At 57.0% G+C, this 57,671-nt stretch carries 41 protein-coding genes (1 of these 41 cut by a window edge); 21 read left to right on the top strand and 20 right to left on the bottom strand.

Annotated elements, in window-relative coordinates; genetic code table 11:
- Window positions 1–56: 56 nt before the first annotated feature.
- Window positions 57–1,040 (top strand): SGNH/GDSL hydrolase family protein, encoded by a 984-nt coding sequence (locus OHL21_RS19995; protein ID WP_263419067.1) that lies wholly within the window; start codon window positions 57–59, stop codon window positions 1,038–1,040.
- Between the two features lie 95 nt (window positions 1,041–1,135).
- Here the strand turns inward: OHL21_RS19995 and OHL21_RS20000 are convergent, their stop codons facing one another.
- The gene (locus OHL21_RS20000) at window positions 1,136–2,665 is read right to left on the bottom strand and encodes a sugar transferase (RefSeq protein WP_263419068.1); all 1,530 of its coding nucleotides are present in this window, start codon (window positions 2,663–2,665) and stop codon (window positions 1,136–1,138) included.
- 229 nt (window positions 2,666–2,894) lie between these two features.
- On the opposite strand from OHL21_RS20000, the gene OHL21_RS20005 reads away from it, so the two are divergent.
- The 8 genes from OHL21_RS20005 (at window position 2,895) to OHL21_RS20040 (ending at window position 13,445) form a co-directional block, all read left to right on the top strand.
- Entirely contained in the window at window positions 2,895–5,048 is a 2,154-nt protein-coding gene (locus OHL21_RS20005) for an exopolysaccharide transport family protein (protein WP_263419069.1), read from the top strand.
- 161 nt (window positions 5,049–5,209) lie between these two features.
- Complete coding sequence (locus tag OHL21_RS20010; protein ID WP_263419070.1) at window positions 5,210–5,944, top strand: polysaccharide biosynthesis/export family protein; 735 nt, start codon at window positions 5,210–5,212, stop codon at window positions 5,942–5,944.
- A 40-nt stretch (window positions 5,945–5,984) separates the two neighbouring features.
- Window positions 5,985–7,262: a glycosyltransferase family 4 protein gene (locus OHL21_RS20015; protein ID WP_263419071.1), complete on the top strand. Its 1,278-nt coding sequence runs from the start codon at window positions 5,985–5,987 to the stop codon at window positions 7,260–7,262.
- 22 nt (window positions 7,263–7,284) lie between these two features.
- Window positions 7,285–8,634: a lipopolysaccharide biosynthesis protein gene (locus OHL21_RS20020; protein ID WP_263419072.1), complete on the top strand. Its 1,350-nt coding sequence runs from the start codon at window positions 7,285–7,287 to the stop codon at window positions 8,632–8,634.
- A gap of 18 nt (window positions 8,635–8,652) precedes the next feature.
- A complete protein-coding gene (locus OHL21_RS20025) occupies window positions 8,653–9,891 on the top strand; it encodes an ATP-binding protein (protein ID WP_263419073.1) in 1,239 nt (412 codons plus the stop codon).
- Entirely contained in the window at window positions 9,888–11,345 is a 1,458-nt protein-coding gene (locus OHL21_RS20030; RefSeq protein WP_263419074.1) for an O-antigen ligase family protein, read from the top strand. Before OHL21_RS20025 ends, OHL21_RS20030 begins: the two co-directional genes overlap by 4 nt.
- Complete coding sequence (locus OHL21_RS20035) at window positions 11,338–12,315, top strand: glycosyltransferase family 2 protein (RefSeq protein ID WP_263419075.1); 978 nt, start codon at window positions 11,338–11,340, stop codon at window positions 12,313–12,315. The genes OHL21_RS20030 and OHL21_RS20035 overlap by 8 nt, the downstream gene beginning before the upstream one ends.
- A complete protein-coding gene (locus tag OHL21_RS20040; RefSeq protein WP_263419076.1) occupies window positions 12,312–13,445 on the top strand; it encodes a glycosyl hydrolase in 1,134 nt (377 codons plus the stop codon). Before OHL21_RS20035 ends, OHL21_RS20040 begins: the two co-directional genes overlap by 4 nt.
- Before the next feature lies 1 nt (window position 13,446).
- On the opposite strand, the gene OHL21_RS20045 is transcribed toward OHL21_RS20040, so the two are convergent.
- The 4 genes from OHL21_RS20045 to rfbF form a co-directional block, all read right to left on the bottom strand.
- Entirely contained in the window at window positions 13,447–14,451 is a 1,005-nt protein-coding gene (locus tag OHL21_RS20045) for a glycosyltransferase family 2 protein (protein ID WP_263419077.1), read from the bottom strand.
- Window positions 14,452–14,538: 87 nt separating this feature from the next.
- The gene (locus OHL21_RS20050; RefSeq protein WP_263419078.1) at window positions 14,539–14,910 is read right to left on the bottom strand and encodes a hypothetical protein; all 372 of its coding nucleotides are present in this window, start codon (window positions 14,908–14,910) and stop codon (window positions 14,539–14,541) included.
- A 265-nt stretch (window positions 14,911–15,175) separates the two neighbouring features.
- Window positions 15,176–16,264: a CDP-glucose 4,6-dehydratase gene (gene rfbG / locus OHL21_RS20055; RefSeq protein ID WP_263419079.1), complete on the bottom strand. Its 1,089-nt coding sequence runs from the start codon at window positions 16,262–16,264 to the stop codon at window positions 15,176–15,178.
- Window positions 16,265–16,277: 13 nt separating this feature from the next.
- Window positions 16,278–17,048, bottom strand: coding sequence for a glucose-1-phosphate cytidylyltransferase (gene rfbF, locus OHL21_RS20060; RefSeq protein WP_263419080.1), 771 nt, complete (start codon window positions 17,046–17,048; stop codon window positions 16,278–16,280).
- Between the two features lie 120 nt (window positions 17,049–17,168).
- Between rfbF and rfbH the strand changes: the two genes are divergently transcribed.
- From rfbH to OHL21_RS20105, 9 genes are all read left to right on the top strand, one after another.
- Entirely contained in the window at window positions 17,169–18,560 is a 1,392-nt protein-coding gene (rfbH, locus tag OHL21_RS20065; protein WP_263419081.1) for a lipopolysaccharide biosynthesis protein RfbH, read from the top strand.
- Complete coding sequence (locus tag OHL21_RS20070; RefSeq protein WP_263419082.1) at window positions 18,550–20,052, top strand: N-acetylneuraminate synthase family protein; 1,503 nt, start codon at window positions 18,550–18,552, stop codon at window positions 20,050–20,052. Before rfbH ends, OHL21_RS20070 begins: the two co-directional genes overlap by 11 nt.
- On the top strand, window positions 20,053–20,640 hold the full coding sequence (locus tag OHL21_RS20075; protein WP_263419083.1) for a hypothetical protein: 588 nt from the start codon (window positions 20,053–20,055) through the stop codon (window positions 20,638–20,640).
- A complete protein-coding gene (locus tag OHL21_RS20080; RefSeq protein WP_263419084.1) occupies window positions 20,637–22,436 on the top strand; it encodes a thiamine pyrophosphate-binding protein in 1,800 nt (599 codons plus the stop codon). The genes OHL21_RS20075 and OHL21_RS20080 overlap by 4 nt, the downstream gene beginning before the upstream one ends.
- Window positions 22,437–22,442: 6 nt before the next feature.
- Window positions 22,443–23,492 carry an NAD-dependent epimerase/dehydratase family protein gene (locus OHL21_RS20085; protein ID WP_263419085.1) on the top strand — a complete coding sequence of 350 codons (1,050 nt, stop codon included), beginning with the start codon at window positions 22,443–22,445 and terminating at the stop codon, window positions 23,490–23,492.
- 353 nt (window positions 23,493–23,845) lie between these two features.
- Window positions 23,846–26,992 (top strand): TonB-dependent receptor, encoded by a 3,147-nt coding sequence (locus tag OHL21_RS20090; RefSeq protein WP_263419086.1) that lies wholly within the window; start codon window positions 23,846–23,848, stop codon window positions 26,990–26,992.
- A 719-nt stretch (window positions 26,993–27,711) separates the two neighbouring features.
- Window positions 27,712–28,740 (top strand): NAD-dependent epimerase/dehydratase family protein, encoded by a 1,029-nt coding sequence (locus tag OHL21_RS20095; protein WP_263419087.1) that lies wholly within the window; start codon window positions 27,712–27,714, stop codon window positions 28,738–28,740.
- Window positions 28,741–28,979: 239 nt separating this feature from the next.
- Window positions 28,980–31,580, top strand: a complete 2,601-nt coding sequence (locus OHL21_RS20100; protein ID WP_263419088.1) for a polysaccharide biosynthesis/export family protein — start codon at window positions 28,980–28,982, stop codon at window positions 31,578–31,580.
- A gap of 262 nt (window positions 31,581–31,842) precedes the next feature.
- Window positions 31,843–32,811, top strand: coding sequence for a glycosyltransferase family 2 protein (locus tag OHL21_RS20105; RefSeq protein WP_263419089.1), 969 nt, complete (start codon window positions 31,843–31,845; stop codon window positions 32,809–32,811).
- Between the two features lie 161 nt (window positions 32,812–32,972).
- On the opposite strand, the gene OHL21_RS20110 is transcribed toward OHL21_RS20105, so the two are convergent.
- The 12 genes from OHL21_RS20110 to OHL21_RS20165 all read right to left on the bottom strand — a co-directional run bounded on the left by OHL21_RS20110 (window position 32,973) and on the right by OHL21_RS20165 (window position 49,975).
- A complete protein-coding gene (locus OHL21_RS20110; RefSeq protein ID WP_263419090.1) occupies window positions 32,973–34,052 on the bottom strand; it encodes a LacI family DNA-binding transcriptional regulator in 1,080 nt (359 codons plus the stop codon).
- 79 nt (window positions 34,053–34,131) lie between these two features.
- Window positions 34,132–34,311, bottom strand: a complete 180-nt coding sequence (locus tag OHL21_RS20115; protein WP_263419091.1) for a hypothetical protein — start codon at window positions 34,309–34,311, stop codon at window positions 34,132–34,134.
- Window positions 34,312–34,429: 118 nt separating this feature from the next.
- The gene (locus OHL21_RS20120; protein WP_263419092.1) at window positions 34,430–34,567 is read right to left on the bottom strand and encodes a hypothetical protein; all 138 of its coding nucleotides are present in this window, start codon (window positions 34,565–34,567) and stop codon (window positions 34,430–34,432) included.
- A gap of 178 nt (window positions 34,568–34,745) precedes the next feature.
- Window positions 34,746–38,501: a TonB-dependent receptor gene (locus tag OHL21_RS20125; RefSeq protein ID WP_263419093.1), complete on the bottom strand. Its 3,756-nt coding sequence runs from the start codon at window positions 38,499–38,501 to the stop codon at window positions 34,746–34,748.
- 417 nt (window positions 38,502–38,918) lie between these two features.
- Entirely contained in the window at window positions 38,919–39,983 is a 1,065-nt protein-coding gene (locus OHL21_RS20130; RefSeq protein WP_263419094.1) for a pectinesterase family protein, read from the bottom strand.
- 143 nt (window positions 39,984–40,126) lie between these two features.
- On the bottom strand, window positions 40,127–41,638 hold the full coding sequence (locus OHL21_RS20135) for a GDSL-type esterase/lipase family protein (RefSeq protein ID WP_263419095.1): 1,512 nt from the start codon (window positions 41,636–41,638) through the stop codon (window positions 40,127–40,129).
- 9 nt (window positions 41,639–41,647) lie between these two features.
- Window positions 41,648–43,039: a glycoside hydrolase family 28 protein gene (locus OHL21_RS20140; protein WP_263419096.1), complete on the bottom strand. Its 1,392-nt coding sequence runs from the start codon at window positions 43,037–43,039 to the stop codon at window positions 41,648–41,650.
- Between the two features lie 111 nt (window positions 43,040–43,150).
- Window positions 43,151–44,815, bottom strand: coding sequence for a carboxylesterase/lipase family protein (locus OHL21_RS20145; RefSeq protein ID WP_263419097.1), 1,665 nt, complete (start codon window positions 44,813–44,815; stop codon window positions 43,151–43,153).
- 100 nt (window positions 44,816–44,915) lie between these two features.
- Window positions 44,916–45,950 carry a UDP-glucose--hexose-1-phosphate uridylyltransferase gene (locus OHL21_RS20150; protein ID WP_263419098.1) on the bottom strand — a complete coding sequence of 345 codons (1,035 nt, stop codon included), beginning with the start codon at window positions 45,948–45,950 and terminating at the stop codon, window positions 44,916–44,918.
- On the bottom strand, window positions 45,950–47,101 hold the full coding sequence (gene galK / locus OHL21_RS20155) for a galactokinase (protein ID WP_263419099.1): 1,152 nt from the start codon (window positions 47,099–47,101) through the stop codon (window positions 45,950–45,952). The genes OHL21_RS20150 and galK overlap by 1 nt, the downstream gene beginning before the upstream one ends.
- 163 nt (window positions 47,102–47,264) lie before the next feature.
- Window positions 47,265–48,341 (bottom strand): LacI family DNA-binding transcriptional regulator, encoded by a 1,077-nt coding sequence (locus tag OHL21_RS20160; RefSeq protein WP_263419100.1) that lies wholly within the window; start codon window positions 48,339–48,341, stop codon window positions 47,265–47,267.
- Between the two features lie 293 nt (window positions 48,342–48,634).
- Complete coding sequence (locus OHL21_RS20165) at window positions 48,635–49,975, bottom strand: DegT/DnrJ/EryC1/StrS family aminotransferase (RefSeq protein ID WP_263419101.1); 1,341 nt, start codon at window positions 49,973–49,975, stop codon at window positions 48,635–48,637.
- Window positions 49,976–50,125: 150 nt separating this feature from the next.
- On the opposite strand from OHL21_RS20165, the gene OHL21_RS20170 reads away from it, so the two are divergent.
- Window positions 50,126–51,418, top strand: coding sequence for an ROK family transcriptional regulator (locus OHL21_RS20170; RefSeq protein WP_263419102.1), 1,293 nt, complete (start codon window positions 50,126–50,128; stop codon window positions 51,416–51,418).
- Here OHL21_RS20170 and OHL21_RS20175 read toward each other — a convergent pair.
- Entirely contained in the window at window positions 51,378–52,343 is a 966-nt protein-coding gene (locus OHL21_RS20175; RefSeq protein WP_263419103.1) for a sugar phosphate isomerase/epimerase family protein, read from the bottom strand. The genes OHL21_RS20170 and OHL21_RS20175 overlap by 41 nt on opposite strands.
- Window positions 52,344–52,535: 192 nt before the next feature.
- On the opposite strand from OHL21_RS20175, the gene OHL21_RS20180 reads away from it, so the two are divergent.
- Together OHL21_RS20180 and OHL21_RS20185 are read left to right on the top strand one after the other, a co-directional pair.
- Window positions 52,536–53,738, top strand: coding sequence for a Gfo/Idh/MocA family protein (locus tag OHL21_RS20180; protein ID WP_263419104.1), 1,203 nt, complete (start codon window positions 52,536–52,538; stop codon window positions 53,736–53,738).
- Window positions 53,739–53,774: 36 nt separating this feature from the next.
- Window positions 53,775–55,028, top strand: coding sequence for a nucleoside permease (locus OHL21_RS20185; RefSeq protein WP_263419105.1), 1,254 nt, complete (start codon window positions 53,775–53,777; stop codon window positions 55,026–55,028).
- Between the two features lie 65 nt (window positions 55,029–55,093).
- Here the strand turns inward: OHL21_RS20185 and OHL21_RS20190 are convergent, their stop codons facing one another.
- Together OHL21_RS20190 and OHL21_RS20195 are read right to left on the bottom strand one after the other, a co-directional pair.
- Window positions 55,094–56,062, bottom strand: coding sequence for a sugar phosphate isomerase/epimerase family protein (locus OHL21_RS20190; protein ID WP_263419106.1), 969 nt, complete (start codon window positions 56,060–56,062; stop codon window positions 55,094–55,096).
- 91 nt (window positions 56,063–56,153) lie between these two features.
- Window positions 56,154–57,671: the 3' portion of an acido-empty-quinoprotein group A gene (locus OHL21_RS20195; protein WP_263419107.1), read on the bottom strand. The gene runs 171 nt beyond the window's last position; 1,518 of the gene's 1,689 nt are visible here — the last part of the coding sequence; its start codon lies off the right edge, out of view — the gene reads right to left on this strand; the stop codon is at window positions 56,154–56,156.

The following is a 57,671-nucleotide window of genomic DNA, read 5'->3' on the forward strand; positions in this document are numbered from 1 at the left end:
GGCCGTCGCTCTCAACAGGCGCCAGCTACGGTCTCAAACGGCCTATCGGAACCCTCATGAACTTTGGCGATTCAATTACCTGTGGATACACCTCTTCTCCTGCTGATGGAACCGGTTACATCTATTCCAACGAGGGGTATGCTGGACAGGTTTCAATGGAGATGGAAAAAACTCCCCACAACTTGTGCCGGCCAGGAGATCTGGCGGCGGATATGGCCCGTCTCTGGGTCTACCCAAATACCAATTCGGTCATGGGTAAAAACCAGGTCTACACCGTGATGATCGGCACTAACGACGCGAACTACTGTGGCGACAGCAACGGTTGTATCGACAACTGGGAGCGTAGCGCAGGGGCAGCCATAGCATGGCTTGCGTTACCAGACAAAGACAAGGTCCTTGGCTCGGCGATCACAAACACCAGCGGAAGTTGGAGCAGGGACTCGGATCTCCCGATCGGTTCGTCAACCACCGATGCCAACGCAGCCGTCACATTCACCATTGATGCAGCCTCCGCCGGCAAAATACTCTATCTTGCCTACCGTGTCTTTGACCCCGGTCTCAGGGATACGACTCAGGCCACCGTTTCAATCGATGGAACAGTAGCAGGTCAGCTAAATTCCGCCGTCGATACTGGACATCTGATCGCAACTTGGTGGTCAACCCAGGAAAGTATCTTTCTCGCGAAGTATCCTCTGGTCTCCGCCGGAAAGCATACCGTCACCCTATCGACGGCATCGACCGGAGGCTTTTTCTCATTTCTTTGGGGAGGCATAAGCAGCCAAAACTATAACAATCTTCCGGGCGCACCGAGCGTTCTTCTTGGCTCCGTTCCGCGCGCAAAAGCCGATGACCTGAACTATGAAATTCTGTTGTACAACAAACGATTTCTCGAAATGGCCAATGAATTTCAACAGCAGGGTATGAACGTTACGACTGTGGATACATTTCACGTCTACGACACGAGCGATCTTTCCGATGATCTACATCCGAACCTGGCAGGGCATACGAAACTTGCCGCCGCATTCCAAGCTGCCTTTTAGGTGAAATCTCTTAGAAGGAAACAACGGTAAGGTGAAAGACTCGGAATATCTTCCATGAGGCGACAGGATGGAGGAAGGTGTAACAATACTCGGATCTAATACGCGCCCTTGCCGCGGAAGACCACACTGACCGTCTTGGCCAGAATCTTGAGGTCAAGCGGGAGATTCCAGTGATCAATGTAGTGAAGGTCCAGGCGTATGGTCTGGTCGAAGTCCGTCTCTGAACGACCGGATACCTGCCATAGGCCGGTGATCCCAGGCTTGACGGAGAAACGGCGCATCAGCCACGTTTCGGAGAACAGTGCGACATCGCGATTGGGCAGAGGGCGCGGGCCGACGAGGGACATCTCCCCGCGGAGCACGTTGAAGAGCTGTGGCAGCTCGTCCAGCGACGTACGACGCAGGAATTGGCCCACCTTAGTAACGCGAGGATCGTTCTTCATCTTGAACATCGGGCCGCCGAACTCATTGTGCTTTTCCAACGCAGCCATCCGGGCCTCGGCGTCAACCACCATGGAGCGGAACTTCATCATGCCGAAGGTGCGCTTGTTCTTGCCCCACCGCTCCTGCCGAAACAGGACCGGTCCTTTGCTGGTGAACTTGATCGCCAGAGCGATAACCAAGAAGACCGGCAGCAGCAGGATGATGCCGAACAGCGCAGCGGTACGGTCGAAGATATCTTTCAGAAGCAGGCGATGGTCGCTGTGAACCATCTCCATGCCGCGAACGCCGGTCTCCTCATCGACCGTGGTATTTTTGGCAATCTTCGATTGAAAGAGGTCGACAGAGTACAGGGCCTTTACGCCGGCGTGGCCGCACATGGCAACGGCCTGTTGTACATCGGCAAAGGCGCTCTTGAGCGGCAGAGCGATCAGCACTTCGTCCACGGGGCGGCGCATGAGGATGTTCTCGAGATCATCCAGCGGTCCCAGCACCGGAGCGAGACCTTTGCAGTCGGGCTGCGGGTCAGAGTCCACAAAGCCACAGACCTGATACTCAAACGAAGGATGAGCCAGCAACTGCTGGGTCAACATGAAAGCACGCGGGCCGGTTCCGACCACGACCACGTTCCGCTTCTTACGCAGGGCCGGCTGAACACTGTCGTAGAAGGTGAACAAGACCACGCGGTTCAGTCCCATCAGCAGCAGACCGGTAATCGCGAAAAGCAGGCTGGCGTGCCAAATCTGGCTGAAGGTGTACTTGCCGAAAAACATCGTCAGCGCAACGGGCAGCGCGGACAGGCTGACGGCCAGCGGCGCGCGCAGCAGGAAGCCAAGCTGCGAGGTGCTCTGGCGGGGCTGGTACATGCCGGTCGCCCAGAAAAAGACTCTCCAGACAACGAGCAGGGCCGCGCCCACGATCAGGGTCTGGATGGAAACGCGCACGGCGAGAATCTGCTTGAGAGACTGGCCCGCCGCCAGAGAAGAACCGAATATCGAAACCAGCAGAGAGATGGAAAGGCTTACGGTGTCAGCAATGCGTACCGAGCCCTTGGAAAACCGGCGCATGAGTAGAGTGTCTGCTGCAGGAGCCGTGGGTGTTGCGGTCGCCCTGGTCGACGCAGATTGAGCTACGGGGACCCGGGCGGCTTCGTCAACACCCGATTTGAGAATGTCTTCCTTCATCTGTCACCCTCTGTACTACTCAGTTCCGGGTTCAGATCCCCGGCTGTTCTAGAAGACCAGCAGAGGGTGGGGAGAGTATATGCACCTTTCGGGTAAGACGGTTACCTTGGAGTGGTAGCGATCCGGCGCAGGAAATGCTCTCCGCCAGTACAGTCGGTCTAAAGACCGAAGCAACTCGTATAAAAGCCGAGGTTTCCGCAAGCAAAGAATTGTTACACTCTTGCAGGAAATGCCGCCTCAGCCTTCGCCGAACTATTCGCAGCCGAAGATCCGCCAGATTATTCTGGAGGCCATCTTTCGGCACGAACGGCTCTTCTGGCTGACGATCGCCGGCATCATGCTGCTGGTGGCAGTTGGAACCTACCTTACCCCTAAGAAATACCAGGCCGACGCCAAGCTGATGGTGCAGAACGTGCGGTCGTCTTCGCCGTTGACCACGACGGCCTCAGACCGACTGGTTACCTCCGGCACGGTCCCCACTGAACAGATCTCGACACAGGTGGAACTGCTGCAAAGCTCCGTTGTGGCACTGCGGGCGATTGGGGCCGGACCCGTTGGAAGCGTGAGTCGAGAGAAGAGCCGCGAGGCGGAGAAACTGCAGAAGGCCCTCAGCGTCGAAGCCGTTCACCAGACCAACCTGATTGAGCTGAAGCTGCTAGGCGACTCCCCCGAACAGGCCGCGGACCAGTTACGCCGGGTGATCGACGCCTATTTCACAGAGAGAGCAGGATCAGGCCTGTCCGCCGGCGCCGCGTCGTTCTTCGATGAACAGTTGCGCTTTAAACAGCGGCAGCTCCAGGTGGACCAGGAACTGCTTTCCGACTTCCAGGTAAAACATGGCATCTCCGATCTGGACGAAGAGAAGAAGCTGCAGACCGAGCGGATATCCTCTCTGATCAACCAATCTCTGCTTGCCGAGACACAGCTTGCCGCGCAGCGAAGCAAGGCGGAGACGAACCGCCGGCAGCTTGTCCTCACTCCGGCGAGGTCAAGTACGATCCAGCGCTCCATCACCAACCAGTACTCCCAGGAACATCTGGGTACGGAATTGGTGGACTTGCAGAACCATCTCACGGAGCTGCAGAAGCGCTATCCGGAGACCGACCGGCAGGTCATTGAGACCAAGGAGAAGATTGAGACGGTCAAGAAGGCCGAAGCGGGCGCCCGGTCCACCCCCGCCACCGAAGAGGCTACCGACGTCAATCCCGTTTATCAGCAGCTCAGCGCATCCCTCGCGGCGTCGGCAGGAGAGATGAGTGCCGGGGCGGCCGAGGTGGCAAAGATTAACGAGCAGCTCCAGGACGCCCGGCACAGGCTGGAAGAGCTGAACATGGCCACCTCGCAGTATGACGCCCTGAAGCGCGACGTTGCTGAGGCTCAACGGGACTTCGATGTCTACGCCCAAAAGAGAGACGAAGCACGAGTCTCGGAGGAGCTGGACAAGGCCCGCATGTTTGACGTGTCCGTTGTGCAGCCTCCGATCAGCCAGTCCAACCAGATTCGGCCGCGGCCAAAACTCTATATGGCAGCCGGCCTCGTCTTCGGGTTCCTGCTGGCGACCTTGCTGGCAATCTACGTCGACACCTCGTCCGAGATGGTCTACCTCCCGTCCCAACTGGACGGCCTGACCGGAGTTCGAACGATGGCCACGGTCGCGGAAGACGATCAGGCCAATGCGTCTTCGGCAAATGCGATCGCATATCGCCGGATTCTGCTCGCCATCCGCAATGCGCTTCGCCATCGGGAACAGGAGATCGTTGCGCAGACGAAGGGATTGCTGGGCGCCCCCACGCCAGAGAACGCACCTCCAGGGCAGAATGAGTCGGCAGATCCCATGTCTTATGGACGCTGCGTCGCTTTTGTCTCGCCGCTGCAAGGCGAAGGTGTGACCTATGTCGTGAATCATCTGGCCGAAGAGGCTGCGCGGCAGGCATCGTTCCGCGTCGTTGTTATCGATGCCGCTTTACTGCTGCGCCAGTTCGCGGAAAAGGGAGATGCCGGTTTTGCGCTGAAGAAGGATAAGCGCGCGGGCTACTGGGAGCTTGATACAACCATTGAAGTCCCGGACAGCAAGAACCATATCCCGCGCGGCACCAGCCTGCAGGAGGTCTTCTCCTGGAGGCTGCGTCCGATGATGGCGCAACTCCGGTTGGATTTCGACTATGTGTTGCTCGATTGCCCGAGCCTTGCGGAGTCCACTTTGAGCGGCGAACTGGACCGCGTGGTGGATGGATACGTGGGAATTGTGGGTGCGGGATATTCCCGCAAACAGAATATCCATGGCATGGCCGCGATGTTCGAAGAAGCCAGCGCACCAGTGCTGGGATATGTGCTGACTCGACGCCGGTACCCGGTACCTACCTGGCTACATCGCCTGATTTGACGGTACTTTCCGCGATACAGCTTTGGTAGGCTGATGCCGTGAACATTAGAGCATTTTCCCGGTTGCTGGGTATCCCGGGAGGGGAGTGCAGCGGCGTTTTCATTGCGGAAAACTCCCATAAATGCGAAAGCCCAACACTACACTTAGAGGGAAAATGCTCCATGCCGAGCAATCGTCTGAAGACGAGATGTGTGTTGCCGGCAGCCGCTGCGATCGTGCTGGCGACTCACCCTATGATTTTGCCTGTACATGCCCAGATCAGGGGTGCGGGAGATTCCCCTACAGGACTGACGAGAAAGAACGCCGAGGCTCCTGCCGGAACTGGAGCATACCGCCTTCACTCCGGAGATCAGCTCGTAGTGAACTTCCGGTTTACCCCTGAGTTCAATGATGAGGTTACAGTTCAACCGGACGGCCACGGCCAGTTCAAGTCCGCGGGCGATCTGAAGCTCGAGGGGCTGACCATTCCCGAAGTACGGGCACTCATCCTTGCGGAGTCAACCTCGAAGCTGGTGAACCCGGAGTTCACGGTAACCCTGAAAGATTTTGAACGTCCTCATATCTTCGTCGCCGGCGAGGTCATCACTCCGGGAAGACAGGAGCTGCGCAGACCGATTACGGCTATGCAGGCGGTGCTCGCCGCAGGTGGTCCGAAGGAAGATGCCGCCATGGGACGCGTGGTTCTCTTCCGCAGAATCGACTCTGAGATGTCAGAGGTCCATATCTTGAAGCTGAGCAGCCTTAAGACTGTAACGCGCGCGCAAAACGACATGGTGCTGCAGCCAGACGATCTGCTTCTGGTAGGCCACGATCATCTGCAGACGATCAACCGTTACATCAAGACGGCGAATCTTGGCATCTACCTGCAGCCGCTGAGCTCGAGTCCGGTATTCTAGGCCGGGATGCAACAGCTTCCCACTTGGGAGACGACCGCGCGTGCTGAAAATCCTGCTCATCGCTTATGAGTGCAGTCCATACCGCGGCTCGGAGTGGGCTGTCGGCTGGGGCAGGCTACTTGAGGGATCACGTGTAGCCCAGATGCATGTCCTTACCAGCGAAGACAACTTTGCCGCGCTCAAACGGGCACAGGAAGAAGGTCTCCTCCCTCCGGAGGTGCGGTTTTATACCCCTGAACCGGATGCCAGGCTCCGCGCCGAATCTCCTGCTCATGGAGCCTTTGCGTATAACTACGGCGCATATCATCACTGGCACAAACTCGCTATCGAGCTGGCAAGGAACCTGCACGCACAGGAACACTTCGATCTGGTGCACCAGGCAACCGTGAATACGTTCCGTGAACCCGGCTATGGATACGAGCTTGGTATTCCGTTTCTCTGGGGTCCCATTGGAGGATCGCAGAACTATCCGATGAGCTTTTTGTCGCTGCTACCGGTGAAGGAAGCAGCCAAGGAAGCTGCGAGGGCAATTGCAAACAAATACACGCTCTATCGCGATTCGCGGGTCCGGCTGGCGGCACGCAATGCAGCAAAGATCTATGCATCTAATTCCACCAATCAGCGCGATTATGAGCGTGCCTGGGGCAGAAAGGTCGACCTGCTGTTGGAGACCGGCCTAAAAGAGGTGCCGGAACCGGACCATTCCCGGTTTGAACGCCGGTTGGAGGAGAAGCGACGCGGACACCAGACCGCTCCGCTGGAGCTACTGTGGAGTGGCGAACTGCAGACACGCAAGGCGCTGCCGGTTCTTCTGCGTGCCCTCCGTAAGGCGCGCAAGCAGGCTGAGTTCCGCCTGACCGTGCTTGGTGATGGCCCGATGCGGGAGTTGTGGACTGCGGAGGCCAGGGCGCTCGGCCTGCAGGACATCGTCAGCTTTGCGGGACGGCTTCCCTTCCCTGAAGCTGTTGCGGCGATGCACCATGCCGATCTCTTCTGCTTCACAAGTCTGCGGGACACCAGCGGCAACGTGGTGCTGGAAGCGCTGGCTGCAGGTGTACCGGTCTTATGCTTTGGCCATCAGGGCGCCGAAGATATGGTGGACGCAACCTGCGGAGTCAGACTTCCGGTCGTCTCACCCAAAAGGGCAATTGAAGACTGGTGTCAGGCACTGATTGAATTGGCTGAGAATGCCGAAAAACTACTTGCGATGAGTTGGGCTGCCCCGGTGCGTGCTCGTGAATTTCTGTGGTCACGCAACGGGGACGTGGTGAACGAGGCATATCTGGAACTTGGCCGAACCAACATGGAGAAAGGTTGAAGCTCGATCAGAGCGCGTACGCATGAGCTTTCCAGCATCGAGCATTGGGCCCGGGGAGCCGTTGCCACCGCCAGGAATGCTGCGCGCCATGTGGCGCCGCGGAGTTGCGGTTGCCGGCGGCCGCCTGACCTATGCCCTTGCCGACCAGGTGACCTACAGCTTCGGCAACATGGTGGTCGCTGCCATTCTCAGCAGACATGGCAGCCGCGCAGAGTTTGGCACCTACATCCTTACGCAGCGGGCTATGGATATCTTTATCCAGATCTGCAGCGTCTTCTCCTGGGCACCCTTCATGTTCCGCTTACCTTCAACACCGAAGGGACGGCAGCACATCTTTCTGGGAAGCATTGTCGGGCAGCAGGTCTGTGCCTGCCTTGTATTCGCATTGCTTTTATGGATCGCTGGCTGGTGGACAGCCGGCCATCATTATGATCTCTATGCCAATGTCATGGTTCCGCTGGCTGTGACGTCCATCGCTATTCTGTTCCGCGAGTTCACCCGGCGCATGTACTTCGCGGAGCTCCGCTTCAAAGCTGCTTTCTGGACGGACGTAGCAACCGTCGGTCTACAGATCGCCGGTGTGGAGATGCTCTACCGCATCGGCCGGCTGCATGTACCCGAGACATTACAGGTACTTTCGTTTGGCGCCGGGGTAGTTTCTCTGTACTGGATTCTGACCGAATGGAAGACCTTCGAAATCCGTCTGCGTGACGTATATGAAGACCTGCGACGGGACCTCCGTCTGGGCGGATGGCTGCTGGGCGGCAACATGATCTCGATGGCCAGCGCTCAATGCAACCCGTGGCTTCTAGGGGCTGTCCTGGGGCCGGCTAGTGTGGGCGCTTATGCCATCTGCGAAAGCGTCGTCAACATTCCACGAGTAGCGCTAAATAGTCTGCAGAATGCGATGGCCCCGGTGGTCGCGCGCTCTCTGGCAAAGGACGGGAAACCCGGTCTGCGGCAGGTGATTGCCCGCTACGACCGCGCCCTGCTGCTGGGCTCGGCTGTCTGCGCCGCGGGCGTTGTTGCCCTGGGACCGTGGGTTGCCCGGCTGATCTTCAAAGCCTTTCCCGACAATGGCCGGATGATCCTGATCTTTCTTGCTCTTAACTTCATCGCTGTTGCCGCAACATTGGCCCAGAGCTATGGTCTGACTGCTTTGGACAAGGCAGGTCTTGTCTTCTATGCCAATTTGGCCGGATTTGTTGTGCAGGTGCTCCTGGCGGTTGCCCTGGTTGGCAAATTGAATGTTGCGGGGGTGGCCTTGGCCATGTTGCCCGGCAGTATTGTGGTTGTCATCATCAGGCAGATTTTTTACAGGCGCGAAATCACGAGCCCGCAAGAAACGGCATCATTTGGTCGAAATGCATAGGATGGGGACAGGCAGATTGTGACGGCACCGGGAGCAAATGAGTTCGGCAAAGGCACGAGGCCTCCTCGCGTGCTGATCGCTACGGCTCGCGAGTGGCTCTCCGGCGCCCGTCTTGCCCTTGCCTTACGCAACTTCGGCTGCGAGGTCAGCCTGCTTTCTCCGGCAGATCATCCAGCACGGCTGACCGGGGCTATCTCGCAGTGGACACACTTTTTGCAGATGCGACCCTTTCGCAGCTTCGAGCGTGCTCTGGATACTGCAGCGCCGGACAGCCTTATTCTGGCGGACGAAATCGTACTTCATTACGCATTACTGCTGGCCGGAAAAGACAACGAGTATGGCCTGCGACTGCGACACCTGATTGAATCGACCACGGCAGGATCGACAGCATTGCAACTGGCACGGACGCGGTTCGATCTGCTGCACCAGGCAAGTCAGTTGCAGGTGCCTGTGCCAAAGACAGAGCCTTTACCGACACTGAAAAACCTGCCGCGCGCGATTACTCATCTGGGTTTTCCGCTGGTTCTGAAGTCTGATGGAAGCGCGGGTGGCCAGGGAGTACGTATCGCTCGCTCCATGGAGGAAGCAGAACAGCTCTGGAAGAAACTACATCGCACTCCCAGCCTCCCGCGCGTGTTGAAACGTGGCCTGATCGACGGTGAGTGGATGCATCTTCGTAACTGGACGCGCCGCTTGAAGTCGGCGGTCAGCGCACAGCAGTGGATCGCCGGTCGGGAGGCCACGAGTATGGCGATGGCGCACCAGGGCCGGCTGCTCGCAAGCGTTGAGTTTGAGGTGGTGCAAACCACGGAGAGGCGCGGACCATCCAGTGTGCTTCGCGTTCTGGATGATGCGCGGCTCCGCCACGCCATGGCGCGCATCGTCGCTCATCTTGGAATTAACGGATTCTGCGGCTTCGATTTCATCTGTGAGCCGAATACAGGAAACCCATTGTTGATCGAGATGAATACCCGCCCGACGCAGGTAAGCCATCTGTCGTTCGGCGAGGGGAAAGACCTGGTGGCCGCCTATGTGCGCGAAGTCCTCGGGAAACAAGTAGAAGACCGTCCTGCGGCCACACGCAATCCCTTCATTGCGCTTTTCCCACAGGAGCTGAGGCGAGACGCCGCAAGCACATGGGTTAAGGATGCATGGATGGACGTTCCCTGGGACTCGCCCGCTCTCATCGATTTCGCTCTGGAGACAGGTGGAAAGAAACTGAGCCCTACTCTGCTTCCTGCGCGGGGTGATGCGTGAGCATCGCCCGTCCTACGGCCTTCACACCCTACCGGCTGGCACGAGTCCGCCTCGAGCTGTCGAACATCACCAGGCGGTTGATGCTCGTCAAGATCGTCTGCGGCATCGCGCTTGGTATCTGTTACTGGTACTCCGTTCCTTATGTGTTGCCCTTCATCGTCCATGGGGCCACAGCAGAGTCGGCAGCAGCGGAGTCAGCGGCCTTCCAGGGCAGCGCCAGCCGCCAGTTAGCGATGCCTGTCATCGCGTTCTTCTGCCTTATCCTTCTGCGGGAACTTCCCCGCCGTGGGCGCTTCGCCGGCCACCTGCGGTACTTCGCCGCGGCGTACGTCATCTGGGCAATGATGAGCGTTGCCTGGAGTGACGATCCCTCGCTTACGCTCAAGCGGCTGGTCGTCTTCCTGATCAATATTCTTGCCATCTACACCTTTGCTCGGCGCTTCTCTCTGGTTGAGATATCTGTCCTGGCCTTCTTTGTCACCGGAACGGTGGCCATTCTGGCCCTTTATGGCGATGTGGTCATGCAGCATATCTTCGATCCACGCAATGCGGACTATCGCTTCCAGGGCGTCGCCGAAGCGAATTATCAGGCCATGAGCCTTGTGGTCTGTATCTTCTCTGGACTTACGCTCTTCGATCGCAGGCCGCCATGGCGTAAATTCCTGGCTCCTGCTCTGTTCGTCGCATTTGTTCTGCTCTACCTCACCCGTTCACGCGTCAGCACGATTATCTGCCTGTTGATGGCGGGCATCATGATGTTGCGACTGGCACGGAAGATTCTCAGCGCACCCGCACGCGCCATGCTGGCTGTGGCGTGCCTCGCGGTTGTGCTTCCTGTCCTGGTTTACGTCGTGGGACAAAAGGGGCTGGGAGCAGCACAATCCGCATTCATGATGGGCCGCACCGATACCCAGAACACATCGAATCTCTCCAATCGCGCGCCGCTCTGGGCAGAGCTGTCTGATTATGTGAAGATGCGCCCCCTTCAAGGCTTTGGATATGCCGGGTTCTGGTCTCCAAGCCGCGTGAGTCTGATCTCGGGGCATCAGGGATGGACGGTGCCCCATGCCCACGAAAATTATCTGGACCAGACCCTGTCGCTCGGACTTGTTGGAGCGCTACTCTATGCCTGCGTTCTCTGGGGAGCCATTGCCCTGGCCTGGAAGCGTTACCGCCGGAACCCGCAGGCGACCGATTTAATGGTGGCTGCAATGCTCACATGGCTTGCTTTGGAGGGCCTCGCTGAGTCCGTGCCGATCGATCCCTATCTGCCAACCACGCTGGCGTACGCCTGCATCGTGAAAATGTGCTTTGCTGAAGGTTCAGAGACAGAGCAGGATCGATGGCTTGCATCCGACCAGCTTCTGGGCGGTGTTACACCTGCCTTGCTGGAGAAGTTACCGCCGAACCTGCGCGTTGAGGCGCAGACAGCAATGGAGAGCACTCATGGTTGATACGACCGTGCGCAGCGACTCTGGTCAGTACGAGCCCGGGCTAGTAAGCATCATTATCCCAACGTACAAACGGCCCGATGATCTGAGAAAAGCAGTTGAGAGTGCCGTGGCGCAGACCTACCCTCATATTGAGGTTGTGGTTGTTTCCGATGGGCCCGATTCTGCAGCGCGAGCGGCTGTCGATGGCATCGACCCACGTGTTCACTATGCAGAGCTCCCCTCAAACCGTGGTCCAGCCGCGGCGAGAAATGAAGGTGTAGCTCTAAGCCGCGGCGAGTGGCTCACCTTTCTGGACGATGACGACCTGATCCTTCCAGGGAAGATCGAGAAACAGCTTGCCCTGGCTGATCGCAACTCACCCCAGACAATGATTTCCTGCCGCGCGATCTATCGTGCCCAGGGCAAGGACAACATTCATCCTGAACAGCCCATCGGTCCAACGGAAGATGTGGCTGACTACATCCTTTTGCGGCCATCCTTAACCAGACGCCCTGGTGTTCTTCCGTTGCAGTCACTGCTGTTGCACCGCAGCCTGCTCGAGAAAGTCCCCTTCACCACGCATGCGGACCATGAAGACTGGGCATGGCTGCTGGAGGCATGGCATCTCGCCGGCGCTCGCGTCAAATTCGCGTGGGAACCGCTGGTGGTCTACAACATCGTCGTCGACAGCATCTCCCGATCCAGGCGTACCAACTGGAAAGATTCCCTGGCTTGGGCGCAGCAATACCGCAAATGGATTGGCGACCGCGCCTTCGCCTCGTTTTTAAGCACCAAGGTTGCGCTCAAAGCAAAGCGTAGCCAGGATAAAGGTGCACTCCAGCAGATAAGCCGAGTCGTCATGGCGAGCCGTCCGGGATGGCTGGAGCTCGCATTCCTGGCCGGCATCTGGCTGCTGCCTGGACAGCTCCTACACCATCTATGGAAGAAGTCTCTCGAGAGCTCACACCAGGCTGGGCAGACAGCATCATGAAGCTCATTGCACGTATCGCGTTGCTGCTTGGCGTGGCCATGGCTGGCATGTGGGTATGGCATCGTTGGCATCTGCGAGCCGTGGACGAGAGCATTACCGCAAACTCTGTAAGCGCTGCCACGTCATTACAGAGCTGGGCGAAAGCTCCCCCGGTCAAACGGGCTTTTTACGGCCGCAGGCTTGAACCACGCGATATAGTCCTGCATGGGGCAGGCCAGAGCGATCGTCAGAGTTTCGATGCCTATTCCAAGGCAGTGGCGCCGGCACGGCCGATGCTGATGATGCGCTATGTAGACCTGCACGACGACCTACCGAAGTTCTTTGAACACCTTCGAGCGGACCTCGGCACAGCGCGGGATTATCTGATTCCTCAGATCGGGATATCGCTCAATGAAGGTGGCGGAACACACCACTATGAAGCCGCGACCGCGGCGGGTAAAGACGATGCCGCACTGCAACAGATCTGTTCCGGACTGCAATCTCTTGCCCGTCCAGTCTTTGTCCGTCCCGGGTACGAATTCAACGGGCCGTGGAACGGCTACGCTGCACCAAGTTACGTTGCAGCCTTTCGCCGGATCGCAGACGTCATCCATCGTTGCATGCCGCAGGAGGCAGCGGTGGTATGGGACTGGTCTCCGGATGCCGAACTCGATCAGCAGCGGGCAGGCGCTCCGGCAGCATTTGCGGCCGCGCGTTGGCAGCAGTTTTATCCCGGGGATGCGTATGTCGACTGGTGGGGTGTGAACCTTTTCTCTCCGCCAACTCTATCCTCTGCGGCGACACGTGAATTTCTTGCCGAGGCAGACAAGCATGGCTTTCCCGTCATGATCGCGGAATCAACGTTGCGAGGCGCCTCCGTGCATGACCCACATGCGGCGATCGATCAATGGTTCGCACCCTACTTCGGCCTGCTTCGCGGGACAAAAGGCATCAAGGCTTTCTGCTACATCGACTGGGATTGGCGTATCTATCCGCAGTGGGCAGATTGGGGTGATGCGCGGATAGAGAGCGATGCGACGGTGCTCGAGTTCTACCGATCGCAGGTCCTCAACTCATCAGCCACACAGTGGCTCTCCGGTGGAGCGGACCGTACGACAACGCGCACTGTTCTGCGTCTTGACGGCAAATAGTTTACTGACGTGGCGCCGTATCGGGACGTTCTCCATGCCGACTGCGGAAGTCCATTCGATTGAGAAACTGTGACGAACCGCCGCGTGCCGCGGTCAATCCCCGATACAAGCCGGCTGTGACCGCGAGACTCAGTCGAGCATCCAACACCTTTGCCGGTTGTCGTGTGAGATGCCCTGCCGCCCATTGAGGAATATCCCGCGCGACCGCGAGAAGTAAACGTCCGGTCAGGTTATATAGGAGCCTGGTAGGACTCTTCCTCGCCCCGGCGAGCCGGGCTTCGATCGCGCCGGTGCGCATGGCTGACTGGCTCAAGAAATGCGGATCAAGCCTGCGCGGCGGAATCAGGTGCAGCACCTTCGCCTCGGGAGCCAGCCACATACGGTGCCCTGCCTGGTGCATTCGTTGGAAAAGATCGGTGTCTTCTCCACCCTCGGTAAAGTTGAGATCGAACCCGCCCAGTGATTCGAAGACATCCCGACGGATAAGCACATTGTTGGTCGAGGGAAGCTCGTGAAACTGCATACTCCGCTCTTCCGAGAATAGAATCTCGCCGAGCAGCCGCCGGGCGCGCGGGCCTACCTCACTGAAAGACCACCCGTCAGGGAGTGAGAGCGCGGTCGCTCCTCCCACACATACAGCATGATTCTGCTGGGCGACACGATAGAGAGTCTGCAGCCAGTGAGGCGGCGCGATCTCGTCATCGTCAAAGCTCGCGAGCCAACGACCACGCGCGTGTTGTGCGGCCAGATTCCGGGCAGCAGCAACCCCTTGTTTGGCTCCCCGCAGGATGCGGACAGAAATCGCCGCCTCAACCTGATATTTCGCCAACACCTCAGGCGTGTTGTCGGTTGATTGATCGTCGACAATCACCATCTCAACCGGAACACTCGCGAGAAGCGATTGCCCGAGGAGCGCATCCAAAACTCCCGGCAGGAGATGCGCACGGCTGCACGTCGTCATGACGACGCTGATCTCGGGCTCTGGATCGGAGGGACGAGGTACCACATACGCAGTCTATCTGAGACAAGCGCTCAATTCGCGGAAGCAGAAGACTTCCCTCGCTCCGAAACCACAGAGTTGCCCAATTGAAGATTAGGCGGCAGCACTGCCGAACGTCTTCGTCTCGAAGCGAGCCGCTGCCTGTTCCAGGAAGTGAAACAGGCTTGTGAAATCTTCCGAATAGATCGCGCCAAGCGCGGTTGCACTCAATTTATCAGTCAGACACACGATCGGCACACCGGCTCTTGCCAGAGCGCTGCCCATCAAAATCTGACGGGCGGGCGGCACTGTATGGCAAAGAATCGCGGTTCCATACCCGGGATACAAGGCTTCGTCCAGCCAAACGGAGCTCGGCAACGAAAGCACGTTATAACCGGCACGCATCAGAACCTCTGCCCTGTTATGCAGAAGGCCGGCATCGTCGCCAATCGACAGGACCAGAAAATCGTTATGTGTAGACTGCATCGCAACCTCGGGAGATCCGCCAGAAGGACGGAGAAGTTAAAGCAATACAGGCAGTAATAAAACAGGGCGTGCAGGATTCAGAGGGAAAGGGACCGCAGAGCAGTGTCACCAAAAGCGGACCTATTTTTCGCCTTGCTTCAAAGCATACTGCATTGCCGGATTAATGGGCGAAGGATAAACCGCTTGACCGCCCTCTGTCCGCTACCGTACTAAGGCGGGTCAGGTCATATTACGATGAACGTACGGAACGCGACATTAGAGACAATTAGAGGCGATCTTCATAGGCTGCGATTTGACCCAATGTCTGAGCCTGCATGTCCATGCCTCGCCTCTGCTGCTGGTACCAGAGAGCTGTCCACTCAAGTGCTTCAGCGATACGAAGACGGGGTTGCCAGTCAAGCAGGCGGCGGGCCTTGTCTGCGTCGACTCGTAATACTCCAGACTCATGTTCACTCGGCATCGCGTCGATCTGGGTCGCGTCGATGTGGCAGGAGATGGAGTTGTCGCACAATGCGATCATTGAGCCGACGATCTGTTCCACCGGCCATGTATCTTCGAACTCGGGCCCGAAGTTAAAAGCATCGGAGAACTCTCGCGGAGACGATACCAGCCGTTCGGTAAGCAGCATGTATCCATAGAGTGGTTCAAGAACGTGCTGCCACGGTCGAATCGCCTTTGGATTACGGATGTGCACCGGTTCTCCGGCGCTGATCGCGCGGGCAACATCCGGGATGAGGCGATCCTGGGACCAGTCACCACCTCCAATGACATTGCCTGCCCTGGCCGTAGCCACACCGGCTGCACTGGAGGGCGCCACGGCGAAATACGATGCCCGATAGGCTGCGGTCACAAGCTCAGCACAGGCCTTACTGGAGGAGTAGGGATCGTGGCCGCCAAGTGGGTCTGTCTCAAGATAGGGCTTACCAGTTTCATCATTGCGGTAGCTCTTATCGCTGGTAATACAGAGCATCGCGCGCACACTGGAACATTGACGGGCCGCCTCAAGCAGATTCGCCGTGCCCATTACATTGGTGCCGTATGTTCCAAGGGGATCGCGGTAGGACCGCCGCACAAGAGACTGAGCTGCCAGGTGGAAGACGATCTCCGGCTCATATTCGAGGAGCGCCGATCGAAGCATGGGGAAGTCCCGGATGTCTCCCACACCATGTTCGACGAAATCCTGCACACGAGCCACAGTGAACAGATTGGGTTCGGTATCGGGATCGAGAGAGAAGCCGCGCACATGGGCACCCAACCGTGCGAGCCAAAGCGCCAGCCAACTCCCTTTGAACCCGGTGTGTCCTGTCAGGAATACCCGGCGGCCTGACCAGAAGTTTCCCAGACTTTCCCTCACCAGACCTTCCCCTTCACCAGACTTTCCAAGGAGCCGCCCCGGTTGCCCATAGATCTTCTAGCCTGTGCTTGTCCCGCAAGGTGTCCATGGCCTGCCAGAAACCATGATGAAAATAAGCCTCGACCTGCTGCTTTTCCGTCAGGCGGCGTACGGGCTCCTGTTCAAACATCCAATAGTCGTCGTGAATCTCGTCGATTACCTTTGGAGACAAAACAAAGAAACCACCATTGATCCAGCCGCCTTGCCCCTGGGGCTTTTCCTGGAACTCCGAGACACTTGTGCCTTCAACATTCAGGCTGCCGAAACGGGCTGGAGGCAAGATGGCCGTTACCGTGGCAAGCTTGCCATGCTTGCGGTGAAAGTCGACGGTGGACGTGATATCGATGTCGGCAACACCATCGCCATATGTCAAGCAGAACTCTTTTTCACCCTTGAGGTATTCCGCTACTCTGCGGAGTCGGCCGCCGGTACCGGTATTCTCCCCCGTATTCACTAGGGTGACTTTCCACGGTTCGGCAACGCTCTGATGGACTTCCATGCGGTTTTCCTGCATGTGGAAGGTGACATCGGAAGTGTGCATGAAGTAATTCGCGAAGTACTCCTTGATCAGATAGCCCTTGTATCCACAGCAGATGATGAAATCGTTGATTTGATGTTGTGAATAAATTTTGAGGATGTGCCACAGAATCGGCTTGCCGCCAATTTCGACCATCGGTTTAGGGCGGATGCCGGTTTCTTCACTAATACGGGTTCCCAAACCGCCGGCTAGGATGACTGCTTTCATCGACATGGTTACTTCTTTATCGGCTTGCTTTCTCGTTTCCTCTAATCTTGAGCCAGAATGTGGCCCAAGCGTACACTAACCAGCAAAGATTTTGTTGCTAAAGACCCAAATGGAAACTCGATGACCAACAGAGCAGCGCAGATCAGGGAACAGATCCTTTCACTTTCTGCCGAGTACATTCAGGAGGCATTCCCTGACCGGGAGTTCCGGCCGGGTGAGATCTCTGTGCCGGTCTCAGGTAAGGTCGTCGACGGGAGCGATGTACAGACCGCCGTCGATTCGGTATTGGATTGCTGGTTCACAACCGGGCGCTTTGCCGCGGAGTTCGAACGCAAACTGGCGAGATTTGTTGGCATACGAAGCGCCTCGCTTGTGAACTCCGGATCTTCCGCCAACCTGCTGGCCATTGCTGCCCTTACTTCTCCAAAGTTAGGGGAGCGACAGCTCAAGCCAGGTGACGAGGTCATTACTGTCGCTGCGGGATTTCCAACGACGGTCAATCCAATGTTGCAGCACGGCTTGGTCCCGGTCTTCGTCGATGTAACACTCCCAACCTATGAAGTCGATGTCAACCAGTTCGAAGCGGCCCGCAGCGACAAGACCCGCGCCATCATGCTTGCCCATACGCTGGGAAATGTCTTCGACCTGGACGCAGTGAAAGCCTTTGCCGTGAAACACAATCTCTGGCTGATCGAGGATTGCTGCGATGCTCTCGGGTCAACCTGGAAGGGCCGGCGCGTGGGCAGCTTTGGAGATATTGCGACACTAAGCTTCTATCCCGCGCACCACATCACCACCGGCGAAGGCGGAGCCGTACTCACAGACAGCCCGAGTCTTAAAGTACTGATCGAATCTTTCCGTGACTGGGGACGGGATTGCTGGTGCGATCCGGGCAAAGATAACACCTGCGGAAAGCGCTTCGAATGGCAACTGGGCGAACTGCCCTGCGGATACGACCACAAATACATCTACTCGCATGTTGGCTATAACCTGAAGGCAACCGATATGCAGGCAGCGATTGGGGTGTCGCAACTGGAAAAGCTGCCCGGATTTATCGGCCGCAGGAAAGAGAACTTCCGCTATCTCCACGAGTCTCTAAAACCACTGAGCGACGTGCTTGTGCTGCCAGAGGCTACGCCGGGAGCTGACCCGTCGTGGTTCGGATTCCCTATCGGTGTCCGCGAAAATGCTCCCTTTCGCCGCGATGATCTGACTCGAGCGCTCGAACAGCGAAAGATCGGAACCCGATTGTTATTTGGCGGCAATCTGTTGAAGCAGCCCGCGTATGAAGACAAGCCGCATCGGGTCGTGGGGAACCTGCCCAATACTGACTTTGCCATGAATCGTGTCTTCTGGATCGGTGTCTTCCCCGGCCTGAGCAGAGAGATGCTTGCTTATGTAGTCACCTCTATAAAAGAGTTCGTCGCCGAAGCGAAACGGGGCGATATGCTATCTGATTCTGACCTGGTACAGGTTTTGAACCCAGCAGGAGTGAATCGTAATGACCGCTGATCGCCCGCCGCTGTTCATCTATGAGATGGCGAACAACCATATGGGTGACGTGGAGCACGGAGTCCGCATCGTGCGCGAGCTTAAAACCGCATCGGAAGGATTTCCATTCCGCTTCTGCGTCAAGCTGCAGTATCGCGATGCCGATACCTGGCTGCACCCGGATTATCGCGGCAAGTGCGATCTGAAACCAGTTAAGCGCTTCTCGGAGACGTCGCTGACATGGGATCAGTATCTGACCATCAAGCAGGCGATCACAGATGCCGGATTTCTTTCGATGTGCACACCATGGGACGAAGTCGCGGTCGAGAAGATCGTCGAACATGGCTTCGATTTCATGAAGATCCCGAGCTGCTATGTCACGGACTGGCCGTTGCTGGAAAAGATTGTGCAGTACGATCTGCCCATCGTCGCTTCCACCGCCGGCGAGCCGCTGGAAGAAGTAGACCGGGTTGTAAGCTTTATCCGCCACCGCGATAAAGAGCTCACGCTCATGCATTGCGTCGGCGAGTATCCCGCACCCGATGATCACCTGCACCTCGGTCAGATTCTCCTGCTGCGCAATCGTTACCCTGAGATCCCCGTCGGCTACTCGACCCATGAGCGTCCAGATAACTATGAAGCGGTGAAGATTGCCCTCGCCATGGGATCGGTCGCATTCGAGAAACACGTCGGTGTACCGACGGAGAAGTACTCGATCAACACCTATAGCGCTACGCCCGAGCAGGTGCGCAAATGGCTGCAGTCCGCGGCCGATGCCTTGACGATGATCGGAGATCCGGAGCATCGCTATCCCGCTCCGCCGGAAGAGCAGGTTGCCCTCGGCAATCTCCATCGTGGAGCGTTTGTTCGCCAGCCGGTGCGTGCGGGGGAAATTATTCGTCCCTCGAATGTCTTTTTCGCCATGCCGAACCTTGGTGGACAGTTGGTAGCCCAGGACTTCTCCAAGTACACGGAGTTCACCGCCGGCGAGGATATTCCTGCAAACGGCCCGATCATGCGCGATAAAGTCTCTACCCGGTACACCCGCGAACAGGTGTACCAGATCGTTTCAGCGGTCCGGGGTCTGCTGAAAAAAAGCCGTGTACAAGTGCCTGGACGGTGTGAACTGGAGATCTCTCACCACTACGGCCTGGAGCGGTTTCGCGAGTTTGGTTTGACGGCTGTCACCGTCATCAATCGTGACTACTGCAAACGGCTGATGGTCGTCCTGCCGAAGCAGAAGCATCCGGAGCAGTGGCATAACCAGAAGAACGAGACCTACCACATCCTCTATGGAGATGTTTCAGTTCAACTGGATGGCAAGGAGACCGTTCATAAAGCGAATGATGTGATCACTATTCCCCACGGGATCCGGCACTCGTTCTGGACAAAGAACGGAGCGGTCATTGAAGAGGTATCCAGCAGCTACACCAGCGACGACTCGTTCTACACCGACGAGAGCATTCTCGCCAACAAGAATCGCAAGACGTTTGTCACCTACTGGCTTGAATAGATGCTGACTCTCGTATGGGATGTTGACGATGTTCTGAATGATCTGATGCACCAGTGGTTTCATTGCCAGTGGATGCCGGATCATCCGGAATGCCGGCTTCGCTTCGAAGACCTGAGTTGCAACCCACCGCATGCGGCGCTTGGCGTCTCCCGCGAGGAGTACCTGACATCCATGGATCTCTTCCGGCGGACAAACAGGGCTAAAGAGATGGAGCCGAACCCGGAGGTGGTTGCGTGGTTCTTCCAGTATGGGGCTCGCTTCCGCCACGTCGCGCTAACGGCACGACCGCTGGCTACTGCTCCTGATGTGGCTTCCTGGGTTTTTAAGTATTTCGGTCTATGGATCCGCACATTCGGTGTGGTGCCAAGCCGGCATGATGCCGATACACCGCTATATGACCTTACGAAGGGCGAATACCTGCGCTGGTTGCGCAGCGGAGATGTCCTGATCGACGATTCTTCCGAAAACATTAGCCAGGCCGCCGGGCTGGGGATGCGTGTCTTACAGCCGGCGCAGCCGTGGAACAACAGCGAACTTACCATGCAAGCGCTGCTTCACCAGCTTGCAACGATGCCGGAGAATCGATGATCAAGCTTTCCGACTACATTATGCAGTTCCTCGTGGACCGTGGTGTCCACCGCATCTTCATGCTGACGGGCGGCGGTTGCATGCATCTGGTGGATTCGGTAGGGCGGCAGGCTGGACTCGAATACGTCTGCTGCCTGCATGAACAGGGCGTCGCCTTCGCCGCGCAGGCTCATGCGGAGTACACCGGAACCCTGTCGGCCGCGCTGGTGACCACTGGCCCGGGCGGTACGAATGCAATCACCGGTCTGGCTGCTGCATGGCTAGACTCAACCCCCTGCATCTTTCTCTCCGGCCAGGTTAAGCGCGCGGACCTGCTGACACAGTACGGGGTGCGATCGCTGGGCCCTCAGGAGCTGGACATTATCTCCGTCGTGAAACCGCTCACGAAGTACGCAAAGACGATTGTTGAGCCAAATGACATCCGCTACGAGCTGGAGCGAGCGGTGCATGAGGCAAGGACCGGAAGACGCGGACCGGTATGGCTCGATATCCCACTCGATGTGCAGGCGCAGATGGTAGATGAGAGTTCTCTGCGGGCCTATCTTCCAGAATCAACTTCGGCAGCAGATAATTTGCTGAAACAGCAGGTCTCCGATGCAATCTCGCTGTTGCGACAGGCAGAACGCCCCGTACTCTTTCTCGGTAATGGTGCGCGTCAGGCCTATAACGACGGCCTGGTGACAGAGCTCATCGATCGCTTGAATATTCCGGTGCTTTTGACCTGGAAGGCAATGGATATGCTCCCTGACGACGCCGCTCAGTTTGCCGGCAGGCCTGGTTCCGTAGCTTCACGGTGGTCAAACTTTACCCAGCAGAATGCGGATTTCATTCTGGTGCTCGGCGCACGGTTGGATCGTCCGCAGGTGGCGTTCAGCCATGAGAAGTTCGCTCGCGCCGCCAAAAAGGTTATCGTCGACATCGATCCCGCAGAGCTTGCAAAACTCAACATGCCCATCGACGTGCCAGTCGCGGCGGACGCTGCACAGTTCCTCCGCGAGCTGCTCTCTCAGTTGAAGGCCGTGCAGCTTCCAGATACTTCTTCATGGATGGCAAAGACCAAAGACTGGCGAGAGAAGTATCCCGATATCCTGCCGGAATATTGGCAGGCAAAAGACGTCGTGGATCTCTACGTCCTTGTGGATGTACTTTCTGACCTTTGTACACCGGACGATGTTCTTGCTCCCGGTAGCTCGGGAGCATGCAGCGATGTCTTCCTGCAGAGCTTCCGACTTAAAAAAGGACAACGTGTCGTAAACTCACCGACGCTTGGAGCGATGGGAACCGGTCTACCGGGTTCAATCGGATCCTGCCTTGCATCAGGAGGACGGCGAACAATCGTTATCAATGGAGACGGCGGATTCCAGTTGAATATCCAGGAACTTGAGACGGTACGGCGCCTGAATCTTCCGATCAAGTTCTTCGTTCTCTGTAACGGCACCTATGCTTCCATCATGGGGATGCAGACGCGGCACTTTCAGGGACGGATGGTCGGCAGCGATCCGGAAAGCCATCTCACGCTTCCCGATGTCCGCAACGTGGCGCAGGCCTATGGCATTGCAACTGACGAGATTGCAGATCATGAGGGGATTCGCGAAAAGATACAGGCAATGCTGGATCGCCCGGGACCGCTCGTCTGCGCAGTCACCGTCTCTTCGGAGCAGGTGGTGCAGCCTCGCGCCACGTCCGCGACGCGCGCTGATGGGACCATTGTAAGTCTTCCGATGGAAGATATGGAGCCGCGTCTTCCTCGCGAGGTCTTCCGTGCGGAGATGATTGTTGCCCCCGTGGAGGTGTGATCACGAATGAAACCGCTGCCCTCGGAGGATCTCGCTTCAATACAATCGCTCACCACAGAGTTGTGGGAGGAGGTACGAGGGCGCACGATCTTCATGACGGGAGGAAGCGGATTCTTCGGCTCATGGCTGCATGAGAGCTTCTGCCATATCAATCAAGCACTCCATCTGAACGCCCGGTTGATCATTCTTACGCGCGACCCCGAACGGTTTGCTGCCACATCGCTTCATGTCGCGGACGACCCAGCAGTCTCAGTATGGAAGGGCGACGTCCGCACCTTCGAGTTCCCACAACAGCCGGTTGACTTCATTATTCACGCGGCAGCGGAGACCCGTGCAACGCTGGTAGCGGATCAACCAGCGGAAACCTACTCCACCATCGTGCACGGAACGGAGCGTGTGCTGCAATATGCGCTTCATACCCGCGCGACCAAGCTTCTTTTCACCAGCTCCGGCGCTGTCTATGGGAGCCAACCGCGCGATATACCTCTATTACCTGAAACCTACGAAGGCGCGCCTGATCCACTTGCGCCGGCGAGCATCTATGGTCACGCGAAGCGCACTGCGGAGATGCTGTGCGCCATCTATGGCCGCTCGGGCAATCTCTCATGCAAGATCGCCCGCTGCTGGGCATTTTGTGGACCACGCCTTCCACTGGATGAGCATTTTGCCATCGGCAACTTCATTGCGGATGCGATGGCTCATCGTTCCATCGAAATCAGAGGCGACGGCACGCCATTGCGATCATATCTCTACGCTTCTGACCTCGTGGTCTGGCTATGGACGATCCTGTTCCGTGCCCCTGCGCTGAGGCCGTTTCATGTCGGATCGTCTCGCGGTATCAGCATTCTCGATCTGGCACACCAGGTTGCGGTCGAGCTTTCGCCGGAGAGCGAAATCCGCGTCGGGGAAACACCTCAGCCCTGCGTTGGACCGAGCCGCTACGTGCCTTCGACAGAGCGGGCGCAAAACGAGCTTGGACTCCGCGAAACTGTGGGGCTGAATGAAATGATTCGGCGTACCGCCGCATGGTACGGACATAGCGAATCTGCCTTCTGATAGAAAAAGCGCCGCGATTGATTCAATATTTTTGATTGCAGGATTGCTTGCAATAGGTGAATATCTCATCAAAACACGACTCCGGTTTAAGAAGCTGGAGCTTCCCCGCTGTGCCCTACAGTCGTTCCTCTTCTCTTCCGCCAGGCCCTTGCGGTCCTTGTCACTCAAGTTGAAGCAGTAGTTCGCACATCTTTTCGTACTCGTAATTGAAAAGCAGGCAGGGTTGCGGCCGCATCACGCCGGCACGCCGACCTATAGCTGTATCACGCATGGAGGTAAGGTTCATGACGTTCTGGCAGTCGTGTATTCGTTTTCAAAAAGCGATTTTCCTTCTGGTACTTGCAGCGATATGTGTGCTTTCTTCTTCACTTTCAGCACAGACATTTCGCGGTGGTATCAACGGCGACATCACTGACGTGACGGGAGCTAGCGTCTCTGGGGCGACAGTCACTCTCACCAATGAAGCAACCAAGAGCACGTACACCTCGGTGACATCGAGCGCCGGCAGCTTCCTGTTCAATGACCTGCCGTTGGGAGCTTACACTTTGACGGTCACCAACGCTGGATTCAGCACGGTTAAGGTCGATAAGATTCCGGTCTCCGCCGGTGTGATCTACACACTTCCATCCATCAAGCTGACAGCTTCGGCGACGCAGACAGTTGAGGTACAGGCGTCAGATATCACGCTCGACACAACCACCGTAACGCAGAACATCGTTGTCGAAGCCCAGGCAGTGGCGGATATGCCGCTGAATGGCCGTGATTTCACGCAGATGATCCAGCTCACACCAGGCTTCGCCGGCTATACGGGCGGTGGCTACGGCTCTCTGAATGGAACGCGCGCCAACCAGATGAACTGGCAGATCGATGGGGTCGACAACAACGATCTCTGGCACAACGTACCAGCGGTCAACCAGGGCGGTGTCTCGGGTATCGCCGGTATTATTCTGCCGATTGATGCCGTGGAACAGTTCTCTGCTCAGACGCAATCTGGTCCAGAAGGCGGACGCAATCCGGGTGGAACCATCAATCTGACGCTCAAGTCCGGCACGAATCATCTACACGGTTCTGCATACTACTTCGACCGCAATGAGCTCTTCGGCGCGAAGAGTCCCTTCAGCGATACCAAACAGAAGGTACGCAACTACAATCTGGGATTCTCTATTGGCGCGCCCATCCTGAAGGACAAGCTCTTCGGATTTTTGACCTTTGAGAAGCAGCGCTTTGTGATTGGAGAATCCGGCAGCGCCACCGAGCCCTCTATCGGCTGGCAGAACCAGGCAAAGGCTATTCTGGCCGCAAAGAATATCCCCGTAAACAGCACCATGCAAAAGGTGTTGAATACGCTGTGGGCAGGCGGGAATCTTTCTTCCGATACAGTCGGCAATGTCAATAACTTCCATTCGAACGTTCCCGAGTTTGGCTATAGCTACAACGGCCTTGGCAAGGTGGACTATCACATCACCGACAAGGACAGCCTGAGCGCCCACTGGTTCGTGGGACAGGGTAACCAGGTGGCGCCGGTCGGATCGCAGATCTACGACTACTTCGAAGTGGCGCCGATCCACGTGCAGAACGTCGCTGTCGTCTATAACCGAATGCTCTCGCCCTCCATCTCGAATCAGTTGCTGGTAGGCGTGAACTACTTCAACCAGGTCTTCAATGACGCGAATACCAACTTCAACGTGCAGTCATTGGGTTTCGTAACTGGAGCGCCCTTCGGCAATGCACCGAATATCACGATCACCGGCTTCGATCCGGTAGGCATGACACCACCCGAGGGCCGTAATGACATCACCGGCCATCTGACTGATCAGTTGAGCTGGGTTAAGGGTAAACATCAGATCCGTCTGGGGGGCGAGTTCCGGCAGGCGCAGCTTGACGAGTTCTATAAGCGACACTCCGTCGGGTCATTCACTTTTGATGGCACGCGAGTCGGCGGATCGGGACTTGCCGGCGCACTGGCAGACTTCCTCGCCGGTTATACATCAGCAGCCACAATTGCCATTGGAGATCCGGAGCGCCAGGTCTTCGTCAATACCTGGGAGTTGAATGCGGGAGACTCCTGGCAGCTTACGAGAAAGCTGAGCTTCAACTATGGTGTGCGTTACGACTATGTAGGTCCGCTGCATAACAGCAACAAGGATCTCTCTGTCTTCCGACCGGAGATGACCTCGATCAACGGCATCGCCTTCCAGGGCAACCAGATTAGTTCCCTCTATCAGCAGTACTACAAAAATTTCAGCCCACGTCTGGGTATCACCTATGGTCTGGACGATAAGACCGTGATCCGCGCAGGCTATGGCTTCTACTTCGATACACCGAACCTGAATCCGTTCCTCGACAACCGGCCCGGCAACCAGGCGCCGAACGGCGTCGAAGGCAATCCGGCAGGCCCCAACCCTGTCTACACCATCAGCGCGGCGGGTAAGGCCATCCCGAGCGATCCGACGGTACAACCGGGCAAAACCACGATCGTAGGCGGCCAAGCGATCTTTCCTTCCGCGATCAGTTATCCCTGTTCGTCTTCGAATCCATGCGGCGTCTTTTCCGTGGACCGTAACTTCCGCACACCGTACAACCAGAACTACAGCCTCAATATCGAGCACACGATGGGCGCCAATATCATTACGCAGCTTGGCTATGTGGGTAGCGAAGGCCGCCGCCTGCTGAGCCTGCTGGATCTGAATCAGCTCAACGTCACTGCTGGAGCAACTTCTCTTCCTTATGCCTCAAGCTATCCGCAGTACGGCAATATCAACCAGATCGAGAGCATCGGCACCTCGAACTACAACGCATTGCAGGCACAACTACGGATCATGCACTGGCATGGGTTCATGACTCAGGCCGCCTACACCTGGAGCCACAACCTAGATGAAGTGACGGCCTATCGAGGAAGCCTGCCGCAGGACAATTTCAACTTCAAAGGCGACTATGGCAACAGTGACTTTGACACGCGCAATACGTTCACCGCTCTCATGAGCTATGAGGTTCCGGGATCGGCGTGGGGACCGAAAGAGTTGACGCATGGATGGCAGTTGAATTCCCTGCTCAGCTTCCACGGTGGCCAGCCGTTCACGGTACATGCTTCGGGCGACATTAGTGGTACAAACGAGGGCAATGACCGGGCTGTCCAGATTGGAAATCCGCAGGCGGGATACCAGGGGCAAAAGCCAGGAGCAAGCTGGCTGAATCCTGCAGCATTTATCGACCCGGCCGCCGGTCACTTTGGAACGACGCGCCGCAACGGCTACTACGGTCCCGGGTATTCCGATGTAGATTTTTCAGTCTTCAAGAACACGAAGATCAAGGAGCTGATGACCGTCCAGTTCCGCGCGGAGATGTTCAACCTGTTCAATCGCATCAACTATGCACCGCCAAGCAGTACAGTCGGCGGAAGCTTCAGCCTGTATGACACCATCGGCGACTACAACGGAGCTCCAGGTATCGGTGCTGGTGAACCCTTCAACACGCAGTTCGGCTTGAAGATTCTTTTCTAGCCCCGTCCTCCCCCAAAAGAAAAGCCCGGGCTTCATGCCCGGGCCTTCTTTGTTAGTTGGAAAGCCTGACTCTTCGATTTTCCGTTTCGATCTTCGCCATCCCATGAACTCCAGCCGCTCGCAGCTGGGAGCTGCGAGTCCACCGGAAACTCAAACGCACTCTGCATGCGCTTTGCTAGGTCCGCAGCCAGCGAGTGCCGCCGCTGAGATCTTTCGTGGTCGTATCGAAGCGACTGCGTGAGAGGCCCAAAATCGAAAACACGGTAACGTCCAAAGGCTCAAGCGAGGGCAGCAGCACAGTCTGCGCGATAACCGGCCTGCGGAGCGGGCCAGGTACCCGTCTCACTCCCAACGACGGCTCGGCGTGGATTCCCTGCAGAAATAACGTATACCTTGCCTACTTTCTTCTGCTCCCACATCCGGAAGGCATTCGATGAATGTCCGTTTGTCGACATGTTTCCCGAAGGGATTTTGTCGATTCAAGACGACCAGCTATCCTAGGAAATACACGTATACAGAGGATGGAGACGTCACCCTTGGGAAATCAGGCCCGTTTGTTTCATATTCAATGTCAGCCGTAATGAATTCCTCAACGGGTTGCGAACAAAGCCTCGGCTTTCGTATTTCCGTGAAGGCGTAAGCGAAAAACTACGTCCGCTCTGACACTGACTGCACAAGACTGACACACTTTTAGGCTAGGAAATAGGACAACTGTGCCCATGGACACATTGAACAGGTCATTCGTTATTTTTGGGGGAAATGGGTTTATTGGCACCCACACAGCGTTGACGCTGCTTGCGGCCGATCCCCAGAATACGGTTTATCTGGTGGATATCCGCCCTCCTCGTACGGACTCCTATGCACGTGCTCTTGCGGAGGCGCTCTCTTCCGGCCGCGCTGTCTTTGTTCAGCATGATGTACGGCAGCCTGTGCCGACAGATCTTCTGCCACAGGCTGAGATTGTTTTCAATTTCGCCGCGATCCACCGCGAACCCGGGCATGCCGCCACAGAATACTTTGAAACAAATCTGCTGGGGGCCGAGCATGTGTGCGACTGGGCAACACGAACATCCTCAAGAAAGATCGTCTTTACCAGCAGCATCTCACCCTACGGTCCTTCGGAAAGCCAAAAGGATGAACGATCCATTCCCACTCCGGAAAGCCCATATGGGAGCTCGAAACTAGCCGCTGAAAAAATCCATCTGGCCTGGCTGGCGGGCGACAACGCTCGAAAACTTGTGATCATGCGCCCAGGAGTCGTCTTTGGCCCAGGCGAAGGCGGCAATGTCACCCGTCTGGTTCGCAGCCTTGTGAAGGGCTACTTCGTCTACATGGGGAATCGCAATACGATCAAGGCGGGTGGCTATGTCAAGGAACTCTGCCACGTCATGCTCTTTGCCATGGCCTACCTGCAAGAACATCAACAAAATTTCCTGCTACTCAACTTTTCTTTTAGTCCCACTCCGAGGCTGCAAGATTTCGTCCATGCCATTCAGAAGGCAGCCGGCCTCAAGCGCTCTCCCCTCTCGGTCCCCAGATATCTGCTACTTGGGATCTCCTATCCCGTCGCAATGCTGGCGTCTGTTTTTGGGATCAAGACTCCTGTCAATCCGGTCCGGGTCCGGAAACTCTTTCGATCTACCAATGTCTATCCTCTGCATCTTGAAGAACTCGGATACAGCTTCCGGTTCAGCTTGGAAGAGGCATTTGAAGATTGGAAAAAGGACCTCCCCAGCGATTTTGCATAGAAATCCCGTGGCGCGGTACGTTGTCGGTTTCATCAGCAACAGCGGTCTGTCGGCCAATTTGCAGTTGCTGGGTTTCAAAACCCGCCACCAGCGTATCGCATTTTGTTTTCACCTTGAACAATCTGCATTCCGCCTTGATTGCTTCGGCAATACAACCATTCGAAAGGCTTGGCAGCCTCCGATCGCCGCCGCCGTAACAGCGGCTATACTGCTGCTAAAGTGAGGAGTAGTTTTCGCCCGTGCCCGTTAAAACCCGCCTGACCGCGTTTCTCGTCTGCTTCGGCTACCTTTCGATCTCTGCTTCCTATGGACAGACACAGTCGAATGGCTCAGTATCCACCGTCCCCTACGATCCTTCCGGGGTGAGCGCGACGGGCGACCAGTATTCTAATTACTACTCGCAACAGCAACAGGGCGGTTCCGACATCGGGACTGGAGTACCTCGCGTACCAGGAGCCCTGGGCAGTAATTCTCTGTCTCTCGAAGATCAAACGTCGCTGCAGCAGAATAGCAGTACGTCTCGCACGGACCTGCAAACAATGGCCCTTCGCATGAGACGTATCCCTCGTCTGCCAGTAGCTCCTCCGATACCTCTCCAGCAATCGGCAGCGGCTACATTTGGGACGCTCCCTCCAATTTTTGGACAGAGCTTTTTCAGGGATCCGTTCGACTACATGCCGCTGGCCGAGGCCCAGGTACCCGACGATTACATTCTGGCCCCTGGAGATGAGGTTGTTGTCGGGATATGGGGCTCAATCTCACTGAATCGAAAAGTCACCGTCGACCGCTCAGGAAGTATCTATCTTCCTCGGATCGGTTCCATTACCGTTGCCGGCGTTCCCTTCAAGGATCTTCAGAATACTATTCGCGCTGCAGTCGACCGGGTTTACCGTAACTACAATCTCTCCGTTGAACTTGGCCACCTGCGGACAGTCCAGGTGTTTGTGACCGGTGCGGCTCGACAACCGGGAAGTTATACCGTCAGCGCATTCAGCACAATGATCAATGCCCTGTTCGTATCCGGTGGCCCCTCCAGCACAGGTTCATTCCGTAGAGTACAGCTTCGTCGCGGTGGCGAAACGGTCACCGAATTCGATCTATATCGCTTCTTACGGTTCGGCGATAAATCGAAGGACGTTCGTTTGATGGCAGGAGACGTTCTCTTTATTCCTCCCGTGGGAGAACAGGTCGCGATTGGTGGAAGTGTCAAAGATGCCGCGGTTTATGAGTTACTCGGGGGCGAATCCGTTGAGGCTGCGCTTTCGCTTGCCGGAGGCAAGTCAAATACTGCCGCGCAATCTCCCCTCACGATTGAACGTATTGTTCCCGGAGATAATAGAACGGTTTTACGCATTTCCACCGCCGAGCTGGCAAGCACTCCTATGAGGAATGGGGACATCGTCTTCGTCCCCGAGCTTCCCCCATCGTTCAAGAACGCGGTTACACTCCGTGGAAATGTCGTGCAACCCGGTCGATTCACGTGGCGCCCGGGACTCAAACTGAGTGACATCATGCCTGAGAAGGATGCCCTTCTCACAAAGAACTACTGGACCAACCACAATCGTCTCTCGACTGATCCAGATTTCCAGCCGCTGGTCGCCGCTCGCCGCAACTTGAATATTGGCGATACCGGCATGACGGCTCGTACTCAGTCATCGCAGCAGCCTCAAAATGGATCCAGCGTTGGTGAGGCAGCTGCCGCTACGTCAGTGCTACAGCAACAGGATTTAAATTCCCAGGACCTCGGCACGGGCATTTCTGCCGGCGCCACACCGTCTGAAACTCCAAATGCTGCGAATAACACGCCGAACGGGTCTAATGTTCAGTATCCCTCTCAGAGTTCTGTCACCGGACGAGACCAGGTCAGCAAGGGTACGGCGAAAGCTGTAAAGATCACAATTCCAGCACCGGACATCGATTGGAGTTATGCCGTCATTGAGCGTAAGGATCCAGTTACCCTCAAAAGCACCCTCGTCCCGTTCAATCTAGGCAAGCTTGTGCTGGAACACGATTTGAGCCAGGACAAAGAATTGCAACCGGAAGATGTGGTCACGATTTTCTCCCAAGCGGATGTCACCGTTCCAAGAGACCAGCAGACAAAGTTTGTCCGTGTTGAAGGCGAGGTCACCATGGCCGGGGTCTACGCGGTAGAAAATAACGAGACCTGGATGGATGTTCTAAGGAAGGCGGGGGGGCTCACGGCAAACGCCTATCCGTACGGAGCGGAGTTCACGCGCGAGTCGGCTCGCATTTCGCAACAGCAGCGGCTCGATGATTACGTACAACGCCTTACGGCAGAGGTCCAACACTCGGTCATCAACGTAACACTCAATGGGGGAAGCGCCTCCGCGGCTGCTTCAAGCCTGCCTGCCCTGCAGACAGAGTTGCTCCGTCGTATCCAAAATCAGAAGGCAACGGGCCGTGTCGTTCTGAATACCATGCCGAATTCGACCGATTTAGCAGATTTACCGCATATGGTGCCAGAGGACGGCGACGTACTGATGATTCCGCCTCGTCCAAGCACGGTCAATGTCATTGGAGCTGTGAACAATCAGAGCTCTTATATCTTCACTCACAATGCCAAGACGAAGTATTACGTCGCATTGGCCGGCGGCGCGAATAATGCTGGGGATCAGTCGCATGCCTTTGTGATCCGCGCGAATGGATCGATCGTTTCCAAGGAACAGGGAAAAGCATTTTCCAATCTGCGGATAGCTCCTGGGGATACGATTGTTATTCCTGAAAAGGCCTTCAAGATAAGCAAATTCAGGATGATATTCGACTCCAGCCTGACAAGTCAGTTCACGTTGCTGGCAGCCGTAATCTCCACTTTCCGGTAAGGCTGTTCTCTTGACCTCGCGGACGATTCCCTTCTAAGACCGTCCGCGAGGGTCTCTTATCCTGGCCTTCCAGCCGGAAAACAAAATGATCACCCGCCGAAATCTCCTAAAACATACTGCCAGCACAGCGGCTGTCTGGAGAATTCGCAGATACCCTGAAGATTTGCAGCAAGATGTTATTCTGGGAGGAACACCCCCTCAAGCGACTTTTCAGAATAACCCATTTGAACTACCATGCTACTCTCAGGATGAGTTTGCTGTTATGCCTGTTCCGCTCACGGTAACCAGAGAATCGATTCAATCCGGCGCCAAGCATACGGTCAAGGACGTTGCGATCATTATCCCGACCCTGGATGCTGCCAGCGACTGGCCAGACCTGATTCGAGGGTTGAGATCGCAGCACATCGATCCCTCTCAGGTCTTTGTCGTTGACTCAGCTTCCTCGGATAACACCGCGGCCCTAGCTCGGAATGCAGGGTATACAGTCATCTCGATTCAGAGATGCGAATTCGATCATGGGCGTACCCGGCAGATGGCAGCAGGCAAGATAGAATTTCCGATTCTGCTTTTCATGACGCAGGACGCTGTACTCACAGCACCTGATTCGATATGTAAGCTGGTTGAGGCCTTCGACGACCCCCTTGTGGGATGCGCCTATGGCCGCCAATTGCCCCGCCCGACAGCAGGCCCGATTGAGAAGCATGCCCGGTATTTCAATTACCCCGAACATTCATCGATCGTAACGTTGCGTTCGCGCGAAACCGTAGGGATGAAGGCATTCTTCATCTCTAATAGCTTTGCGGCATACCGCCGTGACGCGCTGCTGGACGTCGGTGGATTCCCGTCGGATATCATCTTTGGCGAAGACGCGTACGTGGCTGCGCGCATGCTGCTTGCAGGTTATAAGAAGGTTTACGTCGCAGATGCCACGGTGGTCCACTCCCATGACCTCTCTCTACGCGAAGAAGCCAAACGATACTTTGATATTGGAGTCTTCCATAGCCGTGAATCCTGGCTTCTCGAAAACTTCGGACATGCAACAGGAGAAGGAAAGAGATTCGTTCTTTCTGAGATCAAGATGCTGCTCCGGACGAAGCCGTATCTGTTGCCTTATTGCCTGCTCCGCACGGCAACGAAACTGGTGAGTTACAAACTTGGCCGGCGAGAAGCCGTGCTAAGCTCGGCATTGAAACGGCGGATCTCCATGAATCGCCCTTACTGGTCTCGCTAGCCCTCCTCCGTCTCTCGCACAGGCCCTAAAGTCTCATGCAGTCGGTTTCAAATGCGTGAATTGTCTCACCGCAATCAGCTTTTGTGGCTCAGGCGCTGATACCTGACATTCCGGGCACCTTAGGCATGTCGAGACCCATTACATAGCCAGCAACAGGGACACTATTTTCCCGGTGGTTTCGCGGTCGACTCGCGCAAAACGATGCTGGCGGAGAGCATCGGTTCGCTCGGCTGCTCGGCGCCATCGATATAAGCATTCAGCATGGAAAGGACACTGCGCGCCAGATCCGCGCGCGGTGTCGCCACAGTCGTCAACGGCGGATGCAGGAAATCGCAGAGGTAGGTATTGTCGAACCCTACGACAGAGACATCCTGCGGAATCGAAAGGCCGGCGGCCTGCAATCCACGGAACGCTCCCAGAGCGACAAGATCATTGATCGCTACAACCGCGGTAAACCGGTAGCGCTCCAGTGCACGCTGAACGGCACGCAGACCGGCAGCGGCGGGTTCGCCGGCTTCGTCGATGATGTGCACGTCCATTTCCTTCGGGTTGTACTGCAATAGAGCCTCTTCGAACCCGATCTGGCGTTCCATGTGGGAGAGCATGGGCGGCTCAGGCGGCTCCGAAAGACTCTGCTGCGAGTTCTTGATCAGAAGGATGCGGCGATGTCCGAGCTCCAGCAGGTGCTGTACGGCAATGAACATGCCGTGGCGTTTATCCACGCGGACCGTGCCGATGTGCGGCCCTGCATGGGGATTATCCAGATATACGGTCGGTGTGCCGCTGCTCTTCAGCAGTGAGAACGCTTCCGGATCGTTCTCCGAAGTCATCATGGCGATACCGGCAACACGCAGGGCGAGCATCTGCCGCACCGCAGCGTACTGCTGCTCCGGATGAAAGCTGGTGGAAGCAAGGAAGGTCTCGTAACCGAGAGCACGGGCCTGCGTATCCAAAGCCTTCGCAATCTCGGCAAAGAAAGGATTTAACAGGTCAGAGACGATAATGCCGATCAGCTTGGTGCGCCGGCGTGCCAGATTGCTTGCAAAAATATTCGGTGTATAGCCTAGCTGCTCAATGACGTCCAGCACACGCTGACGTGTCTCAGGGCGTATGTTGTCTTTCTCGTTGAGCACACCGGAGACGGTGCTCAATGAGACCTGGGCCATCCTGGCCACGTCCTGAATCTTGATCCGGCTGGACCGCTTCGTCTTGTGCGCGTCCGCCTTTGGTGAAACTGCCAACGCAAATCTCCTGGAAAGGATAGGGCCTACAAGCTTACCTGAACGAGAGAACAAGAGGAAACCATAACTGTTATGCGGTTCACTTCATGGTCAGCCAGGCAAGCGCATTTGCCATAAAACGCTGCAGCAAGACGGGATGCATGTCTACGATGCGATGTAACACCACAGGCATACTCCCTATCTTCTCTGTGAGTGTTCCGGCGCCGATATTGCGGCCGTGATCGCGAGCATAGGCACCGGGAAATCTCCACCGATGCACCGTCGACCATCCAGCCGTTGGAGCCTCCACCTTTGACCTGGTAGTGAATGCTCATCGCCTGGTCAGCCGGCATGCCATGAACGACACCATCTATCTGCCTGAGGATGTAAAGCTCGCCTCACTCCCACCAATGCTTCCACTCAGCGTTTCGGTCGAGCCAGAGGCGCCAGCCGTCATCGGGGATCTTGAACTGCGCTTCGCTGTAGCGCAGCTGCGGGCATTTGCCGTGAGCAGAGGCTGCGGATTCTGCTGCCATATGCCGCTTCGAGCTTCAGAGCAGAGGCTATACCCGGAGCGTGCTGTTAAGCAGAAACGAACGACGGTCCATGGGATGATTTCTCCTGATGAAGAAGGTTGTGAGTCTAATTACGGGTAGCGAACAAAATAGCCAAAGAAAAGCCGCCGGCGAACCGGCGGCCTTCTAGAGTTAGAGATTAGAACTCGATGCGGGCAGCGAGCTGCAGCGCACGGTTGATCGGAGACGAAGTGTCGACGACCATCGTTCCATAGCTGGAGCTACCGAACGTGTTCAGCACAGCATTTGATTGGCTGTACACAAAGCGGGTGTGATTGGTTACGTTGAAGTAATCAGCTTCCAGAACAAGCTTCGACGACTCGAATGATCCCACGTGAGGCAGATCGATCGCACGACGCAGACTCATATCCAGCTTGTAGTTACCTGGCTGGAAGAGGCCCGCATACGGCGCTGTGCGTGCCGTCGTGCTGAACTTGTAGTCGTACTGCGGCTGAGTAGTAGTGCTGTAGGCGATAAATGCATTCGGATCCAGGAATTGCTTGCTTCCGATCTCAGCAGAGGTGAGAGGACGCGCACCTGCCGCTTGCAGGCGGCCATTTCCGACATAGCTAGGGTTCATCAACGGATAGCAAACATTAGCATTCTGGGACGGGTTAGTATTGCACGAGTTCATGGTGATCGACAGCGGTGCTCCTGAGTATGCCGTGAAGATTCCGGACAGACGGAAGCCACCGAAGGCCACACGAGACCAGCGCGAGCCGCCGCCCAGTGCTCCTGTACCGAATGGCAGGTTATACGCGCCAGTCGTCACAAATTTATGGCGCTGGTCGCCGAGAGACAAGCTCTGATCCAGAGAACGAGCAGCGTGGAACTGCCCGTCGGAGGACACAGAAGCCGGAATGTCATAGCCGGAGCGGAAAGTACCGTTGTTATCGATCGTACGCGACCACTGGTAGTTGGTCATGAACGTGAGACCGTTGGTCATGCGCTTCGTGATATAGATCTGCAGCGCATGGAAGCTGGTATTACCCACAAAGCCATATGCATCGCTGATGCTGTTGTATTGCGGAAAAGGCCTGAGCAATTGAGCAATTGTCGGGTTGCCTACGCCGCCAAAGCTTGCATACGGCAAGGTGACACCTGCGGAGGCACGAGCGGATGCCGACGAAGCTGCCGAACCGAGTAGCGACCCCAGGGTCAGATACTTTGGATCGAGCTGGTTCGAAGCAATACCGCGGCCATTCAGGCTGTCGGGCTGAAGAAAGTGGCCCTTCGAACCAACGTAACTCATGGTCAGCGTGCTGCTCGGAGTGAGCTCACGTTGAATACCAAAGTTCCAGTTGATGAACTGCGGTGCGCGGCCGCCGTAATACGGATCTGCATACGAAGGCGTCTGAGCAGGGCTGGAAATAAGTGTGGTGTTGTAGGTGCCAATAGCCGGATCAAGATTCGGCGGAGCTGCGTACGACGGGAAGGTTGTATCAAGCTTCCAGTACTGTGAACCGACCTGTCCAGAAGTAGGTTGTGTGAAACTAGTGCTGGGGCTCACGCTATAGCCGAGTAGACCAACACCCTGACGGGAGGTGGCGCTGCCGCCATTCGCATTTCCATGGGTATAGATAACACTGTAGCTTCCACGAATAACCGTCTTCGGATCGAGCTGGTAGGCAAACCCGACACGCGGACTGAAGCCCTTGAAGTAATCATCGACCGGCCGATCGCAGTTGCATTTACCAGAGCCGTAACCACCGAAAGCAACCGCACCCTTGATTCCAACTACCGGGTTAGTTGCGTTCGGATCAAAGTAGGCAAAGCGATTCTTCACTTCACGGTAGCTTGGGAAGTAGTCGAAGCGCACACCCAGATCCAGAGTCAGCTTGGAGGTAATCTTCCAGTTGTCCTGAACATACGGCGAAATCGGACGGAAACGTGCCCCCGTCTCCGGAACGGCAGACAGAGTAAATGTGCCAGTGTTTACTGCACCGATCAGATAGCTGGCATACGCCTGGCCGGTGGATGAATTCACGGAAGTGGTGGGATTACCGTTCGTAACAGTGAAAGCACCAGTGGCTGAGCTGTTGAAGCTCAACTGCAACGGGTTCACACCCGTCGCATTGTTAAGGAAGTTGTACTGCATCCATGCAAGCTGGGCACCGAACGTGAACGTGTGATTACCTTTGGTGTACTGCAGGTTATCCACGAGAACAAAGCCGTTCGCGACCGGACGATTGCTGGAGTAACCAGCCCAACGGTTGATGTTGGTATTGCCAGTGAAGGTCACAGTCGGGAATGAATCCTGAGCCTGTCCGGCCGGCAGACCGGAGATTCCATTCGCAGCAGCGCCCCAGCCGTTGCCCATGTCTTGATTGAAACCAGGACCGTCGTAACGGCCAAAGGCATAGTGAATCTGATTCGTGATGCGCGGCGTAATCGCGTAGGTATGCTCCAAAAGAAATACCTTTGTCTTCGGAGCAAACTGCTGCGATGAGATGTACGGTGGCGGCATACCGTTTGACGAGGATGAAACTGTCACAGCGGCAGGAGCTGTCGTTGACTGACGCCCCCAAGCCAGCACGACCGAAAGCGCCTGCTTGCTATTGATCGTGTAGTCAATTCGGTTCGTCGTGGTCCAGTTGCTCAGACCCGTCTTGTAGTTCACGATGTAGTTGTTATTGATTCCACTGGTCGTCGGAGCCGGAAGGTACGACTGAAGCCGGCGCGCCACGGCGGACTGACGCGAAACAGGAATGATATTTCCGGCAAATCCGGTACGTTTGTAACCGCTGCCTGACACAGTGGTGGTGTCCGGATCATAAAGGCAGCCAGAAGCAGGCGTGCTGGAGGCGGAGCAGTTGGTCGCCAGCTCAGTAAAGTCACCCTGACGCATCTTCAGCGTAGGGATCGTCATGGACTGGAACGGGACCTGACGCGAGAAGCGATACCCTTCATAACCACCGAAGACAAATAGCTTGTCCTTTATGATCGGAAACCCGACAAAGAGTCCATATTCGTGCTGGTGCTCGGTTGGCTTCTGAAGCTGCCCCGTCAGCGGATTGGTGGTCTTCTGGAAACCCCATGTGTCCAGACCGGTGTCACGGAAGTAGTCGTAAGCCGCTCCGTGGATACTGTTCGTACCACGCTTAACCACGTAGTTCTGAACACCCTGACCTTCATAAATTGCCGAATATCCGACCGTCTGCACCTGGAACTGTTCAATCGCGTCAACCGCCATGGAGGTCCAAACGAAGCGCGGGTCGCCTTCACCAGCTACCGAAGTAATCGGAACACCGTTGATGTAGATTGCTGAAACAGCACCGCGGCTACCGCCGCCATTCACGATGCCCGCATTGGTAGTCTGATTGCCATTTGTAACCTGAGCGCTGACACCCGGCAGCAATGACGCAAAATCGGTGGCACGACGCTGACCGCCGCCATCCTGAATCAATGGAAGCGCAGAATACTGTTCTTGCTCAATGGTCACACCCAGAGTTGCATTCGAGGTCTCAAGCGTAGGAGGAGCATCGGATACAGTCACAGACTCAGTCGTCTCTCCGGTAGGAAGCGTCAGGTCCACCGAAAAAGTCTGCAGAGCATTCACATTGACGTTTTCCTGCGTGACAGTCTTGAAGCCCTGACGCGAGACAACGATTGTGTACTTGCCCGGATCCAGAGAAAACGTGTACTCACCGGATGCGTTCGTCTGCATGGTCAGCTTCTTGTTCGTGCCGATGTCAGTGATCGTGACAGACGCATCCGGCACAACAGCACCCGTGCCATCTACGATGCGGCCATTGATCGATCCCTTACCGGCGAGCTGCGCGCTGGCAGAGACCGACAACACTGCAGCCAGAGCCAGAGGTGTCGCATAGCGAGCGACCCCTTTGGTCAGACCAACTGCGAGCGTTAGTCGAGAGATTGAAGAACGAAACGTCATTGGTTACTCCTAAAAGTGAACTCGCTGGCATACGTTGGCCGCGATGATCCGTCGTGCGCCTACCCTCATGCGCCGCTCGGTCTCGAAATTCGAGAGTGTGCGAATGTTACGCTCGTGAAAACACGAGAGTCAAACAAAGTTTTCCGCATTGAAACGGTTCGGTAATCGCGGGCAAGTTACCGGTGAAATATCAGAAATTATCTGCGATTCCAGTGAATCGAAGCGTTTTAATGAATTCCATGAATCTAACCTCGCGATTCGCCTTCGCCAACGTCAGAAGAGGTTACTTTTTCCTCTTTATTTCCATCGACTTCGAGCAGGCAAAAAGTTGCGCTGACGGCCATCTGCGCCTCTCCTCTCGACAGCGCCCAAGCCATTTGAAGAAATAGTTTCAATAGGGATATGGTCAGACCAATACTAGCGAACCAGCTTGCGCAGGCGAGCCACTGCCGCCACCGGATCCCAATGATCTGGAGCACCAAGCAGCCCACTCGGGGTCCACGACTTTTCCTCTTCGGAAGAGAGGGGCGGGTAGCTGACGATGCGATGGCCGTCGTTCACTCCGGGACCATGGGACTTGTACTCACGGTAGTTGCTCGTCTTCAGACGGCCGCTCCACTCTGACCATCCATCGGCGGCAATCTTCTGCTCAACATCCGTGTCGTAGAACAGCACGGTGGAGTAATCCCTCCAGGGGCGCCCCAGAACTACTTTGTCACCGACATCCTCACCGGTAATGCGGCAGTGCAGGAAGTAGTACCCGGAATCTTCTTCCGGGAAGTGCGTGCTCTGCGCCGTCAGCATGACAGTATCGTGGTGACGGGAGTGAAGCTCGCAATGGTCGAAGACGGCCTTGGCATCGCCGAAGATGTAATCCACATGCCCTTCGATATAGCAGTCGTGAAAGTACTGCCGCGAGGCGAGGCAGGCTGTACGTCCCGGAGGAGGAGCACTGCCGTCTTTCGGCAGATTGTCGTGGCAGGTGCGGCTGTTCGCGTAGAGAGTATCCTGCGCGCCGAGAAGGCGCACGCGATCGAGCACCGCCTTATCTGAGCTCATCAGCAACGCCACCGCCTGAGAGCCTTCCTCAAGGCGCTCGTGCTCAAGCTCCCAGGTGTTTTCGATGGTGAGGTTCTCAGCGGCGAAACCGTCGGCATCGACACTCACACTTCCGCTCTTCCCTGTGCCGCCGGCGGATTTTGCAGAATCATTCCAGCTCAGGACGACATCCTGTGGCAGCTTACCGGTACCGATCAGCTCAATATTTGGCGTACCAATGTGAATCTTTTCGCGGTACTTCCCAGGAGCGATGCGGATAACAGCTCCCGCGGTTGGAGCATGATCGACGGCTTCCTGGACGGTACGGAAGTCGGCCTTGCCTTGCTGTGCGACCGTCAGGGTTTTCATGGATCCTGCAGCGAGTGCGGATGATGTACATGCAGCCACGGTCAGCAGATGCGTCGTCAAACGACGAACATTCACGGGAAACTCCTTCGGTAGGTGAGATGGGTTCTAGAGGATTTTCCCTGTTGCTGGGTATCCCCGAAGTGGCTTGCCGTGGCGTTTTCATTGCGGAAACGCCCATAGACGCAGATGCTCTGGATTACACCTACAGGGAAAATACTCTAGTGACCGTCAGTCGGCGCGGCCAGCTGCAGGACCGAGGTTGCACCCTCTGGAAGCCCGTTCACGTTTGGACCAAGTTCTACCTGCGTGCGGATGACGTTGTCCGCAACCATGCGGCCGAAGACCGCTTGGCCCTTCTCGTTGAGGTGAGTACGATCCGGCTTCACGGTGCTACCATTCTCGGCATTGGCATCAGGATGGGTCGTCGCGTTGAACGCATCGGCTTGCTCCTGTGTCTTCGTCGACAGGAAATGCTGCGAGAGGCTGAAGAGATCGACAAATGTGACCTTCTCTTCCGCTGCAACACGGCGAGCTGCGGCCGAGTACTCTTCCAGGCCATCCTTAACCAGCTTGCCATCCTTGTAGTTCCGGCGAGAGAGCGAGCTGACGATGATCGGAATAGCGCCGATCGAGTGGACATCCTGAATAAAGCGGCGGAGGTTCTCGCTGTACAAGCCGTCCGCATCGGCGTGCCGCTTCGGATCGTCTTTCTGGTCGTTGTGGCCGAACTGGATGAAGTAGTAGCTTCCCTTCTCGTCCAGCGCCTTCTTCCACCAGCCTTCGTCAATGTAGCTTTTCGTACTGCGACCGTTCTGAGCCAGGTCAACACAGGTGACGTTCGGTGTGAGAGTCGCACAGAAGCCAGGCCCCCAGCCTCCTTCAAGCGCAACCGTTGAATCGCCGGTCAGCACAACCTTGAAGGGAGCACCTTGAATCACGCGCATGGCCAGCTGCCCCTCAGGCGGAAGTTCCGCCGCATTTGGAAGCACATACGGCTGCAGAGCGGGAACAGCTTTGCCAAGGTCAACGGCGACGATGCGGCCGAAGACATAGCTTCCCTGCCAGTCAAGGTGTGTCTTATCCGGCTGCAGCTTTCCATCCTTGTCTTTCTTGGTGATGCCGAGCTTCAACCCTGCCTGCTCGCCGATACCATCCAGATACGCGATGCTCTCAGCCTGCAGATCGATCAGCGGTACTTGCATCTCCGTGGCAACCTGCTTCATCGTCGCTGCATGGGCCAGCAGATCGCTATGGATCTTGCCACCCTTTTCGAAGTAGCGGCGGGTCAGCGGGGTCACCAGCACAGGTTTGATACCGTGAGCGCGCGCTTCCTCCACGTAGCGGCGGAGGTTCTTCTCGTAGTCCGCCATGGAGACCTGCCGGTCGAGGTGTTCGGCTGTCTCCATATCGTTGTGCCCGAACTGAATCAGCATGTAATCGGGCTTTGTGCTCAGGCTGCGATCCCAGAGGCCAAGCTCGCGATAGGTCTTGGTGCTGGCGCCGCCCTTTGCCATGTTCAGGCAGTCGACCTTCTCCGAAAGATTGGCGCAGAAGCCGCGGCCATAGCCGGCATTGTCGGTCTGCGTGGAATCACCGACGAGATCGATACGCACTGTTGTCCCCGGCAGGCGATGGGCCGGTTGCGAACCGACATAGGCATCTTCGGCGACAGCGCCGGTAACGGCGGCACAGAGGAACAGCGCACCCACACTTCTGGCAGCGATCCGCATCGTCTTCTCCTAATCCTGGTACGGAACAAACTTGTTATCGCAGCTAAAGTCCATCTTCACCTTTGGCGCCGCCGTTGTCGCCGTCACTCCAGATCCGGTAAAGGTGAAGTTCGCTCCTTTCGAGCCAACTGTGATGGAGCTATAACGTGCACGCACCTGCTCCGGCTTTATGCCGCGCACTTCGACACCATCCAGAGTCAATTCCGTCGGATGTTCCGCATTAAGACCCGCGACCTGGACGATACCCGGAGTCAGGCTGATGAAGTTCTCGATCCGGATCCCCTTGTAGTCAGGAGTCAGTGGGCCCTTCATACCGAGATCATCGATGCCGTCCGTCGTCTGTCCGTTATAGAAGGGGCTGATGGAGATCGGTACGGGAACGTCGCGCAGGCAGAGGTTGCGATAGGTCACACTGCGGACAATGCCACCTCGCTGCACGTTGCTCTTGATACGGACTCCGCTGGTGGTGTGATCGAGGGTCAGCGTATCCACCAGGATGTCGGACTCATCGCGGGCCTCGGAGCCCATCGACATGCCGTGACCGCTGTAGAAGTGGTTGTCGATCACGCTCATGTGGCGCACACCGGCCTTGATCGCAATGTTGTCATCGCCATTGTCGATCCAGCTTTTGGTGACGGTGACATTCTCAGAACTGCCGGGATCGATACCGTCGGTATTCCTTGCATCTGTGCCACGTACAGTAGGCGTAAGCAGATGCACGCCCCACGCGGTGAATCCGTTGGTATTGCTCACCGCAACGTGGAAGTTGGGCGAGTTGTGCAGGCGGATGCGATACAGAATAAGGCCGTCGGCGTGGCTCGCAATTAGAAGCCGTGGCGCGGAGTACTTCGTATTCGTCGGCTCCGCCGCGCGCGACTGTTGCCACCAGCTATAGCTCTTGCCGATCAACTGGCTTCCACCACGTCCATCGATAGCTCCGTCGCCCATGATCGCGGCATTCTTGACATCTTTCACGCTGATGAGCGGCCTGCAGGGCGAGCTCTCAGGCCCTGAAGTACCGCATCCACCGGGTTTAGTGTCGTAGAGCTTGGGATCACGTGAACCGTAGAGCGTTACCCCTTTGTCCACCAACAGCGTGACACTCTCGCGCAGTTCCAGCGGGCCACTGAGAAATGCGTTCTGCGCGCCGTCAGCACGCAGTGCTACCGCCTTTCCGCTGCCACAGCTGTCGAGCGCATGCTGAATGCGTTCCGTATCGAGCTTCTGCTCGTCTTCTTCCCGCAGAGCGTTGTTCTCCGCGTGCAGTTTTGCCTTCAGTACGGTACAGGCTGCAGGGATAACGGGCTCGGTAACATGGCGCGTGTCCTGGGCTCCAATGGGAGCTATAGCAACGACACTCAAGGCAGCGAACGAGAGAGCAAGAACAGCAGGACGGATCACGGAACTCCAATTCAAGACGGCAAGGGGATACACCGGGGTGCTCGCCTGAACTATAAGGATCAGGATTTCCTTCCGTCAAATTAAATCAAAACGTTTCAATGAAAAGACGAACTACGTCCCGGGCTGACGGTAGTGGGCTTGAGCCGCCAATTCTCGTTCTTCTACACGAGGATCTGAGACAACCGCTGGCTTATCGTCCCAAGTCAGCGTGAAACGCTTCGATAGATCGTAAACTGGCCAGTGCGGAATCGCCGGGTTGTTCGGATTCCCGGTTTTGGCGTAGGCCAGCAGGGTCTCACTCATGGCATCGGCCAGAGGTTGGGCGTGGCTCACATCTTCTGCAGAAGCCCCAATCATTCCGGGCGCGAGTGCGAGGTTATCGAAGTAAAACGGGATATCAAGCGTATGCGGAGCACCGAACTTTCCACCAGCAACCGGCGACGGCCAGTTCATCTGATAGACCCAGGTGCGGCTTGCGGCAGGGCTTTGCGCACGCCGCTCCGCTTCGATCACCTGCCCCGGCCATGACCGGAAGGCCGTCGCCGCAGCGAAGAACACATCCGAAGGAGAATACTGCGGATACCAGCCCCGATATTTCGCAACAACTTCCTGCGGATCGATGCCGCCCAGGAAGCTGCCCACATTCTTCGTCAGTGCCGCCGGAACCTCATCCCACGTCAATGAAAAAAGGGCAGGCTGAGAGCCGCCGATCAGCCCGCGCGTCTCGTCATGCGTGTTTCCGAGGATCATGGGCACGTTCACTGAGAGCGGAGATGCATCGGGAGCAAACGGATCGCGCGGAAGGGCGCCGCCATCGACGACCGGAAGCCATGCACTGCTGACACGTGCGGCATCTTCCAGTGCCTCGATCGGCAGCGCATCGAGTCTCTGCCTCAAGTGACTGCCAGGCAGTTGATCTAACCCAAGCTTTACCAGAAACGCACGTGTACGTTCGGTAGCGATCTTCTTCGGGGCGGCGGTGACCTGCTGGCCGCTCATGCTCATAACGCGATGAAAGAGGCCATGTGCTGCCGGCATGGCCATGAGCGTGGCGCACTTGGCTCCTCCGCCGGACTGTCCCCAGATTGTGACCCGGTTCGGATCGCCGCCGAAAGCTGCGATGTTGTCGCGGACCCAGCGCAGAGCCAGCACCAGGTCCAGCATGCCCACGTTCCCGGAATCTGCATACGCCGGATCATCGGTCAGCTCGGCGAGATAAAGAAATCCGAAGGCATTCAGACGGTGATTGACGGTCACAACGACCGCATCGCCACGGCGCGCCAATCGCGTTCCATCATAGAGAGCGGCATTGACGGTACCGCTGTTGTAGGCGCCACCGTGAATGTAAAAGAGTACCGGCCGCCGTTCATGACCCGCGCGCGATGGTGACGGAGTCCACACATTCAGATGAAGACAGTCTTCGCTGATCTCGCCTTCGTCGGACGGCAGGTGATAGGTCTCAGTGATCGTGCGTGCTTCTTCGCGGCGGGCGCGTCCTACACCGAGCTGCGGGGAGCGGTCTCCCCACGTTGTGGCATTGCGAATACCTTTCCAGGGACTTACTGGAACAGGAGGCTGAAAGCGGCGGGCCTTGGTATCAGCACCATAGGGAATCCCCAGAAAGTTTGTGATGCCATCGCGCACCGTGCCACGCACATCACCCGCGGTAGTACGCACCACCGGTACCGACTCCGCCGCCGCCCATGCAAAGACTGATCGGGAAGAAAGCAAGGCAGCAGCACCAAGCCCATGTTGCAACAACTCACGACGACGCACTCTGGTCTCCCTCAGAGCCGCCGAAAAGAAAATGCGGCTCGGTTCATTCTTGCCAGACTTGAGGCAAAAGAACAAACGAGCCGCATTCTCGGAACGTTTCTTAGGAGCCCTGCATCACCGAGCGAAGCGTCGCCGCTGCAGACTCCGGTGTGATATCGCGTTGGGGCGACCCCAGCAGCTCAAACCCAACCATGAACTTACGCACCGTGGCCGAGCGCAGCAGCGGCGGATAGAAATGCGCGTGCAGGGTCCATTCCGGATGGGGCTTGCCATCTGACGGAGCCGGGTGAAAGCCCATCGAGTATGGGAACGGTGTATCGAAGACGCGGTTGTACCCCGCCGTCAGCGTATGCAGAATATCCGCAAGCCCATCGCGTTCTTCCGCACTCAAGGCTGTAAACGAGGACACGGGGCAGCGCGGCAACAATAACGTCTCGAAGGGCCATACTGCCCAGAACGGCACGACCGCCACCCAGGTTTCGTTTGAGGCAACCGCGCGTTCCTGCTCGATGAGTTCGGTGCGCAGATAGGCTGAGAGCAGCGGCTCCTGAGACTTCGCGTAGTATTCCTGCTGCGCGGCGAGCTCCATCAGCGGCTCGTTCGGAATATGTTCTGTCGCCCAGACCTGTCCGTGGGGATGCGGATTGCTGGCTCCCATCATCGCTCCGCGATTTTCGAAGATCTGAACGTACTGAATCTCCGGACGAGCTCCAAGTTCTTCGGCCTGCGAGGTCCACATATCCACGACACACCGAATCTTTCCGACCTCCATCGTCGCCAGCGTAAGGTCGTGCCGGGGATCGAAACAGAGTACGCGGCAGATGCCTCGCTCGGTCTCTGCACGCAACAGGCCATAGCCCAGATCAAGCTGTGCCTGCGGAACATCCTGCTTCAACGCAGCAAAATCATTCGGAAAGACGTACGTGCTCTCGTACTGTGGCGTCCGTTCTCCGTTGGCGCGCATGTTGCCAGGGCAGAGATAACACGTGGGATCGTAGGTAATAGGTGCGGGAACAGCCGGTGTCTCCATCTGTCCCTGCCATGGGCGCTGGGTGCGATGTGGCGATACCAGAACCCACTCACGGCGGAGCGGATTCCAGCGGCGATGCGGGGCTTGCAGCCAAAGTGTTTCCATCAGGCACGCTCCTTTGCCGCCAGCTTCACTGCTCCATCGACGGCATCGCAGACGTATACCTCTGGCTGAATGTCGAAGCGTTGCTGATATGCATCCTTGATGGATGCGGTGAACGTATCCACATCTTCTTTGCGAACGAGATTCACGGTGCAGCCGCCAAAACCGCCGCCGGTCAGACGTGCTCCCACGCATCCCTGCAGTGTCATCGCCGTTTCCACCAGGAAGTCGATCTCTTCACAACTACATTCGAAGTCGTCTCTCTGGCTGACGTGCGAGTCCAGCATCAGTTCGCCAAATCGCTTGGCGTCGCCGGCCAGGAGAGCCTCGCGCGCGGCCATGACACGGCCATTTTCCGAGATCACATGACGGCAGCGCTTGTATGCATCTTCCGGCATCTGGTCTGCGCACTGCTCCAATTGTTCGAGCGCGGCATCGCCGAGATCGCGCAGCCCTGGGAAACGCTCCCGCAACACCTGCTGTCCTGTCTCAACACCTTTACGGCGGCTGCCGTAGTCGCCGGCAGCGATGGAATGCTTCACCAGCGAGTTGCAGGCAACAATCCTCAACTCGGCAAGCGCACCGCTGGTCACCGGCACCAGATCATAGGTCAGGTCGCGTGTTTGCAGCAGCAGTGCATGACCCTCCTTGGCGGCGGTAACAACAAACTGATCCATGATGCCGCATGGAGACTGCACAAAGATGTTCTCAGCTCTCTGGCAGAGCAATGCGATCTCTGCATCGGTCATGGTCTTACCGCTGCGATGCAGTATGGCAAGGCAAGAGGCAACCTCGATGGAAGCGGACGAACTCAATCCCGCGCCTAAAGGGACATTGCCGCTGACATCGATGACGAAAGGCGGAGGCGAAATGCCCAGCTTTACCAGCTCATGCAGCACGCCGACCGGATAGTCGCTCCAGGCATGGCGGCGCTCCTGCAGGTCTTTCCAGCCCCCCTCGGCGACACCTGCGAACTGATGGCTACGGAAGAGGTAGTGACGGCTGTCGCCATCGGCGATCTTGACTTCGGTGTAATACGGAATCGCGATCGGAAGCACATAGCCGCCGCTGTAGTCAGTATGTTCACCCAGCAGGTTCACACGCGCGGGAGCACGGAAGACGCTCTCGTGCTGCGTTGAAAACGATGTACTCAAAGGGATGCCACCCATTCCAAAGGAGAATTCAGGACAAGATAACAACGACAGAACAAGCTGCCCCAGTTATTTTCGCACCTTACCCGGTAACGTACACGAAAACGGGTATGCATGAAAGCGCATGGAGAACTTTTCATTCCCTCCGCGTTTTCGCAGATATTATTCATTCTGTGAGTTGGGTGTCCTGATCGAGCCCATCGCCAAAGAGCGAGAGGTTGCTGCGAAGCACCAGATGCGGCGCCAACCTGGTAACCGGTGGAACCGCCTTCAACCCCAGCAGATGAGCATAGAGCAGCTCGATCGCCATACGTCCCTGGGTAAACGGGCGCTGGTGCACGGAACAGAGAATCCGGTCGGTCTCGATAAGAGGAATCAGTTCCGGAAAGATGTCGGTCGTTACAATCTTCAATCGGCCAAGGAGCTTTGCCTCATCGGCGGCGCGCAACACCGGCAGGCTATTCGCCGTTCCCAGATAAATACCGCCGAGATCGCGATGACGCCGGAAGAGCCGGCGCGCTGCCTGATAGCCTTGTTCAGGATCTTCGTGGGACTCGAGCGGTGGCAGCAACCTGAGATGAGGCGCATGAACAGCCAACGATGCAGAGAAGCCTCGCAGCTTTTCGCTATGGTCCTGGATGCGGAGGTCTCCCGCAATCATAGCCACCTTCGCGGCTTCGGGAAGAACACGCCCCAATAGATCTGCAGCGATATTGCCGCTGACCGTGGCATCTACAGAAACGGATGCTATGCGTCCCAGCAAAGGAGCGTCGCTGCCGATAAAGAGAATTGGAGGAGCGTCGTCTCTGCGAAACAGTGCTGATAGTGCCGATGGATTACCGGGAGCCAGCACAACGCCATCGAACTGTCGCCAGCGGGCCCGCTCCATGCACTCTACATCGCCGTCTCCCAGGCGGGGAAAGCTGAAAAAATGCAGCTCCAGAGGAGCTGCGGTCGTGAGACGTTCCGCGGCAAGGCGCATGCCCGCGCGCATGGAATCGAAGAAGACTGCAACGCGTTCCGGGAGAAAGATACCGAAGTGGAGTGTCCGTGAGAGCTTCAAATGCCGTGCGGCGACATTCGGCGAGTAGTTCAGCTTCTTTGCCATACGCAGCACACGTTCCCGTGTCTGCTCGCTGATACCGGACCGGTTGTGAAGAGCACGGTCTACCGTGCCAATGGAGATGCCCAGCGCTGTTGCGATCTCGCGAATCCCGTTAGGTTTGGCTGGACGTCTGGGCACACTTTCATCCTAAGGGCTTATTGACTGGCAGGAGTAGCCGGTCGATAACTGCCGGTACCTCAGCGGCTGAAGCCGCTTCTCTCACTGCCCTGATACGGGACGGCTGAAAGCCGTCCCCTTAAGCGAGGCATTCGCACCTGCGGCGCGAACGGTTGCGCAAAGCGCAACGGCTGGCTCGGGCGATTCGACTCCATTGTTTACAAGACTGAAGGCCTTGCGGCTTCCAAGCTTTGAGCACTTAGCTGCACAGTCATCCCGATAGTTCGGGAACATGTAAAGCAAAGAGAAGAGCGCTAGCCGCAGGGGCTGGTCAGGTACTCTCGATGATCGAGGCGGCTTGTCAGGGAGGTCACGGGACCCAGTACGGCATCCAGCGCGCAGTGGAATGATTCGACGATGTCCTCTTCATCCTGCGCTGTGAGGCAGGATGGAATCACAAGCAACTGGGTGCGTTCAAAGAGATCATCCGATGCCGGGCACGCACCTCGCTCATAGCTGTAGACCGAGTGCTGGTTTTCGGCCAGCGTCCAGGGAAAGCCGTGCTTGCCGGTCCCGATCTTCCGCACCAGCGAGGGGATGTTGTAGTAGATATGCATGCCGTAATTGGCCAGCAGGATATTGCTGGTGTCGGGCGACTTCGTGGTGATGCCGTGCAGCCGCATCAGGCGGTTAGTTTCTCTCGCCGCATCCCCATGCGGGAAGATTGTCAGCAGGAAGCAACTGGTGTCGCCTGCCGGATCGATACGTCGACGAAACGCGATCTGCTGGCGTGGATAGAGAGAATCAAGAATGCGGTTCTTACTGTGCCGCATGCGTTCGATGGTAGTCTCCACCTTCCGTAACTGCACCCGCAAGACCGCAGCACGCAGTTCATCCAGGCGAACGCCGCGTCCCCAGCTATAGGAAGCGGAGTCTTCCATCTGCAGTTCATCGGTATCGCTGCGCGAGTAGCCCGAATCCTGTATGGCTGCGATACGGCGAGAGAGACGTTCGTCGTTGGTCACGACTGCGCCGGCTTCGCCGACCGTCATATTCTTGTTCAACTGAAAGCTGAAGATCGCGACATCGCCGAAGGTGCCTACACGCCGGCCGGCCACTGTGGCACCGACACACTGTGCGCAGTCCTCCAGCAAAAACACACTATGGCGACGGGCAATCGCCACCAGCCGAGGGATGTTCACCGCACATCCGTTCATATGAACCGCGATGATGCCTGCCGTGCGCGGCGTAATCTTACGCTCCACATCGGCGGGGTCCAGGCCGAAGGTTTCGTCGATCTCAGCCAGCACCGGAATCGCTCCGAGATTGACCACCGCTGCAACCACCGAGACCCACATATACGCGGGAATGATGACCTCATCGCCCGGCCCGACCTGCAGCGCGCTCAGCGCAGTATGTAGAGCCGAGGTTCCACTGGTTACCGCGATGGCGTGCCGCACACCGATAAACCGGGCAAATTCCGTCTCAAACGCAGAGACCTCATGCTGCGGGTTTACGCCGTAGTAGCGGTAGAGAGACTTGCTTCGGACGACCCGGACAGCCGCCTCGACCTCGTCCTCATCCATGGAATGGACGCCGGGATACTCATCCGGCAGAGGCCGTGTTCGGATCGGCTTTTCAGGATCGCGGATCATGCGGCGGAAGCTCTCCTGCGCGCTGCTTCGAGTGGCGCAATTAGCGTATACGAAGTTGTAAGCTCCTTTACCAGCTCGCGTCAATTGGATTCCCACAGGCTTATACTTGCCATCGCGAACGGCGATTCCTTCGCTTATGATGGTCACGATATGCCGCGCACCGGGAATGACAAAGAACGCGTCTCGAGCAGAAGACAGACAGAGCTCGCTGTCCTGCAACTGATCCAGCGCGAACCATCCATCTCCCGAGTCGAGCTGGCGCACCGGCTGGGCCTGAGCACCGCCAACATCACCGGCGTTGTGGGTGCTCTCGTTGAGAAAAACTTCCTTGTGGAAGAGATGTCTTCGGCCAAAGTCGTTGGACGCAGGCGCATCTCGCTCACCATGCATCCCGATCTCGGCAACGTCGTCGGCGTCGATATCGGAACCTTCAATCTCCGCATTGCTGTCACAGACCTGAACGGGAAGCTGCTCGGCTACCGGGAAGAGGCGACGGAGATGTGGCGCGGACGAGAAGCTGTGCTGAGCCGCTGCTTTCAGGTCATCGATGAGGCCCTGGCTGCCTCTGGCATTCCAGTCAGCAAAGTTCTTGGTATTGGGGTTGCCTTCTCCGGCGTGATCGATGTCGCCGAAGGCATGGTGCTCTCCTATCCAAGACTTGGGCACGCGGAACAGTGGAAGAATGTGCCGCTGAAGAAACTGGTGGAAGACTACTTCGGCATTCCTTGCCTGCTGGAAGACAGCGCGCGCGCCGTTGCGACAACAGAGCGCTTTCTGGGTGCGGGCCAGAACTTTCAGGACTTTGTCTATGTCGATGCCGGCATGGGCATCGGTGCTTCCATCTTTATCGGCGGCAGCATATATCGCGGCTTCAACGGCAGCGCCGGCGAGTTTGGCCACATGACCGTCGATGAGAACGGACCGCTCTGCCTTTGCGGCAACAACGGCTGCCTGGAGGCGATGGCCTCGTCTGCAACGATCATTGAATCGGTCCGCAGAGCCATCAGCAAAGGCGTCATCTCCAAGACGCTGGAGATGGCTAACAACAAGATGGACGGCATCAGTATCGAGATCATCGCCAGGGCCGCTGAGGAGAATGACAGTCTCGCCTATCGCGTGCTCTCCGAGGCGGCATCGCATATCGGCGCGTCTGCGGCTGACCTGGTGAACCTGTTGAACCCGGAAGCGATTATCTTTGGCGGCGCCCTGTTTCGCGCCGCTCCCGTGTTGCTGCTGGACCAGATTCGCCGTGTCGTCCGTCAGCGGGCCATGGAAAAGTCAGTCAACGATGTTCAGCTGCTCACTTCGCCGCTGGGCACCAATGCCGGAGCAGTCGGTGCGGCGCGCCTGACGGCGGCCGCCATGATCGATACGATTCATCACCGCCGCGGTGCTGAGGCAGCTATACCCACCATGCCTCAACCGGCGGTTCCTGCAGGATGACCCGCGACAAAGTCGCAACGGCAGCTCCCAGCCCTTCGCGGATCGAGGCCAGCGCATCCTCGTGCTCGATACTGATGACGTGATCGTAGCCGGCGAGCCGCAGCGCTGACGCAATCCGCTTCCACTCAAGCTCGTCATGCCCCCAGCCCACGCTGCGGAAGAGCCATGAACGCTCCTGCATACGGGTATAGCTTTTTGCATCCAGAACACCCGTGCGAGCCACATTGGTCGTGTTCAGGGTAACGTCTTTGGCATGCACATGAAAGATGGCCTCTCCCAGATAGGCAATAGCCGCAGGCAGATCAATCCCCTGCCAGTAAAAATGACTCGGGTCCAGGTTGATGCCGATGGATTTCCCTGCTTCGGCACGCAGTTGCATGGCCGTCTCGGGGTTATAGACACAGAAGCCGGGATGGGCCTCGATCGCCACACCAACCCCGTGATCGGCTGCGAATGCGCCGGCGTCTTTCCAGTACGGGACCAGTCGCTGCTCCCACTGCCAGACCAGCATGTCGCTGAACTCCGGCGGCCAGGGAGTGGTGATCCAGTTCGGGCGCTTTTCTTCCGGCCCTCCTCCCGGACAGCCGGAGAAGGTCACTACCGCCCGGACACCTAACTTTTCCGCCAGCCGGACGGTCTTCCGGAAGACTGTGTCGTAATCCTTAGCAATTGACTGATCCGGATGAACGGGATTTCCGTGACACGAGAGCGCGCTGATCATCAATCCGGCATCTTCGATCTTCCGTTTGAAGGATACGGCAGCTTCCGCGGACTGCAGACAGGCATCGAGATCGATGTGGTTGCTTCCGGGCCATCCGCCGGTTCCGAGCTCGATGGCCGTGATCTGGGGATAGCTTTTCAGCTCGGTCAGCATCTCTGCCAGGCTCAGTTTCGCAAAGACGGGATCGAAGACACCAAGTCGCATTCCATTTACCCTCGCGGCAATACTATCGTGTTCAAAATCGCCTATGACGACGTCACATATTTTGATAATTAACAATTGTCAGCGCTGAATCGGGATTCATTTGGCGTATTCGTTTTATCTTTGACAAACCTGTGGACGCCTAGGCAGGATTTATGGCAGTCGTACCGCTGCCGGAACCGAGGAAAGCTACTGATGTCATCACAACTGAAACGCCTCTCCATGGGACTGGTAGGGCCGGGCTTTATCGCACCACACCATATTGATGCAGTTCGCCGCCTGGGGGACGTGGATGTCGTTGCGATCGCCGGCTCCAATGCGGCCTCGGCCCGGAAGAAAGCGGATCTGCTCCACATCGAGACCTCCTATGGTGACTATCGCGAGTTGGTGACGCGGCCGGACATCGATGTGATTCACAACACGACGCCGAACCATCTGCACTTCCCAGTCAGTCTTGCAGCTCTCGAGGCGGGCAAGCACGTTATCTCCGACAAGCCACTGGCGATGACTTCAAAGGAGGCCTCCACGCTGCGGGCCGCAGCCGACGCTGCCGGCGTGGTGAATGCCGTCACCTTTAATTATCGCGGTAATCCCCTGGTACAGCAGGCGCGGCTGATGGTGGAACAGGATAAGCTCGGACGCGTCTTCTTCGTGCACGGCCAATATCTTCAGGACTGGATGACTGACGATCACGTCTATTCATGGCGGTCCGATCCGTCCAAGGGTGGCGTGAGCTCCGCACTTGCCGATATCGGCTCGCACTGGTGCGATCTTGCACAACATGTCTCCGGTGCACGCATCATCGAGGTGCTGGCGGATATGACGACCGTGGTGAAGACCCGCTATACCAGCGGCGCCTCCGCTGAGGCGTTCTCACAAAACCAGACGGGCGAACGCCATCCTGTCACCGTCAACGGCGAAGATCTGGCATCGGTGCTGGTCCGCTTCGATAACGGAGCACGCGGATGCTTTACTGTCGGTCAGGTATTGTCCGGCCATAAAAACGGGCTGCAGCTCGAGGTCAATGGCCGCACTTCGTCCCTCCGCTGGCTGCAGGAAGAACAGAATGAGCTCTGGATCGGTCACTATAACCGTCCGAACGAGATTCTGAAGAAAGATCCCAGCCTGATGCTTCCGGGTGCGGCAAGCTATGCGTCGTTGCCCGGTGGACACCAGGAGGGCTGGCCCGACGCCTTCCGCAACATCATTGCGGATATTTATCAGTGGATCCGAACCGGGGATCGGCCAGCAACCGTCTGTACCTTTGCGGATGCCGAATATCTTAGCCACGTTCTGGACGCTATGCTGGCGAGCCATGAAGCTGGTAGCGTGTGGAAGCAGGTCCAATTGCCTGCGGTTGCGGGCGAGACCAACACGGCGTCCCTGGCCGCACAATAAAACGATTCAAACTGATTCCGGAGAGACGACTTCCCGATGAACATGCAAATGCGGTTCCGGCTGAGCGCCATGATGTTTTTGGAGTTTTTCATCTGGGGTTCCTGGTATGTGACGATAACGACCTGGGTTAGCCAGACGCTCCACTTCAATGGCGTGCAGACGGGAATGGTTGCCGGCACAACGGCAATCGGCGCCGTGCTATCGCCCTTCCTGGCGGGCTGGGTTGCGGACAACCTGATGGCCGCGGAGAAGATGCTGGCTCTGCTGCACCTGATCGGAGCCGGGCTGATGTATGCAGCGTCGCTGCAGACAAGCTTCGCTCCCCTTTACGGCCTGGTGCTTGCGTACTCCATCCTCTACATGCCGACCCTTGGCCTGGTTAACGCGATTTCCTTCCGCCAGATGGACGACCCGAAATCAGAGTTTGCACCGATCCGCGTACTGGGAACCATCGGTTGGATCTGCGCGGGCCTCCTGGTGAGCTTCGGATTCCACGGGGACGCGACGGCGCTTCCGCTCAAGCTGGCGGCAGGCGGTTCGATCCTGCTGGCGGTGTATTCCCTGCTTCTGCCCAACACGCCGCCGAAGGCAAATGAAAGCTTCAAGGTGAGCAATCTGTTTCCGGTCGAAGTACGCCGGATGTTCCGCGATCGCAGCTTCCTGGTGTTCGCCCTGGCATCGTTTTTGATCTGCGTTCCGCTGCAGTTCTACTATGCCTTCACCAATCCCTTCCTGAACCAGATCGGTGTGGCAAACGCAGCAGGCAAGATGACCGGCGGCCAGATGTCGGAACTGTTCTGCATGCTGCTTATCCCCTGGTTCTTTCGCAGGCTTGGTGTGAAGTGGATGCTGGTCGCGGGTATTTCAGCGTGGGTACTGCGGTACGTCTTCTTTGCCTATGGAAATCCGCACGCGGGCGTCTGGATGCTCTGGCTTGGCATCCTGCTGCATGGCATCTGCTATGACTTCTTCTTCGTAACCGGTCAGATCTACACCGACCACAAGGCGCCGGCGGCCTACCGCAGCGCAGCCCAGGGACTGATCACCCTGATTACCTACGGCGTAGGTATGCTGCTCGGCTCGTGGCTCTCAGGCCTGGTGGTCGACAAGTATGCCACTGCTGACGGGGGACATGCATGGACCTCCATCTGGCTGGTTGCGGCATCCATCGCTGCTGTGGTGTTGCTGTTCTTCTTCTTCGCCTTCAACGAGGAGAACGGCGCTTCAGAGGCCGAAGAAAAAGTCGACTTTTCAAAAGGCACGAAAAGACAATTGCGTCAGAATGCCTGAATTCCTGAACGAGGCAATAGAAAGCCCGCGGCAGTTGCCGCGGGCTTTCTTGTTGTTGGCGCTTACTAAGCTAGTGCAGCCTTGGCATACGCCAGGCACTTCCCTACTTCCTTCACCGAGTCCGAATCGGCTGGAATGGGGTATTCCACCTCGATGGTGGCCGGGAACTTGTAGCCTTCTTTCTTCATCAACTGCAGCGCTTCCTTGAGCGGAGTGTCGCCTTCGCCCCAGGGCGTGTTGGCCTCACCATGCTCCTTACTCTTGCGGTCCTTCAGGTGCATGCTGGTGATCCGCTCGTGGTGCTTCTTCACGAATTCAAGCTGATCCTTGTTGCCTGCAGCCGTGTAATGACCGAGATCAAGATTGATGCCGTTGTAGGGTGACTGCGCACAGGCTTCATCCCAGGTTGTGGGCAGCGCCTGCAGGTGCGCGTGATAGCCGATCATCATCTTGTGCTTCGCGCCGAACTCGCCGATGCGCTTGGTGAGCTCGGGCTGGCCGTCGGGCATCTCCATGGTGACCTGGTTCGCTCCGCAGGCCTTAGCCGCGTTGAAGACGTAGTCAAACTCCGCATCGGGCATTCTCATCGTGAGGCCGGCCTTGAAGGCGTAGATCCAAACACCGGCGTCGGCATAGATCTTGCGGAGCTCTTCATACTTTGAGATCGGCATGGTGGTACGCCACTTTGTCAGAGCTTCGTTGTACTCAGTCATCTCCGGCCGAGGACCCACGGGACGAGGTGCGGCTGCGGGACGCTGGAACATTGGGCGCTTAGGAGCTCCAGCCCACTCCTCCTGAATCGTTTCCAGCTCGCAGGCGTTGATGCCGTTCTCAACCATGTACTTCAGGTCATCCAGCACCCCATGCTGCGGCATCTGCCGGTAGCTATAGCTGATGACGCCGATCTGTACGCCATTGAACTTCGAATTAGGCTTTGTGGCTGCAAACAAACGAGCCGGGTTGGCTGCCACAGCCGCTGCTACCGGCAGGCTCGAGATGGCGAGTTTGCCGAATTCACGTCTTGAATACCGCATGCGTCACTCCTTATGGCTAAAGACTTCGTTGAGCAGGGGAAAAGAGCCGCAACGGGAAACGAAGCGGCCCTTTCCGAATTCCAATCGCCTTCTACTGCAGGCGGAAGGCGTAGACAGTGTCGCTGCCGGCAACAAGAACATACTGATGGCCATCAAGCATGTAAGTCTCCGGAGCATTGGTTGTGGAGATGCGAGTGTGCCAAAGCGCTTTTCCACTGGCTGCATCATGCGCGACAAAGTTGCCGTGTGCATCCGAAGCAAAGAGCAGGCCTCCCGCGGTTGCCAGCAAACCGTTGAGTCCCCCGCCGCCACCGGTAACACCGGGATAGCGATGCTTCCAGGCCGGCTTGCCTGTCTTCGGATCCATCGCAACCAGGTAGCTTCCCAGCGAGCCGACGCTCAGTTCGTCTTTGCCCCCGAGTCCCATGGCTCCGCGAGGATCCGTCGTCGCAAGGTAGTACATCGCATAGCTCTCCTGCGCGTGAGCATAGAAGTAGCCCGTCTGCGGACTGTATGCAGGCGGCGGCCAGTTGACGATGCCACCGTTGGCCGGAGAGACCAGGGCTCCACCAAGGTCAAAGTCCTTGGCAGGATCGCGAACAGGAGCGCCGTTCTTGTCGAGAGTGTCCTTCGCCCAGTTTGGAGAATCGACGAGCTTGCTGGTCAGCAGGTGTTCGCCGGTCACGCGATCGAGAACGAAGAAGTAGCCGTTGCGAGCCGCCGTAATAGCCAGCTTGCGCATCTTGCCACCGAACATGGCATCGGTCAGCACCGGTGTCTGTGTGGAGTCGAAGTCATGCGTGTCGTGCGGAGAGGTCTGGTAGTACCAGGCCATCTTGCCGGTTTCGACGTTCAGCGCAACCAGCGAGCAGGTGTAGAGATTCGCACCCGGCCCGCGAAGCTGTGACGTGTACGCTGCAGTCGGATTGCCCGTGCCGAAGATATAGAGATGTGTCTCCGGATCGTACGATCCAGGGACCCACACATTGCCGCCGCCATGCGAGGCCGCGTCCAGGTTCTTCCACGTATCGAGCCCCGGATCGCCTTCCTTCATCGGAACGGCGTACCACTTCCACTCCACGTCTCCTGTCTCCGGGTTGAAGGACTGCAAAAGGCCGGGCTCATCGAGGTCGTTGCCGGTACCGACCAGCAAGTGGTCTCCAACAACAATCGGCGACATGGTGGAGAAGTACTGCAGATCAAAGGAAGCAATCTCCTTGTGCCAGATCTCCTTACCGGTGGTTGCGTTCAGAGCTACGAGGTAGTTATCCGGCGTCTCAAAGAAGAGACGGTCATGCCACATGCCCACACCGCGGTTGCCGATATGCGTTCCGCCGCGGGTCTTCCACAGGAAGTGCCACAGTTCATGACCGTCGTAGGCATCGAGGGCCCACACGTTATCCGGTGTCGTGACATACAACACGCCGTTTACCTGTAGGATGGCGCCCTTGACGCTGCCCATCTGGGCCTCGATCGTACCTACGCCTCCCACCGTCGTTGGAGGCGCCGGAGGACCGAACGAGAACGGGCCGGCACTTGGCGGGGCCGAACCGGCGCTCAACCGCTGCACCCAGGCCAGGGTGAGGCCATGGACGTTCGTGGTGTTGAT

This window comes from Terriglobus albidus (assembly GCF_025685425.1).
GTDB lineage: Bacteria > Acidobacteriota > Terriglobia > Terriglobales > Acidobacteriaceae > Terriglobus > Terriglobus albidus.

Excerpts from the sequence above, each read along its gene's own strand:
- OHL21_RS19995 (WP_263419067.1), top strand. The coding sequence starts at position 57 with ATGAACTTTGGCGATTCAATTACCTGTGGATACACCTCTTCTCCTGCT.
- OHL21_RS20000 (WP_263419068.1), bottom strand. The coding sequence starts at position 2,665 with ATGAAGGAAGACATTCTCAAATCGGGTGTTGACGAAGCCGCCCGGGTC.
- OHL21_RS20005 (WP_263419069.1), top strand. The coding sequence starts at position 2,895 with ATGCCGCCTCAGCCTTCGCCGAACTATTCGCAGCCGAAGATCCGCCAG.
- OHL21_RS20010 (WP_263419070.1), top strand. The coding sequence starts at position 5,210 with ATGCCGAGCAATCGTCTGAAGACGAGATGTGTGTTGCCGGCAGCCGCT.
- OHL21_RS20020 (WP_263419072.1), top strand. The coding sequence starts at position 7,285 with ATGAGCTTTCCAGCATCGAGCATTGGGCCCGGGGAGCCGTTGCCACCG.
- OHL21_RS20035 (WP_263419075.1), top strand. The coding sequence starts at position 11,338 with ATGGTTGATACGACCGTGCGCAGCGACTCTGGTCAGTACGAGCCCGGG.
- OHL21_RS20040 (WP_263419076.1), top strand. The coding sequence starts at position 12,312 with ATGAAGCTCATTGCACGTATCGCGTTGCTGCTTGGCGTGGCCATGGCT.
- OHL21_RS20050 (WP_263419078.1), bottom strand. The coding sequence starts at position 14,910 with ATGCAGTCTACACATAACGATTTTCTGGTCCTGTCGATTGGCGACGAT.
- rfbF (WP_263419080.1), bottom strand. The coding sequence starts at position 17,048 with ATGAAAGCAGTCATCCTAGCCGGCGGTTTGGGAACCCGTATTAGTGAA.
- rfbH (WP_263419081.1), top strand. The coding sequence starts at position 17,169 with ATGACCAACAGAGCAGCGCAGATCAGGGAACAGATCCTTTCACTTTCT.
- OHL21_RS20070 (WP_263419082.1), top strand. The coding sequence starts at position 18,550 with ATGACCGCTGATCGCCCGCCGCTGTTCATCTATGAGATGGCGAACAAC.
- OHL21_RS20075 (WP_263419083.1), top strand. The coding sequence starts at position 20,053 with ATGCTGACTCTCGTATGGGATGTTGACGATGTTCTGAATGATCTGATG.
- OHL21_RS20080 (WP_263419084.1), top strand. The coding sequence starts at position 20,637 with ATGATCAAGCTTTCCGACTACATTATGCAGTTCCTCGTGGACCGTGGT.
- OHL21_RS20085 (WP_263419085.1), top strand. The coding sequence starts at position 22,443 with ATGAAACCGCTGCCCTCGGAGGATCTCGCTTCAATACAATCGCTCACC.
- OHL21_RS20095 (WP_263419087.1), top strand. The coding sequence starts at position 27,712 with ATGGACACATTGAACAGGTCATTCGTTATTTTTGGGGGAAATGGGTTT.
- OHL21_RS20105 (WP_263419089.1), top strand. The coding sequence starts at position 31,843 with ATGCCTGTTCCGCTCACGGTAACCAGAGAATCGATTCAATCCGGCGCC.
- OHL21_RS20120 (WP_263419092.1), bottom strand. The coding sequence starts at position 34,567 with ATGGCAGCAGAATCCGCAGCCTCTGCTCACGGCAAATGCCCGCAGCTG.
- OHL21_RS20125 (WP_263419093.1), bottom strand. The coding sequence starts at position 38,501 with ATGACGTTTCGTTCTTCAATCTCTCGACTAACGCTCGCAGTTGGTCTG.
- OHL21_RS20135 (WP_263419095.1), bottom strand. The coding sequence starts at position 41,638 with ATGCGGATCGCTGCCAGAAGTGTGGGTGCGCTGTTCCTCTGTGCCGCC.
- OHL21_RS20150 (WP_263419098.1), bottom strand. The coding sequence starts at position 45,950 with ATGGAAACACTTTGGCTGCAAGCCCCGCATCGCCGCTGGAATCCGCTC.
- OHL21_RS20165 (WP_263419101.1), bottom strand. The coding sequence starts at position 49,975 with ATGATCCGCGATCCTGAAAAGCCGATCCGAACACGGCCTCTGCCGGAT.
- OHL21_RS20170 (WP_263419102.1), top strand. The coding sequence starts at position 50,126 with ATGCCGCGCACCGGGAATGACAAAGAACGCGTCTCGAGCAGAAGACAG.
- OHL21_RS20175 (WP_263419103.1), bottom strand. The coding sequence starts at position 52,343 with ATGCGACTTGGTGTCTTCGATCCCGTCTTTGCGAAACTGAGCCTGGCA.
- OHL21_RS20180 (WP_263419104.1), top strand. The coding sequence starts at position 52,536 with ATGTCATCACAACTGAAACGCCTCTCCATGGGACTGGTAGGGCCGGGC.
- OHL21_RS20185 (WP_263419105.1), top strand. The coding sequence starts at position 53,775 with ATGAACATGCAAATGCGGTTCCGGCTGAGCGCCATGATGTTTTTGGAG.
- OHL21_RS20190 (WP_263419106.1), bottom strand. The coding sequence starts at position 56,062 with ATGCGGTATTCAAGACGTGAATTCGGCAAACTCGCCATCTCGAGCCTG.